53 protein-coding genes and 1 pseudogene (2 of these 54 running past the window's edge) are annotated in these 56,181 nt (G+C 61.9%); 41 read left to right on the top strand and 13 right to left on the bottom strand.

Annotated elements, in window-relative coordinates:
- Positions 1-216, top strand: partial view of an efflux RND transporter periplasmic adaptor subunit gene (locus AC07OJ_RS22580; RefSeq protein ID WP_495095232.1) — the 3' portion only. Its footprint begins 999 nt before the window's first position; 216 of the gene's 1,215 nt are visible here — the last part of the coding sequence; its start codon lies off the left edge, out of view; the stop codon is at positions 214-216.
- Entirely contained in the window at positions 213-3,323 is a 3,111-nt protein-coding gene (locus tag AC07OJ_RS22575) for an efflux RND transporter permease subunit (RefSeq protein ID WP_495095231.1), read from the top strand. The genes AC07OJ_RS22580 and AC07OJ_RS22575 overlap by 4 nt, the downstream gene beginning before the upstream one ends.
- Before the next feature lie 56 nt (positions 3,324-3,379).
- Here the strand turns inward: AC07OJ_RS22575 and AC07OJ_RS22570 are convergent, their stop codons facing one another.
- Entirely contained in the window at positions 3,380-4,288 is a 909-nt protein-coding gene (locus AC07OJ_RS22570) for a MurR/RpiR family transcriptional regulator (RefSeq protein ID WP_065906283.1), read from the bottom strand.
- 284 nt (positions 4,289-4,572) lie between these two features.
- Here AC07OJ_RS22570 and AC07OJ_RS22565 point away from each other — a divergent pair, with 284 nt between their 5' ends.
- From AC07OJ_RS22565 to AC07OJ_RS22500, 14 genes are all read left to right on the top strand, one after another.
- Positions 4,573-6,510, top strand: a complete 1,938-nt coding sequence (locus AC07OJ_RS22565; protein WP_495095230.1) for a bifunctional 5-dehydro-2-deoxygluconokinase/5-dehydro-2-deoxyphosphogluconate aldolase — start codon at positions 4,573-4,575, stop codon at positions 6,508-6,510.
- Positions 6,511-6,671: 161 nt separating this feature from the next.
- The gene (iolE, locus tag AC07OJ_RS22560) at positions 6,672-7,565 is read left to right on the top strand and encodes a myo-inosose-2 dehydratase (RefSeq protein WP_120448327.1); all 894 of its coding nucleotides are present in this window, start codon (positions 6,672-6,674) and stop codon (positions 7,563-7,565) included.
- Positions 7,562-8,350 carry a 5-deoxy-glucuronate isomerase gene (gene iolB / locus AC07OJ_RS22555; RefSeq protein WP_065906288.1) on the top strand — a complete coding sequence of 263 codons (789 nt, stop codon included), beginning with the start codon at positions 7,562-7,564 and terminating at the stop codon, positions 8,348-8,350. Before iolE ends, iolB begins: the two co-directional genes overlap by 4 nt.
- Before the next feature lie 25 nt (positions 8,351-8,375).
- Positions 8,376-9,197, top strand: coding sequence for a TIM barrel protein (locus tag AC07OJ_RS22550; protein ID WP_495095229.1), 822 nt, complete (start codon positions 8,376-8,378; stop codon positions 9,195-9,197).
- A gap of 149 nt (positions 9,198-9,346) precedes the next feature.
- Positions 9,347-11,278, top strand: a complete 1,932-nt coding sequence (gene iolD, locus AC07OJ_RS22545; protein ID WP_213550752.1) for a 3D-(3,5/4)-trihydroxycyclohexane-1,2-dione acylhydrolase (decyclizing) — start codon at positions 9,347-9,349, stop codon at positions 11,276-11,278.
- A gap of 19 nt (positions 11,279-11,297) precedes the next feature.
- On the top strand, positions 11,298-12,308 hold the full coding sequence (gene iolG / locus AC07OJ_RS22540; protein ID WP_495095228.1) for a bifunctional inositol 2-dehydrogenase/D-chiro-inositol 1-dehydrogenase: 1,011 nt from the start codon (positions 11,298-11,300) through the stop codon (positions 12,306-12,308).
- A 136-nt stretch (positions 12,309-12,444) separates the two neighbouring features.
- A complete protein-coding gene (locus tag AC07OJ_RS22535) occupies positions 12,445-13,473 on the top strand; it encodes a Gfo/Idh/MocA family protein (protein WP_065906303.1) in 1,029 nt (342 codons plus the stop codon).
- Positions 13,474-13,601: 128 nt separating this feature from the next.
- Positions 13,602-13,781: a hypothetical protein gene (locus AC07OJ_RS22530; RefSeq protein WP_083221446.1), complete on the top strand. Its 180-nt coding sequence runs from the start codon at positions 13,602-13,604 to the stop codon at positions 13,779-13,781.
- 48 nt (positions 13,782-13,829) lie between these two features.
- Positions 13,830-14,759, top strand: a complete 930-nt coding sequence (locus AC07OJ_RS22525; RefSeq protein ID WP_065906304.1) for a sugar ABC transporter substrate-binding protein — start codon at positions 13,830-13,832, stop codon at positions 14,757-14,759.
- A gap of 65 nt (positions 14,760-14,824) precedes the next feature.
- Entirely contained in the window at positions 14,825-16,378 is a 1,554-nt protein-coding gene (locus AC07OJ_RS22520; protein WP_065906305.1) for a sugar ABC transporter ATP-binding protein, read from the top strand.
- Between the two features lie 59 nt (positions 16,379-16,437).
- Positions 16,438-17,460 carry an ABC transporter permease gene (locus AC07OJ_RS22515; RefSeq protein WP_065906306.1) on the top strand — a complete coding sequence of 341 codons (1,023 nt, stop codon included), beginning with the start codon at positions 16,438-16,440 and terminating at the stop codon, positions 17,458-17,460.
- 338 nt (positions 17,461-17,798) lie between these two features.
- Entirely contained in the window at positions 17,799-18,203 is a 405-nt protein-coding gene (locus AC07OJ_RS22510; protein WP_010564800.1) for a TraR/DksA family transcriptional regulator, read from the top strand.
- 95 nt (positions 18,204-18,298) lie between these two features.
- A complete protein-coding gene (locus AC07OJ_RS22505; protein WP_495095227.1) occupies positions 18,299-19,981 on the top strand; it encodes a methyl-accepting chemotaxis protein in 1,683 nt (560 codons plus the stop codon).
- Positions 19,982-20,096: 115 nt separating this feature from the next.
- Positions 20,097-20,300: a hypothetical protein gene (locus tag AC07OJ_RS22500; RefSeq protein ID WP_065906309.1), complete on the top strand. Its 204-nt coding sequence runs from the start codon at positions 20,097-20,099 to the stop codon at positions 20,298-20,300.
- A 7-nt stretch (positions 20,301-20,307) separates the two neighbouring features.
- On the opposite strand, the gene AC07OJ_RS22495 is transcribed toward AC07OJ_RS22500, so the two are convergent.
- The 3 genes from AC07OJ_RS22495 to AC07OJ_RS22485 form a co-directional block, all read right to left on the bottom strand.
- The gene (locus AC07OJ_RS22495) at positions 20,308-20,544 is read right to left on the bottom strand and encodes a DUF2789 domain-containing protein (protein ID WP_065906311.1); all 237 of its coding nucleotides are present in this window, start codon (positions 20,542-20,544) and stop codon (positions 20,308-20,310) included.
- Positions 20,545-20,613: 69 nt separating this feature from the next.
- Entirely contained in the window at positions 20,614-20,844 is a 231-nt protein-coding gene (locus tag AC07OJ_RS22490) for a hypothetical protein (protein WP_034104424.1), read from the bottom strand.
- Positions 20,845-20,956: 112 nt separating this feature from the next.
- A complete protein-coding gene (locus tag AC07OJ_RS22485) occupies positions 20,957-21,229 on the bottom strand; it encodes a hypothetical protein (protein ID WP_083221447.1) in 273 nt (90 codons plus the stop codon).
- A 418-nt stretch (positions 21,230-21,647) separates the two neighbouring features.
- Here AC07OJ_RS22485 and AC07OJ_RS22480 point away from each other — a divergent pair, with 418 nt between their 5' ends.
- Positions 21,648-22,097: a hypothetical protein gene (locus AC07OJ_RS22480; protein WP_065906313.1), complete on the top strand. Its 450-nt coding sequence runs from the start codon at positions 21,648-21,650 to the stop codon at positions 22,095-22,097.
- A 133-nt stretch (positions 22,098-22,230) separates the two neighbouring features.
- Positions 22,231-23,247, top strand: a complete 1,017-nt coding sequence (locus AC07OJ_RS22475; RefSeq protein WP_065906315.1) for an ABC transporter substrate-binding protein — start codon at positions 22,231-22,233, stop codon at positions 23,245-23,247.
- Positions 23,248-23,759: 512 nt separating this feature from the next.
- On the opposite strand, the gene AC07OJ_RS22470 is transcribed toward AC07OJ_RS22475, so the two are convergent.
- Together AC07OJ_RS22470 and AC07OJ_RS22465 are read right to left on the bottom strand one after the other, a co-directional pair.
- Complete coding sequence (locus AC07OJ_RS22470) at positions 23,760-25,886, bottom strand: TonB-dependent receptor (RefSeq protein ID WP_495095226.1); 2,127 nt, start codon at positions 25,884-25,886, stop codon at positions 23,760-23,762.
- Positions 25,887-25,979: 93 nt separating this feature from the next.
- Positions 25,980-26,369 carry a DUF2946 domain-containing protein gene (locus AC07OJ_RS22465; protein ID WP_065906318.1) on the bottom strand — a complete coding sequence of 130 codons (390 nt, stop codon included), beginning with the start codon at positions 26,367-26,369 and terminating at the stop codon, positions 25,980-25,982.
- Positions 26,370-26,461: 92 nt separating this feature from the next.
- Between AC07OJ_RS22465 and AC07OJ_RS22460 the strand changes: the two genes are divergently transcribed.
- Positions 26,462-26,899 (top strand): DUF3995 domain-containing protein, encoded by a 438-nt coding sequence (locus tag AC07OJ_RS22460; RefSeq protein ID WP_065906320.1) that lies wholly within the window; start codon positions 26,462-26,464, stop codon positions 26,897-26,899.
- A 1,167-nt stretch (positions 26,900-28,066) separates the two neighbouring features.
- Positions 28,067-30,565: a TonB-dependent siderophore receptor gene (locus tag AC07OJ_RS22455; RefSeq protein ID WP_495095225.1), complete on the top strand. Its 2,499-nt coding sequence runs from the start codon at positions 28,067-28,069 to the stop codon at positions 30,563-30,565.
- Between the two features lie 70 nt (positions 30,566-30,635).
- Here AC07OJ_RS22455 and pdxR read toward each other — a convergent pair whose 3' ends face one another.
- Positions 30,636-32,021: a MocR-like pyridoxine biosynthesis transcription factor PdxR gene (pdxR, locus tag AC07OJ_RS22450; protein ID WP_495095224.1), complete on the bottom strand. Its 1,386-nt coding sequence runs from the start codon at positions 32,019-32,021 to the stop codon at positions 30,636-30,638.
- A 183-nt stretch (positions 32,022-32,204) separates the two neighbouring features.
- Between pdxR and AC07OJ_RS22445 the strand changes: the two genes are divergently transcribed.
- Together AC07OJ_RS22445 and AC07OJ_RS22440 are read left to right on the top strand one after the other, a co-directional pair.
- A complete protein-coding gene (locus tag AC07OJ_RS22445) occupies positions 32,205-32,645 on the top strand; it encodes a carboxymuconolactone decarboxylase family protein (protein ID WP_495095223.1) in 441 nt (146 codons plus the stop codon).
- Positions 32,646-32,737: 92 nt separating this feature from the next.
- The gene (locus AC07OJ_RS22440; protein WP_065906328.1) at positions 32,738-33,067 is read left to right on the top strand and encodes a hypothetical protein; all 330 of its coding nucleotides are present in this window, start codon (positions 32,738-32,740) and stop codon (positions 33,065-33,067) included.
- A gap of 11 nt (positions 33,068-33,078) precedes the next feature.
- On the opposite strand, the pseudogene AC07OJ_RS22435 reads toward AC07OJ_RS22440, so the two are convergent.
- Positions 33,079-33,216 (bottom strand): annotated as a pseudogene (locus tag AC07OJ_RS22435) (LysR family transcriptional regulator); the annotation flags it as partial.
- A gap of 119 nt (positions 33,217-33,335) precedes the next feature.
- On the opposite strand from AC07OJ_RS22435, the gene AC07OJ_RS22430 reads away from it, so the two are divergent.
- From AC07OJ_RS22430 to AC07OJ_RS22415, 4 genes are all read left to right on the top strand, one after another.
- Positions 33,336-34,031: a fumarylacetoacetate hydrolase family protein gene (locus AC07OJ_RS22430; protein ID WP_495095222.1), complete on the top strand. Its 696-nt coding sequence runs from the start codon at positions 33,336-33,338 to the stop codon at positions 34,029-34,031.
- A gap of 36 nt (positions 34,032-34,067) precedes the next feature.
- Positions 34,068-34,967: a helix-turn-helix transcriptional regulator gene (locus AC07OJ_RS22425; protein ID WP_120448342.1), complete on the top strand. Its 900-nt coding sequence runs from the start codon at positions 34,068-34,070 to the stop codon at positions 34,965-34,967.
- A 99-nt stretch (positions 34,968-35,066) separates the two neighbouring features.
- Entirely contained in the window at positions 35,067-35,513 is a 447-nt protein-coding gene (locus AC07OJ_RS22420; protein ID WP_213550737.1) for a GNAT family N-acetyltransferase, read from the top strand.
- Between the two features lie 3 nt (positions 35,514-35,516).
- The gene (locus tag AC07OJ_RS22415; RefSeq protein WP_065906336.1) at positions 35,517-35,777 is read left to right on the top strand and encodes a hypothetical protein; all 261 of its coding nucleotides are present in this window, start codon (positions 35,517-35,519) and stop codon (positions 35,775-35,777) included.
- 264 nt (positions 35,778-36,041) lie between these two features.
- Here the strand turns inward: AC07OJ_RS22415 and AC07OJ_RS22410 are convergent, their stop codons facing one another.
- A complete protein-coding gene (locus tag AC07OJ_RS22410) occupies positions 36,042-36,986 on the bottom strand; it encodes a GGDEF domain-containing protein (RefSeq protein ID WP_495095221.1) in 945 nt (314 codons plus the stop codon).
- 248 nt (positions 36,987-37,234) lie between these two features.
- On the opposite strand from AC07OJ_RS22410, the gene AC07OJ_RS22405 reads away from it, so the two are divergent.
- The gene (locus tag AC07OJ_RS22405) at positions 37,235-37,483 is read left to right on the top strand and encodes a DUF1652 domain-containing protein (protein ID WP_065906338.1); all 249 of its coding nucleotides are present in this window, start codon (positions 37,235-37,237) and stop codon (positions 37,481-37,483) included.
- Here AC07OJ_RS22405 and AC07OJ_RS22400 read toward each other — a convergent pair.
- Positions 37,480-37,620, bottom strand: a complete 141-nt coding sequence (locus AC07OJ_RS22400; RefSeq protein ID WP_162946075.1) for a hypothetical protein — start codon at positions 37,618-37,620, stop codon at positions 37,480-37,482. The two genes, AC07OJ_RS22405 and AC07OJ_RS22400, sit on opposite strands and share 4 nt — an antisense overlap.
- Before the next feature lie 226 nt (positions 37,621-37,846).
- Between AC07OJ_RS22400 and AC07OJ_RS22395 the strand changes: the two genes are divergently transcribed.
- The 4 genes from AC07OJ_RS22395 to AC07OJ_RS22380 are packed head-to-tail and all read left to right on the top strand — an operon-like array spanning position 37,847 to position 39,654.
- A complete protein-coding gene (locus tag AC07OJ_RS22395) occupies positions 37,847-38,158 on the top strand; it encodes a YXWGXW repeat-containing protein (protein ID WP_106804209.1) in 312 nt (103 codons plus the stop codon).
- Positions 38,159-38,189: 31 nt separating this feature from the next.
- Positions 38,190-38,768, top strand: a complete 579-nt coding sequence (locus tag AC07OJ_RS22390) for an RNA polymerase sigma factor (RefSeq protein ID WP_495095220.1) — start codon at positions 38,190-38,192, stop codon at positions 38,766-38,768.
- Positions 38,765-39,190 carry a hypothetical protein gene (locus AC07OJ_RS22385; RefSeq protein WP_213550733.1) on the top strand — a complete coding sequence of 142 codons (426 nt, stop codon included), beginning with the start codon at positions 38,765-38,767 and terminating at the stop codon, positions 39,188-39,190. The genes AC07OJ_RS22390 and AC07OJ_RS22385 overlap by 4 nt, the downstream gene beginning before the upstream one ends.
- Positions 39,187-39,654, top strand: coding sequence for a periplasmic heavy metal sensor (locus tag AC07OJ_RS22380; RefSeq protein WP_120448345.1), 468 nt, complete (start codon positions 39,187-39,189; stop codon positions 39,652-39,654). The genes AC07OJ_RS22385 and AC07OJ_RS22380 overlap by 4 nt, the downstream gene beginning before the upstream one ends.
- A gap of 215 nt (positions 39,655-39,869) precedes the next feature.
- On the opposite strand, the gene AC07OJ_RS22375 is transcribed toward AC07OJ_RS22380, so the two are convergent.
- Positions 39,870-41,303, bottom strand: a complete 1,434-nt coding sequence (locus tag AC07OJ_RS22375; RefSeq protein ID WP_495095219.1) for a serine hydrolase domain-containing protein — start codon at positions 41,301-41,303, stop codon at positions 39,870-39,872.
- A gap of 24 nt (positions 41,304-41,327) precedes the next feature.
- Entirely contained in the window at positions 41,328-42,242 is a 915-nt protein-coding gene (locus AC07OJ_RS22370; RefSeq protein WP_065906350.1) for a LysR substrate-binding domain-containing protein, read from the bottom strand.
- A 378-nt stretch (positions 42,243-42,620) separates the two neighbouring features.
- Between AC07OJ_RS22370 and AC07OJ_RS22365 the strand changes: the two genes are divergently transcribed.
- From AC07OJ_RS22365 to AC07OJ_RS22325, 9 genes are all read left to right on the top strand, one after another.
- Entirely contained in the window at positions 42,621-44,183 is a 1,563-nt protein-coding gene (locus tag AC07OJ_RS22365; protein WP_495095218.1) for an ABC transporter substrate-binding protein, read from the top strand.
- 2 nt (positions 44,184-44,185) lie between these two features.
- A complete protein-coding gene (locus AC07OJ_RS22360) occupies positions 44,186-45,127 on the top strand; it encodes an ABC transporter permease (protein ID WP_495095217.1) in 942 nt (313 codons plus the stop codon).
- The gene (locus tag AC07OJ_RS22355) at positions 45,124-46,002 is read left to right on the top strand and encodes an ABC transporter permease (RefSeq protein WP_016977188.1); all 879 of its coding nucleotides are present in this window, start codon (positions 45,124-45,126) and stop codon (positions 46,000-46,002) included. Before AC07OJ_RS22360 ends, AC07OJ_RS22355 begins: the two co-directional genes overlap by 4 nt.
- Positions 45,999-47,642, top strand: coding sequence for an ABC transporter ATP-binding protein (locus AC07OJ_RS22350; RefSeq protein ID WP_495095216.1), 1,644 nt, complete (start codon positions 45,999-46,001; stop codon positions 47,640-47,642). Before AC07OJ_RS22355 ends, AC07OJ_RS22350 begins: the two co-directional genes overlap by 4 nt.
- A 111-nt stretch (positions 47,643-47,753) precedes the next feature.
- The gene (locus AC07OJ_RS22345) at positions 47,754-49,007 is read left to right on the top strand and encodes an OprD family porin (RefSeq protein ID WP_065906358.1); all 1,254 of its coding nucleotides are present in this window, start codon (positions 47,754-47,756) and stop codon (positions 49,005-49,007) included.
- A gap of 196 nt (positions 49,008-49,203) precedes the next feature.
- Positions 49,204-50,322, top strand: a complete 1,119-nt coding sequence (locus AC07OJ_RS22340) for a succinylglutamate desuccinylase/aspartoacylase family protein (protein WP_065906360.1) — start codon at positions 49,204-49,206, stop codon at positions 50,320-50,322.
- Positions 50,323-50,453: 131 nt separating this feature from the next.
- Positions 50,454-51,647: an ornithine--oxo-acid transaminase gene (gene rocD, locus AC07OJ_RS22335; RefSeq protein ID WP_495095215.1), complete on the top strand. Its 1,194-nt coding sequence runs from the start codon at positions 50,454-50,456 to the stop codon at positions 51,645-51,647.
- A complete protein-coding gene (acnA, locus tag AC07OJ_RS22330) occupies positions 51,644-54,298 on the top strand; it encodes an aconitate hydratase AcnA (protein ID WP_495095214.1) in 2,655 nt (884 codons plus the stop codon). Before rocD ends, acnA begins: the two co-directional genes overlap by 4 nt.
- Entirely contained in the window at positions 54,291-55,004 is a 714-nt protein-coding gene (locus AC07OJ_RS22325; protein ID WP_106804200.1) for a transporter substrate-binding domain-containing protein, read from the top strand. The genes acnA and AC07OJ_RS22325 overlap by 8 nt, the downstream gene beginning before the upstream one ends.
- Here AC07OJ_RS22325 and AC07OJ_RS22320 read toward each other — a convergent pair.
- Entirely contained in the window at positions 54,990-55,352 is a 363-nt protein-coding gene (locus AC07OJ_RS22320; protein WP_065906369.1) for an NUDIX hydrolase, read from the bottom strand. The genes AC07OJ_RS22325 and AC07OJ_RS22320 overlap by 15 nt on opposite strands.
- A 127-nt stretch (positions 55,353-55,479) precedes the next feature.
- On the opposite strand from AC07OJ_RS22320, the gene AC07OJ_RS22315 reads away from it, so the two are divergent.
- Positions 55,480-56,181: the 5' portion of a Gfo/Idh/MocA family protein gene (locus AC07OJ_RS22315; RefSeq protein ID WP_065906370.1), read on the top strand. The gene runs 279 nt beyond the window's last position; 702 of the gene's 981 nt are visible here — the first part of the coding sequence; it begins with the start codon at positions 55,480-55,482; its stop codon lies beyond the right edge, outside the window.

Here is a 56,181-nt window from a genome sequence, read left to right as displayed (position 1 = left end):
ATGCTGGCCGAGGAGGGCGGGCACTATCGACCGGTCGAGGTCGAGGTCGGCACAGAAAGCCAGGACCAGAGCGTCATCATCAGCGGGTTGCAGGAAGGCCAGCAGGTGGTCGCTTCCGGTCAATTCCTGCTGGATTCCGAGGCCAGCTTGCGCGGGATAAGTACCCCCTCGTCCGGCCCTTCTGACATGAGCCTGCAACCGGGGAGCCAGCCATGATCGCGCGGTTGATTCGCTGGTCGGTGGCCAACCGTTTCCTGGTCCTGCTCGCCACGCTGTTTGTCACCGCGTGGGGCCTGTGGGCGGTGCAGAACACGCCGGTGGATGCACTGCCGGACCTCTCGGATGTGCAGGTGATCATCCGCACGCCGTACCCGGGCCAGGCTCCGCAGATCGTCGAAAACCAGGTCACCTACCCGATGACCACGACGATGCTTTCGGTGCCGGGTGCGAGGACCGTGCGCGGCTTTTCGTTTTTCGGCGACAGCTACGTGTATGTGTTGTTTGACGAAGGCACCGACCTGTACTGGGCGCGTTCGCGGGTGCTGGAATACCTCAGCCAATTGCAGGCACGCTTGCCGGCGTCGGCCAAGCCCGCGTTGGGCCCGGACGCCACCGGCGTGGGGTGGATCTACCAGTACGCGCTGGTGGATCGCAGCGGTCGGCACGACCTGGCACAACTGCGCGCGCTGCAGGACTGGTTCCTCAAGTTCGAACTCAAGACCCTGCCCAATGTGGCGGAAGTCGCGACCATCGGCGGCCAGGTCAAGCAGTACCAGGTGCAGCTCGATCCGTTGGCCCTGGCCAATCGCGGCATCACCCAGGCACAGGTCACGGAGGCGATCGGCAAGGCCAACCAGGAAACCGGCGGTTCGGTGCTGAACATGGGCGAGTCCGAATACATGGTGCGCGCCTCCGGCTACCTGAAAAGCCTGGCGGACTTTCGCGCGATTGCGTTGCGCCTGGGCACCGACAACGTACCGGTGACCCTCGGCGACGTGGCGAGCATTCAACTCGGCCCGGACCTGCGCCGCGGCGTCAGTGAACTGGACGGCGAGGGCGAAGCGGTGGGCGGCGTGGTGATCCTGCGCAGCGGCAAGAATGCTCGCGAAGCCATCGCCGCCGTCAAGACCAAGCTGGAGCAACTGAAAAGCAGCCTGCCGCCCGGCGTGGAGATCGTCACCACGTACGACCGCAGCAAACTGATCGACCGCGCCGTGGACAACCTCAGCCACAAGCTGCTGGAGGAGTTCCTGGTGGTGGCGCTGGTGTGCGGGATATTCCTCTGGCACCTGCGCTCGTCGCTGGTGGCGATCATCTCGCTGCCGGTGGGTGTATTGATCGCTTTTATCGTCATGCAGGTGCAGGGAATCAACGCCAACATCATGTCCCTGGGCGGCATTGCGATTGCCATTGGTGCGATGGTGGATGCGGCGGTGGTGATGATCGAGAACGCCCACAAGAAGATCGAGGCCTGGCACCACGCCCATCCCGGACGGGTGCTCAAGGGCGAGGAGCATTGGCAGGTCATGACCGAGGCCGCCGTGGAGGTCGGGCCGGCGCTGTTTTTCTGCCTGCTGATCATCACGTTGTCGTTTATCCCGGTGTTCACCCTGCAAGCCCAGGAAGGTCGCCTGTTCGGCCCGCTGGCCTACACCAAGACCTACGCCATGGCGGCGGCGGCCGGGTTGTCGGTGACCTTGATCCCGGTGCTGATGGGCTACTGGATCCGCGGGCGCATTCCCGATGAACAGCGCAACCCGCTCAATCGCGGGCTGATCAAGCTCTACCAACCGGCCCTCGATGCAGTGCTGCACCGGCCGCGCCTGACCCTGCTGGTGGCTTTGCTGGTGGTGGCCAGTGCGTTGTGGCCGCTGTCGAGGCTTGGCGGCGAATTCCTGCCACCGCTGGATGAAGGCGACCTGCTCTACATGCCCTCGGCCTTGCCGGGGTTGTCGACGCAAACCGCTGGCGAGCTGCTGCAACGCACCGACCGCCTGATCAAGAGTGTGCCCGAGGTCGCCCATGTGTTCGGCAAGGCCGGACGTGCCGAAACCGCCACCGACCCGGCACCCCTGGAGATGTTCGAGACCACCATCGAGTTCAAGCCCAGGGATCAATGGCGCCCCGGCATGACCCCGGACGCACTGGTCAAGGAGCTGGACCGCGTGGTGCAGGTGCCGGGGCTGACCAATATCTGGATTGCACCGATCCGCAACCGCATCGACATGCTCGCCACCGGGGTCAAAAGCCCGATTGGCGTCAAGGTCGCGGGCACCAGCCTGATGCAGATCGATGCGGTGACCCAGGCGGTGGAGAAGGTCGCCAAAACGCTGCCCGGCGTCAGTTCGGCACTGGCTGAGCGCTTGACCGGCGGGCGTTATATCGACGTGGACATCGACCGCGTGGCCGCTGCGCAATATGGGCTGAATATTGCGGATGTGCAGGCGATCGTGTCCGGCGCGGTGGGTGGCGAGACCATCGGCGAAACCGTGGAAGGCCTGGCGCGCTTCCCGATCAGCCTGCGCTATCCGAAGGCATGGCGTGACTCGCTGGAGGCGCTGCGCAACCTACCGATCTACACGCCGTTGGGCAGCCAGATCACGCTCGGCACTGTCGCGCAGGTCAAGGTGAACGATGGCCCGCCGATGCTCAAGAGCGAGAACGCGCGGCCTTCGGGCTGGGTCTACATCGACGTGCGTGACCGCGACCTGGCGTCGGTGGTCAAGGACCTGCGTGCGGCAATCGACCAGCAGGTGCAACTGCAGCCGGGGATGAGCCTGAGCTACTCGGGGCAGTTCGAATTCCTCGAGCGCGCCAACCAACGCCTGAAACTGGTGGTGCCGGCCACGCTGCTGATCATCTTCGTGTTGCTGTACCTGACGTTCCGGCGGATCGACGAGGCGCTCCTGATCATCGCCACCTTGCCCTTCGCGCTGACCGGCGGCGTGTGGTTGCTGTATGCGCTGGGCTACAACCTCTCGGTGGCTACCGGGGTCGGGTTTATCGCGCTGGCGGGGGTGTCGGCGGAGTTCGGCGTGATCATGCTGCTGTACCTGAAAAACGCCTGGGCCGAGCGCCAGGACCATGACCTGCTGGCCGCGATCACCGAAGGCGCGGTCATGCGCGTGCGCCCCAAGGCCATGACTGTGGCGGTCATCATCGCCGGGCTATTGCCGATTCTGCTCGGCGGCGGCACCGGCAGCGAAGTCATGAGCCGCATCGCCGCGCCGATGATCGGCGGCATGCTCACTGCGCCGTTGCTCTCGCTGTTTGTCATTCCTGCGGCGTACCGCCTGATGCGCCGCTCCCAGGCCCGGCGCTGAACCCAACTGTGGGAGCTGGCAAGCCAGCTCCCACAGGGGAACGTCAGTGTCGCCACTCAGTCATCAAACCCGACCTGCTCGTGGATCTCATCCACCTTCAATTCCAACCGGTACGCCACCGCAATAAACAAGGCCTGGCACAGGCACAAGGTGGCGCTCAACGAGCGGAACGCAAACGACGACCCCTCATTCACCAACAGTACCGCGTTCGCTCGCTTGGCCAGCGGCGACAGGTTGCTGTCGGTGATGATCAGGGTCTTGGCCTGGTGATGCTGGGCAATGCGCAGGCAGTGCTGGGTCTCTTTGCCGTAGGGCGTGAAGCTGATCGCAATCACCAGGTCATTGGCGCGCACGCTGCGCATCTGCTCGCGGTAACTGCCGCCCAGCCCGGAGATCAAGTGGATGCGCTTGTTGGTGTGCTGCAGGTTGTAGACCAGGTAGTCGGCGACCGCAAAGGAGCGGCGCACGCCAACCACGTAGATATTGTCGGCGTTGACCACCAGGTCCACGGCTTTCTCGAAGGCCGTGTCATCCAGCTCCAGACCCAGGCGCTCGATGCCCGACAGCGTGGCATTCACGCATTCACGCGCCAGGTCGCCGCCGCTGGCCTTCTGCGACTTGTTGGCGATCATGCTGCGGATGCGCTGCTGGTAGTTCTGTACCGGCGTGGTCTTGTGGGTGTAGGCCTCGCGAAACAGCGCCTGCATCTCACTGAATCCGCTGAAGCCGAAACGCTGGGAAAACCGCACGATGGCCGACGGATGCACTTCGCATTCACGGGCGATATCACTGATGCGGTCGACCATGATCCGGTCGCTCTGCTGGCTCATGTAGCTGGCGATGCGCTTGAGCTGGCGCGGCAGGCTTTCGTATTCGTCGGTGATCAGCTGCAACAGGCGTTCGGCATTGATCGGAGGGCTGGCGATGGTTCCTTCCAGGGTGGTCTCGGGATCGGTGCGGGACATGGGCAATCCTTCTGGCGTGTTCTTCTGATGCGCTGATGGGTGGCGCAAGTCTACAGGGTAGGCGCAAAAAAATACCCCGGCATCACGGCCCCGCTGGCCTGCTGAAACGATGCACGGGGGCTGGCGTGCCCCTATGCTGGCGTATTGGAAAAAATATTCCACTAAAAATAATTATGGAATAAATATTGATTGCGGCCGCCGGACGTTCTAGTCTGCTCCCACCAAGAGCGTTTGCCGTCGCCACGGCGGCACAACGCAGGCTGATAAAAATAACAGGAGCCAGCATGGGCCAGACTCGTTTTGCCAGTGGGCGTCAATTGGATCTGATATGCCTCGGGCGCCTGGGCGTCGACCTCTATGCACAGCAAGTCGGTGCACGGCTTGAGGACGTGTCCAGCTTTGCCAAATACCTCGGCGGTTCCTCCGCCAACATCGCCTTCGGCACTGCCAGGCTTGGGCTCAAGTCAGCGATGCTGAGCCGGGTCGGGGACGACCACATGGGCCGCTTCCTGGTGGAATCCCTGGCCCGCGAGGGCTGCGATGTCAGCGGCATCAAGGTCGACCCGGAGCGCCTCACCGCCCTGGTGCTGCTCGGCCTCAAGGACCGCGAAACCTTCCCCCTGGTGTTCTACCGCGAAAATTGCGCCGACATGGCGTTGCGTGCCGAAGACATCGACGAAGCCTTTATCGCCTCCAGCAAGGCCCTGCTGATTACCGGCACGCATTTCTCCACCGACGGCGTCTACAAGGCCAGCATCCAGGCTCTCGACTACGCGGCCAAGCACAACGTCAAGCGCGTGCTGGATATCGACTACCGCCCGGTGCTGTGGGGCCTGGCGGGCAAGGCCGATGGCGAGACCCGGTTTGTCGCCGACCAGAATGTCAGCCAGCACGTGCAGAAAATCCTGCCGCGTTTTGACCTGATCGTCGGCACCGAAGAAGAATTCCTCATCGCCGGCGGCAGTGAAGACCTGCTCACGGCATTGCGAACCGTACGTGAATTGACCCCGGCGACCCTGGTGGTCAAGCTCGGTCCGCAGGGGTGCACGGTGATCCACGGCGCCATCCCCGCGCGCCTGGAGGACGGTGAGATTTACCCCGGCGTGCGCGTTGAAGTGCTCAACGTGCTCGGCGCCGGCGATGCCTTTATGTCCGGCTTCCTCAGCGGTTGGCTGAAGGATGCCAGCGATGAACGCTGCAGCCAGTTGGCCAATGCCTGCGGTGGCCTGGTGGTGTCCCGGCACGCCTGCGCCCCGGCAATGCCGACCCCGGCGGAGCTGGAATACCTGTTCAACAGCCCGGTGCCGATTACCCGCCCGGACCAGGACGTGACCCTGCAACGCCTGCACCGTGTCAGCGTGCCGCGCAAGACCTGGAAGCAACTGTTCGTGTTTGCCTTCGACCACCGCTGGCAACTGGTGGACCTGGCGCAACGCGGTGGCCAGGACCCGAGCCGGATCAGTGACATCAAGCAGCTGTTTATCCAGGCCATTGAACGCGTGGAACACAAGCTTGCCGAGCAAGGTATCGAGGCCGATGTGGGCCTGCTGGCCGACCAGCGCTTCGGCCAGGACGCGCTCAACGCCGCCAGCGGCCGGGGCTGGTGGATCGCACGCCCGGTGGAAGTGCAGAACTCGCGCCCGCTGGCGTTCGAGCACGGCCGTTCGGTCGGCAGCAACCTGATCGCCTGGCCGCAGGAACAGATCATCAAGTGCCTGGTGCAATTCCACCCCGACGACGAGCCGCTGCTGCGCCTGGAACAGGAGGCGCAACTCAAGGCGGTGTACGAGGCCTCGCTGGTCAGCGGGCATGAACTGCTGCTGGAAGTCATCCCGCCCAAGGATCACCCGTCCACGTACCCGGATGTGCTCTACCGCAGCCTCAAGCGTTTGTACAACCTGGGGATCTACCCGGCGTGGTGGAAGATCGAGGCGCAGTCGGCCGCGACCTGGAAAAAGCTCGACGAACTGATCCAGGAGCGCGACCCGTACTGCCGTGGTGTGGTGCTGCTGGGCCTGAACGCTTCGGCCGAGTTTCTCGCCGATGGCTTCCAGCAAGCCAGCCACAGCACCACCTGCCGGGGTTTCGCCGTGGGTCGCACGATCTTCCAGGAGCCAAGCCGCGCGTGGATGGCGGGGGAGATCGACGATGAAACGCTGATCCAACAAGTGCAGGCCACCTTCGAACAACTGATCAACGCCTGGCGCAGTGCCAGGGGCTGAACCCAGCCGCCCATTTGAAATGCAGTCCAATGTGGGAGCTGGCTGGCCTGCGAAGGCATCACCTCGGTGTATTTGAAGGCCCGAGTTGCCTGTATCGCCGGCAAGCCAGCTCCCACATTAAGCAGATCTCAGTGATACCTGAAAATAATAAAGGTGCAGCCATGCCCGCAATCCGAATTGGCATCAACCCGATCTCCTGGAGTAACGACGACCTACCGGCCCTGGGCGGAGAAACGCCCCTGAGCACCGCCTTGAGCGAAGGCAAGGACATCGGCTACGAAGGTTTTGAACTCAACGGCAAATTCCCCAAGGATGCCAAGGGCGTCGGCGATGTGCTGCGCCCCTACGACCTGGCGCTGGTCTCCGGCTGGTACTCCAGCCGCCTGGCCCGCCGCTCGGTGGCCGAGGAAATCGAAGCCATCGCCGGGCATGTCGAGTTGCTCAAACTCAACGGCGCCAAGGTGCTGGTGTACGGTGAAGTCGCCGACTCGATCCAGGGCTCACGCATTCGCCTGATCGAACGCCCGCGTTTTCACAGCGAGCAGGCCTGGCAGGACTATGCCGACAAACTCACCGAGCTGGCACGCTTTACCCTGTCCCAGGGCGTGCGCCTGGCCTACCACCATCATATGGGCGCCTACGTCGAGTCCCCGGAAGACATCGACCAATTGATGCAACGCACCGGCCCGGAAGTCGGCCTATTGTTCGATTCGGGTCACTGCTACATGGGCGGCGGCGAACCCCTCGAGGTGCTGCGCAAGCACATCGACCGCGTCTGCCACGTGCACTTCAAGGATGTGCGCAAACCGGTGGTGCAACTGGCGCGCAACCAGATGTGGAGCTTCCCCGACTGCATCGTCAACGGCACCTTCACCGTGCCGGGCGACGGTGATATCGACTTCGCGCCATTGCTCGATGAGCTGCTGGCCGCGAAGTACGAGGGCTGGCTGGTGGTGGAGGCCGAGCAGGACCCGGCCGTGGCGCCCAGCTATATCTATGCGAAAAAGGGTTACGACACCTTGCGCGCACTTCTGAGCGAGAGGACTGCACCATGAGCTTGCTGGTCAAAAGCAGTAAACGCGGACAAACCATGGTTGCCCTGGAAGAGGGCCGCCTGGAGTACGTGGGCTTTGCCGCCTACCGCCTGAGCCTGGGCGAAACCCTGCCGGTCACCGCCGGCGACCAGGAGTTGTGCCTGGTGCTGCTCAGCGGGCGGGTGAACATTGAAGGCGAGGGCTTCAGCTGGCAGAACCTCGGCGATCGCCAGTCGGTGTTCGAAGACAAGTCCCCGTTCGCCGCCTACCTGCCGCCGGGCACCGACGCCCAGGTCACCGCCTTGAGCGATGTGCAGATCGCGGTGTGCGCCGCGCCGGGTGCCAGCGGCTACACCCCGCGCCTGATCCGGCCTGAAGACTGCAAGCGCAGCGTGCGCGGCAAGGCTGCCAATACTCGCTATGTGTGCGACATCCTGCCGGACAGCGAGCCGGCCCATTCGCTGCTGGTGGTGGAAGTGCGCACGCCATCCGGGCACTCGTCGAGCTACCCGCCGCACAAGCACGACACCGACGACCTGCCGCACCAGAGCTTCCTGGAAGAAACCTACTACCACCAGATCAACCCGCCCCAGGGCTTTGTGTTCCAGCGCGTCTACACCGACGATCGCAGCATCGACCAGGCCATGGCCGTGGAAAACAGCGACCTGGTGGTGGTGCCCAAGGGGTATCACCCGGTCAGCGTGCCGTACGGCTATGAATCCTATTACCTGAACGTGATGGCCGGCCCCAAGCGCGCCTGGCATTTCCATAACGACCCGCAGCACAGCTGGCTGCTGGATCTCTAATCGGTTTGAGCGGAGAACAACAATAATGAAGTCGCCTCTACGTTTTGCCCTGAATCGCATGGTTGCGCCCAACCTGTCCCTGCCGGATTTCATCCAGTTGGCGGCGTCCCTCAAATGCGATGCCATCGAGATCCGCAACGACCTCAAGGGCCGCGACATCGAATACGGCACCCCGGCCAGTCGCGTGCGTGAACTCTGCGCGGTGCAGGGCATCACCGTGCTGTCGATCAACGCGCTGTACCCCTTTGATGTCTGGAACGACGAGCGCCGCGCCCAGGCGATCACGCTCGCCACCTATGCCCGCGAATGCGGCGCCCAGGGCCTGGTGATGTGTCCATTGAATGAGCGCGGCGATACCCGCAACGACGCCCAGCGCGCTGCCGGGTTGCGCACCGCATTGAGCGAACTGGCGCCGATCCTGCGTGAGTACGGCATCCTCGGTTTTATCGAGCCGCTGGGTTTTGAAGAGTGTGCGCTGCGCCGCAAACGCGTGGCGGTGGACGCGATCCAGTCCATCGGCGGGCTGGATGTATTCCGCCTGGTGCACGACACCTTTCACCATCACCTGGCGAGCGAGCAGGAATTCTTCCCGCAGTTGACCGGCCTGGTGCATATCTCCGGGGTGGAGGATGCCGAGGCCCCGCTGAATTCGATCCGTGACGGCCACCGCGTGCTGGTGGGCGAGGGCGACATCCTCGGCAATGCGGCGCAGATCGACACCTTGCTCAGCAGCGGTTACAGCGGCTACCTGTCGTTCGAACCGTTTGCCGAAAGCGTGCATGCATTGGCGGATATCCAGCAGGCGCTGGGCGCGAGCATCGCGCACTTGCAAGGCTCCCGGACCTGACGCCGACAGAACGGTGGGAGCGGGCTTGCTCGCGAACGCGGTGTATCAGTCAAGGATTGTGTATCTGACACACCGCATTCACGAGCAAGCCCGCTCCCCACATTGGATCACTGTTGATCGACAGATTTGCATTCACACAAGGTGCGAACATGAGTACAACACGATTGACCATGGCCCAGGCCCTGGTGAAGTTTCTGGATAACCAATACATCGAAGTCGATGGCGTACAGAGCAAGTTCGTGGCCGGCGTGTTCACGATTTTCGGCCACGGCAATGTGCTGGGCCTCGGCCAGGCGCTGGAGCAGGACAGCGGTGACCTGGTGGTGCACCAGGGCCGCAACGAGCAGGGCATGGCCCACGCCGCCATCGGGTTCGCCAAGCAGCACCTGCGTCGCAAGATCTACGCGTGCACCGCGTCCGTCGGGCCGGGCGCGGCAAACATGCTGACCGCCGCCGCGACCGCCACGGCCAACCGCATCCCGCTGCTGCTGTTGCCCGGCGATGTCTACGCCAGCCGCCAGCCCGACCCGGTGCTGCAACAGATCGAGCAATTCCACGATCTGAGCATCAGCACCAACGATGCCTTCCGTTCGGTGAGCAAATACTGGGACCGCATCAACCGCCCCGAGCAGCTGATGACCGCGGCGATCCACGCCATGCGCGTGCTCACCGACCCGGCGGAAACCGGCGCGGTAACCCTGGCCCTGCCGCAGGATGTGCAGGCTGAAGCCTGGGATTATCCGGATTATTTCCTGCAAAAACGCGTGCACCGTATCGACCGCCGTCCGGCGACCACGGCGATGATCGGCGATGCGCTGGCGGCTTTCCGGGGCAAACGCAAACCGCTGATCATCTGCGGTGGCGGGGTCAAGTATTCCGGCGCGAATGCCGCGCTGCAGGCGTTTGCCGAACGCTTTGACATTCCCTTCGCCGAAACCCAGGCCGGCAAGAGCGCGGTGGTCTCCAGCCATCCGCTGAACGTCGGCGGCATCGGTGAAACCGGCTGCCTGGCTGCCAACCTGCTGGCGCCCGAGGCGGACCTGATCATCGGCATCGGCACCCGTTACACCGACTTCACCACCTCGTCGAAGTCGCTGTTCAAGCATGCCGACGTGAAGTTTCTCAACCTCAATATCAGCCCCTGCGACGCGGTGAAGCTCGACGGCGTGCAAGTGCTGGCCGACGCCAAGGTCGGCCTCGAAGCCCTGGCCCAGGCCCTCGGTGATTACCGTTCCGGCTGGGGCGAGCAGGTGCGCGACGCCAAGGCCCAGCTGGACGCCGAAGTCGATCGTGTGCACCAGGTCGAATACCAGGGCGACGACTTCGTGCCCGAAGTGGATGACCACCTGGACCGCGCCGTGCTGCGCGAGTTTATCGAGCTGACCGGCTCATGCCTGACCCAGAGCCGCGTGCTCGGCGTGCTCAACCAGCACCTGGCCGACGACGCAATCATCGTCGCCGCCGCCGGCAGCCTGCCCGGTGACCTGCAGCGCGCCTGGCGCAGCAAGGGTGTGAACACCTATCACGTCGAATACGGCTACTCGTGCATGGGCTACGAGATCAACGCAGCCCTGGGGGTGAAACTGGCCGAGCCGAGCAAAGAGGTGTATGCGCTGGTCGGCGATGGTTCCTACATGATGCTGCACTCGGAGTTGGCCACCTCGATTCAGGAGCGGCGCAAGATCAATGTGGTGCTGCTCGACAACATGGCGTTCGGGTGCATCAACAACCTGCAGATCGGCAATGGCATGGACAGCTTCGGCACCGAATTCCGCTACCGCAACCCCGAGAGCGGCAAGCTCGATGGCGGCCTGGTGCCGGTGGATTTCGCCATGAGCGCGGCGGCCTATGGCTGCAAGACCTACAAGGTCAGCAGCGTCGAACAACTGGAAGCGGCCCTGGCCGATGCCCGCACGCAGAGTGTGTCGACACTGATCGATATCAAGGTCCTGCCCAAGACCATGGTTCACGGCTACCTGTCGTGGTGGCGCGTCGGCGTGGCGCAGGTGTCGACCAGCGAACGCACGAACGCGGCGGCGAAAAAACTCAATGAACACCTGGCGAAGGCCCGGCAGTACTAATAACAAGAGGAGTGTTTGCATGTCTTTGAAGCTTGGAGTGATCGGTACCGGCGCCATTGGCCGCGACCATATTCGCCGTTGCAGCCAGACCCTGCTCAATAGCCAGGTGGTGGCGGTGACCGACATCAACCTGGAGCAGGCCGCCAAGGTGGTCGCGGACCTGAAGCTTGCCGCCGAGGTGTATCCGGACGGCCTTGCGTTGATCAACTCGCCGCAGGTCGAGGCGGTGCTGGTGACCTCCTGGGGCCCGAGCCACGAAGCGTTTGTGCTCGCCGCCATCGCCGCCGGCAAGCCGGTGTTCTGCGAAAAACCGCTGGCGGTGACTGCCGAAGGCTGCCGCAAGATCGTCGATGCCGAAGTCGCCTACGGCAAACGCCTGGTGCAAGTCGGCTTCATGCGCCCGTATGACGAAGGCTACCGCGCCCTTAAAGCGGTGATCGACAGCGGCCAGATCGGCGAGCCGTTGATGCTGCATTGCGCGCACCGCAACCCGACGGTGGGCGAGAACTACAAGACCGACATGGCGATTACCGACACCTTGATCCATGAGCTGGATGTGTTGCGCTGGTTGCTCAACGACGACTACGTGTCGGTCCAAGTGGTGTTCCCACGCAAGACCAGCAAGGCCCTGGCCCACCTGCGCGACCCGCAGATCGTGTTGCTGGAAACCGCCAAGGGCACGCGCATCGACGTCGAAGTGTTTGTGAACTGCCAGTACGGCTACGACATCCAGTGCGAAGTGGTGGGGGAGACCGGTATCGCCAAATTGCCGGAGCCGTCCCAGGTGCAACTGCGCAGTGGCGCCAAGCTGTCGAATGCGATTCTGATGGATTGGAAGGACCGGTTTATCGGCGCGTATGACGTCGAGTTGCAGGCCTTTATCGACAGCGTGCGGGCGGGGCATGTCGGCGGGCCGTCGGCGTGGGATGGTTTTGCTGCCGCCGTGGCGGCGGATGCGTGTATCGAGGCCCAGGGCAGTGAGCAGATCGTCAAGGTCAGCCTGCCGGATCGCCCTGCGTTCTACGGCTAACACTCGGTCAATGTGGGAGGGGGCTTGCCCCCGATAGCGGTGGGTCAGATAACAACTGGTTGACTGACACTCCGCCATCGGGGGCAAGCCCCCTCCCACAGTTGATTGGGTTTGCACTTCAATCAAGGAGTTGATCATGCGAATCGGACTAGTCGGCTACGGCCATGGAGGGCGCTTCTTTCATGCGCCGCTGATTGCCACGCTGCCAGGCGCCACCTTTGTCGGCGTGGTGACGCGCTCACCCGAGCGCCGCCAGCAATTGAGCACTGACCATCCAGGTGTGAAGGCCTTCGACAGCATCGGCCAGATCGTCGAAGCCGGTGTCGACGCGCTGGTGATTTCCACCACCCTCAAAGGCCGCCCGGCGCTGGTGCTCGAAGCCATCGAGCACGGTGTCGCGGTAGTCAGCGACAAACCCTTTGCCAGCAATGCCGAACAGGCCCAGGCGCTGATCACCGCCGCCGAGCGCCAGGGCGTGCTGCTCAGCGTCTATCAGAACCGGCGTTGGGACTCGGACTACCTGACCTTGCGCAAGCTGATCGACGCCGGCGCCCTGGGCGCCATCACCCGCTTCGAGTCCCGCGTCGAACGCTACAGCCCGCAGGCAGTCGGCAACGCCAGCGGGGGCGGCTGGCTGCGTGACCTCGGCAGCCATCTGGTGGACCAGGCATTACAGTTGTTCGGCCCGGTGGACCGGGTCTTCGCGCAATTGCAGTTCAGCCCGGAATATCCCAGCCTCGACCACGGTTTCTTCGTGTCCCTGACCCATGCCAATGGCGTGGTTTCCCACCTGTGGGGCAACGCCCTGCAAAACAGCCAGGCCCCACGCTTTCGCGTCAGCGGGACGTTGGGCTGCTACACCGTCGAAGGCCTCGACGGCCAGGAAGAAGCGCTGATGGCGGGCAAATCGCCGAAGACCGAAGGCGAGCACTGGGGCGCCGAGGAGCATCGACGCTGGGGCTGGTTCGAGCAGGGTGAGGAACGCGAGCGCGTGCCCTCGGAGAAGGGCTGCTGGACGCAGTTCTATCGCCAGTTGCAAGCCGCCGTGCAAGGGCAGGGGCCATTGCCGGTGGATGCCTATGACGCGTTGGAAACCACCCGTATATTGGACGCTGCACGCCTGAGCGCCGAGCGCCAGCAGGTGGTTTCAACAAAAATAGAATAAAATTCTAAAACAGGTTGATATGGAAATTATTTTCCAATAAAGTCTTTTCCAGGTTGCATAAAGTACGTCTCGAACCCGCTTCGGACGACTCGACAAAAACAAGATCAAAAACAACCAGGTACCGTCAGATGAAAATCTTCAACGCTGTACTGCGAGTTTTACGCCCTGCCCACACGCCACGCGGCCTGCCCCGCGCCCGGCCGTTTTACTTCTCCTTCCTCAATGTGCTGTGCGTCGAGAACAAAGGCGCGCTGGTCTGCTGCATTCCGGGTGCACCGATCGTTCGATTGCCGTCATCCTCGCTCTGATAAACGCAACGTCCAAAAAACCAACAAGAAAGTGGAGACAGACCGTTCATGAAGACCCCGATCCGTTATACCGCGCTGGCCTTGTCCATGCTGCTCGCCAGTGGTTTCGCCAGCGCTGCCGATATCAAGGTGGGCGTGAGCATGTCGGCGTTCGATGACACCTTCCTGACGTACCTGCGCGAGGACATGGACAAGCAAGCCAAGTCCTACCCCAAGGGTGACGGCGTGCAGCTGCAATTCGAAGACGCCCGTGCCGACGTGGTCAAGCAATTGAGCCAGGTCGAGAACTTTATCAGCCAGAAAGTCGACGCGATCATCGTCAACCCGGTCGACACCGCCTCGACCGGCAACATCATCAAGGCCGCCACGGCGGCGAAAATCCCGCTGGTGTTCGTCAACCGCCGCCCTGACAGCCCAACGTTGGCCCCAGGTGTCGCGGCAGTGACCTCCGACGACGTCGAGGCCGGCAAGCTGCAGATGCAGTACATCGCGGAAAAACTCGGCGGCAAGGGCAATATTGTGATTCTGCTGGGTGACCTGGCGAACAACTCCACCACCAACCGTACCAAGGGCGTGAAGGAGGTCCTGACCAAGTACCCAGGCATCAAGGTCGAACAGGAGCAGACCGGGATCTGGCTGCGTGACAAGGGCATGACCCTGGTCAACGACTGGCTGACCCAGGGTCGCGACTTCCAGGCGGTGCTGTCGAACAACGATGAGATGGCGATCGGCGCCGCCATGGCCTTGAAGTCGGCAGGTAAGAAGGGCGTGTTGATCGCCGGTGTCGACGGCACGCCGGACGGTTTGAATGCGATCACCAAGGGTGACATGACCGTGTCGGCCTTCCAGGATGCCAAGGGCCAGGCGGACAAGTCGGTGGAGACGGCGCGCAAGATGGCCAGGAACGAGCCGATCGAGCAGAACGTGGTGATCCCGTTCCAGCTGATCACCCCGGACAACGTCAAAGACTTCAAGTAGCCCTGACATAACAACAATAAGCCGGCAGGGCGGCGTTGGCCGCCCTGCAGATGGAGTACCTCCCTATGCTTGCTCAAGCCACTGTCGTGCAGCCGCCCGGTCTCCAGCCCCTGCTGCCGGAAGAACCCTACCTGCTGGAAATCCTCAATATCAGCAAAGGCTTTCCCGGCGTCGTGGCCCTGGCCGATGTGCAATTGCGCGTCCGCCCAGGTTCGGTGCTGGCGCTGATGGGCGAGAACGGTGCGGGCAAGTCGACGTTGATGAAGATCATCGCCGGCATCTACCAGCCCGACGCCGGGGAAATCCGCCTGCGTGGCAAGCCGATCGTGTTTGAAACACCGCTGGCGGCGCAGAAGGCGGGGATCGCGATGATCCACCAGGAACTCAACCTGATGCCGCACATGAGCATCGCCGAAAATATCTGGATCGGCCGCGAGCAGCTCAACAGCCTGCACATGGTCAACCACCGCGAAATGCACCGCTGCACCGCCGAGTTGCTGGCGCGTCTGCGCATCAACCTGGACCCTGAGGAACAGGTGGGCAACCTGAGCATCGCCGAACGGCAGATGGTCGAGATTGCCAAGGCCGTGTCCTATGACTCCGACATCCTGATCATGGATGAACCGACTTCAGCCATTACCGAAAAGGAAGTGGCCCACCTGTTTTCGATCATTGCCGACCTCAAGTCGCAGGGCAAAGGCATCGTCTACATCACGCATAAAATGAATGAAGTGTTCGCCATCGCCGATGAAGTCGCGGTGTTCCGCGACGGCCAGTACATCGGCCTGCAACGCGCCGATAGCATGAACAGCGACAGCCTGATCTCGATGATGGTGGGGCGCGAGCTGAGCCAGCTGTTCCCGGTGCGCGAGACGCCCATCGGCGAGCTGCTGCTGTCGGTGCGCGACCTGCGCCTGGATGGCGTGTTCAAGGACGTGTCCTTCGACTTGCATGCCGGCGAGATTCTCGGCATCGCCGGGCTGATGGGCTCGGGCCGCACGAACGTGGCGGAAACCATTTTCGGCATCACCCCAAGCGACGGCGGGCAGATTGAACTCGACGGCAAGCCGGTGCGCATCAGCGACCCGCACATGGCCATCGAAAAAGGCTTCGCGCTGCTGACCGAGGACCGCAAGCTCAGTGGCCTGTTCCCGTGCCTGTCGGTGCTGGAAAACATGGAAATGGCCGTGCTGCCACATTATTCGGGCAACGGTTTTATCCAGCAGAAAGCCCTGCGTGCACTGTGCGAAGACATGTGCAAGAAGCTGCGGGTGAAGACGCCGTCCCTGGAGCAGTGCATCGACACGCTGTCGGGCGGCAACCAGCAGAAAGCCTTGCTGGCGCGCTGGCTGATGACCAACCCACGGCTGTTGATCCTCGACGAGCCGACCCGCGGCATCGACGTCGGTGCCAAGGCCGAGATTTATCGCTTGATCTCTTTCCTCGCCAGCGAAGGCATGGCGGTGATCATGATTTCCTCCGAGCTGCCTGAAGTGCTGGGCATGAGCGACCGGGTGATGGTGATGCACGAAGGTGAACTGATGGGCACCCTGGACCGCGCCGAGGCGACCCAGGAAAAAGTCATGCAGCTGGCCTCCGGTATGACGGCGGTCCACTGAAGCATAGCCAGCGCGGGCCTGCGGTTGGCCCGTGCCACAGAATAAGAAGGTGATGGGTGATGAACGCGATAACAGATAACAAGCCTGCGACGGTCCCGACCAAGCATCGTCGGCGGCTGCCGACCGAACTGAGCATCTTCCTGGTGCTGATTGGTATCGGCCTGGTGTTTGAACTGTTCGGCTGGATCGTGCGTGACCAAAGCTTCCTGATGAACTCCCAGCGCCTGGTGCTGATGATCCTGCAGGTATCGATCATCGGTCTGCTCGCGATTGGCGTGACCCAGGTGATCATCACCACGGGGATCGACTTGTCCTCGGGCTCGGTGTTGGCGCTGTCGGCGATGATTGCCGCCAGTTTGGCGCAGACTTCCGACTTTTCCCGCGCGGTGTTCCCTTCGCTGACCGATTTGCCGGTGTGGATTCCGGTGGCAATGGGCCTGGGCGTGGGGCTGCTGGCGGGTGCGATCAACGGCAGCATCATTGCCGTCACCGGTATCCCGCCCTTTATTGCCACCCTCGGCATGATGGTCTCGGCCCGTGGCCTGGCGCGTTACTACACCGAAGGCCAGCCGGTGAGCATGCTCTCGGATTCGTACACGGCCATTGGTCACGGGGCGATGCCGGTGATTATTTTCCTGGTGGTGGCAGTGATTTTCCATATCGCCCTGCGCTACACCAAGTACGGCAAGTACACCTACGCCATCGGCGGCAACATGCAGGCGGCGCGCACCTCGGGGATCAACGTCAAGCGCCACCTGATCATCGTCTACAGCATTGCCGGGTTGCTCGCAGGCCTGGCTGGCGTGGTCGCCTCGGCGCGCGCCGCCACCGGCCAGGCCGGCATGGGCATGTCCTATGAGCTGGATGCGATCGCCGCAGCGGTGATCGGCGGCACCAGCCTGGCGGGCGGGGTAGGGCGCATCACCGGCACCGTGATCGGCGCGCTGATCCTCGGGGTGATGGCCAGCGGGTTTACCTTTGTCGGGGTGGACGCGTACATCCAGGACATCATCAAGGGCCTGATCATCGTGGTCGCGGTGGTGATCGACCAATACCGCAACAAGCGCAAACTCAAACGCTGAACGGCGCTTACCAGCGATAAGTCGCACGCTGCCAGTTGAATGAGCCTTACAGCTTGTCGCTTGCAGCTTGCGGCTTATAGCTGCTTTATGAAATTTCCTGCTATAAACGCACTCCGATAACCATTCGCCAAGCCCGTCCTGGTGCCTTTTGGGGTTATATCGGAAAAAATGCCTGTCATTTCAGTTGCTGAGCCCTCAAGTCGGCCTTAGACTGCCGCCCCTCGTAAATTGAGTGCCGGGTGGCGCTTGAAATGGACGGCGCCTTTCCGAGACCTGCACAGGCCTTCCGGAACGCTCCCTTATTCGCCTTAATGCACGTATTTTTTATAGAGAAATCAATGACAAAGGAAAAGTTGCTGGCCATGCCGGCGGATGACTACATGAATGCCGAACAGCACGCTTTTTTCGAGCAGCTGCTGCAAGACATGAAAGTGGAACACCACGAGCGCATTGAACAGAACCGTATCGCCATTGAAAGCCTGGACACCCCGGCCGACCCGGCTGACGCCGCTTCTGTAGAAGAAGAGCGTACCTGGCTGGTAAACGCCATTGACCGCGACCAGCGCATGCTGCCGCAGCTTGAGCGTGCCCTGGAACGCATCAAGGAAGATTCCTTCGGCTGGTGTGATGACAGCGGCGAGCCTATCGGCCTCAAGCGCCTGCTGATCAGCCCGACCACCAAGTACTGCATCGAAGCGCAAGAGCGCCACGAGCAGATCGACAAGCACCAGCGCCAAGCCTGATGCGTTGAAGCGGGGGATCGCCTGCGCGGTTCCCCGGAGAAAGACCCGTTACGCCCCGTCTATTGATCTGCTGCAAGCCACCCCACTAAAGGCCCATGGATAATGGCCCGATAGTGGCGTTTAATGCAGCGACAATAACGACAAGCAGTGGGGTAACGAAGATGGCTGGAGACGGATCTCTGATGGGCGCAGCAGTGCCACCCCACACGGTGGTGCGCGGGTTGCCCGGCTGGCTGACGCCACTTTTGCAGAGCGCCGCCCTGGTGCTGGCACTGCTGGGCCTGACGTTCGCCAGCCTGCCGATCTACCTCTGCCTGGCATTGGCGCTGCTGGTGATCTGGCTGCCGAGCCTGAAAAAACGTACACCCCAGGTGGCAACGGCCGACGCCATCGATGCAATGGGCGAGCTGACGCGCGACCTCTCCTACACCACCAGCCATAACGCACTCTCCGCAGCCGGCGTGGCCTATTCGGTCAAGCAACTGGCGGCGCGCCTGCAGTCGCAACTGGGCGCGGCCAAGCAGATTGTCAGCAGTGCCGAAGTGATGATCGGCACCGAAAAGCTCACTTCGCAACTCAGCCGCGAAGCCCTCGGGGCGGCCAGCCAGGCCCATCAACGCAGCACTGAAGGCCGGGAAGTATTGGCCGAGTCGATCACCCGCATGCACCAGCTCAGCCAGCGCGCGAATGCCAGCCGCGAGCTGATCGAAGCCTTGAGCCAGCGCAGCGAGGAAATCCAGCGGGTGACCCTGGTGATTCAGTCCATCGCCAGCCAGACCAACCTGCTGGCGCTCAACGCGGCCATCGAAGCCGCGCGGGCCGGTGAACACGGGCGCGGGTTCGCGGTGGTGGCCGATGAAGTGCGCGGGCTCGCCGGTCGCACGGCGACGGCCACTGATGAGGTCGGGGTGATGGTGGCCGATATCCAGCAACGCACGGCCCAGGTGGTAGAACAGATTCGCCAGCTGTCGGCGGATTTGCACACCGGCGTCGAGCAGGTGGAACATGCTGGCGAGCACTTGCACACCATTGCCAGCCTGGCCGCCAGTGTCGAAGGCCAGGTCAATGAAATCGCCCAGGGCACTGACACCAACCGCACCCAGCTCGACAGCCTGTTCCATGCCGTGGAGCAGATGCGCAGCGACCTGGCCGTGAGCGACCAGCAAACCCGTCAACTGGCCGAGGCCGCCGTGCAGATGGAAGGCCAGGCCGAAACCATCAGCGAACGGTTGGCGGAAGTCGGGCTGGATGACTATCACCAGCGCATCTACGACCTGGCGCGCGAAGGCGCCAGCCGGATTGCCGCGCAATTCGAGGCTGATGTGCAGCAGAACCGTGTCAGCCTGGATGACCTGTTCGACCGCAGCTACACGCTGATTCCCAACACCCAGCCAAGCAAGTACCACAGCCGTTTCGATGGCTACACCGACCAAGTGTTGCCGGCAATCCAGGAGGCGTTGCTGCCACGTCATGAAGGCCTGGTATTCGCCATTGCGTGTACGCCGCAAGGCTATGTGCCGACGCACAACAAGGCGTTTTCCCAGGCGCTGACCGGCGATGTCCAAGTGGATGCGGTGCAGAATCGCACCAAGCGGAAATTCGAGGACCGCACCGGGATTCGCTGCGGCAGCCATCAGCAGGCGGTCTTGCTGCAGACTTACACCCGCGATACCGGTGAGCTGATGCATGACCTGTCGGTGCCGATCATGGTCAAGGGCCGGCATTGGGGCGGCTTGCGCCTGGGTTATAAACCCGAGGGCGTGAAGGGCGGGCGTTGAGGATTATTGCGGTTTATGCAAGGGAGCTATTCCGGGGATAGCTTTTTCCTACTGGAAGAAAACCGTAGCATGGCCAACATTGTTAGCCAGCTAACTAATGTTGCGGAGAAACTCCATGCAAACCAAAGTCGATGTCGCCGTGATGATTGGTAGTGGCGTACCGCCGACCCTGCGGGCACTGGGTCAGAAAGCCTGCTGGGTCGTATTGCTCAACGGTGAGCAGCGCGGCACGGCGTTCGCCAGCCGTGATGAAGCCGAGGAATGCAGGGCGGCCTGGCAGGCGCTGTTGCGCCTGGAGCAGTCCGACAGCCTGCATTGATCTGCGCTTAGTGAGGTTGATGCAGGCGTTGATTCAGCTCATCCACCGCGATCGCCCATTCGGCATCATCGCGCAGCTCTTCCTTGAGGAATGCCGCTTGCTGGGGCGTCCAGAAGGGAGCATCGATCAGTTTCACGTCCTCGGGCAACGGGTTGCTGGCAATGAACGTATCGATGGCTTCTGGGGATGAGTCCAGGCCCAGTTGATCAAACAGGGTTTCAAGTGTTGGGATTGGCGCGTCCATTTCGTTCTCCATGCAGGGTGGTCGTTATGCATGGGAGGTTCGTGGCGCGGCGGAGTTCGAATTTGTTGCTCAAGAGTTGAGCGCACCGGCATCGACTGCGCTCTTGAGCGCCTTGGCGGCGTCCTTGGCAGCAATGGCGGCGGCGTCCACGGTTTTGAACCAGCGGTCTTTTTCCACCTGGTGGGTGGTGACAGTGGTCAGCGGTGGCTTGGCCCGCATCACGATCACCGCTTGAAACTCACCGTCTACCTCTCGTGCATCGCCATGGATGAAAAATTCGCCGATATCAAATTCCGTCACGTATAGCCTTCCCTTGGAGATAACTGCACTGGTGAAACCTGGCCCGGAGGGACAAAGTTCAGTGGACGGGCCAGTATGGCAGTTGTTGCGGGTCGGCGGCGCAGTAAAGTCATCAAGGTGACGAAACGATGCCTCCATGCGGCTGATGCAGGACGGCCTCGAGCTCTTTGGCCAGTTCGCACGCCTTGATATGGTTACTGCGAAAGCCTCGGATTCGACCGCTGAGCACTTCTCGGATATGAAAGAAGTTGCGGCCGGCCGGTACCACTTGGTAAAGAACTGAATCCGAGTACCCGTCGTAGCCGCGCAAGCGGTAGTATTGCGCCTCGTCCTGGCATGATGAACGAGTGTTCGAGGACAGAGTGTCGTAGGTTGGTCGTTGCATGGACTGTTCCTTTCGATCAATTCGGTTGACCCATCTGCAGCGTTTTGAGTAGTTTTGATCGGTGCAGCTGTTTTAGTATTGTCGTCGGCAGCTGGCGCGCGGTTCCATGCCAGGTATGTATTTTTGTGTTGGGTGTCGGAAAACTGCATTTTTAACTGGGTTATCTTCTGAAGTTGGTCGGTCCGTATTCTCGGACCGTGGAACCTGTGATCTCCTGTGGTGCCTGATGACCTTGCACAAGGTCCATCGCGTACGTCTGTACTAGTCTTATGGCGCGACAGCGGGATCTTCTTCAGTTTTTTCAATGTGAATGTGTTGTGTGCACGCGCCGTGATGGCCGTTTTTTTGTGCTGCCCGCTCTGGCGGACAGCGCTCTTTTCGATGTGGGGGCGTTTCCTTGGCAGTCAGTAATCTGGATATGCACGCGTTATTTGTGCTGGGTGATTTGCGCGCAAAGTTGGTCAAGCAGTTTCAATCCCGTTTTGTCTACATCACTGAACAGACGCCGGAAGGCATCTACATCGCCGAAATCGATACCGAAGCGGCGATGGTGGTGGATGACAAACCCCGCCTGGAACTCAAAGTGGGTGATCATTTCCGCGCAGCGGTATTGCCCAGTCGTGAAGGCGGCAAGTTTGAGTTGAAGTTTCGCGACATCAAGTTGACGGTGTACGGCCTGGGCGACTATGCCTTTGTTTCTTCGGCCGACGGCCAGGGCATCGTCTTCAAGGAAGGCCACAGCGTGATGCTGGTGTTTGCCGCGAATGAGCAACTGCAGGAAGGCTTGACCAAAACCCTGAAGGCCGTGACCGGCAAGGCCGCCAAGTGGCGCAAGGGTGAACTGGTGACCTTCAAGGCCAGCGAGTAATCCGCCTATACCACGAACATCCGATGTCTCCCGGAACCTCTACTACAGTTGAGTTGACTTAACTATTCAGAGGCTTCGCGCATAGTCAGCAAAGCCGCCCGCTGGTTGCTGCATTATCGCGAGGTGCGAAGGCATGAAAGGATTGAAAACGTTGTTGGCTGCATCCCTGACGACCCTCGGCCTGTCCGTGGCGGCGTTGCCGGTATCCGCAGCCGAGGCGCCGATACATTTCGCCGACCTGAACTGGGAAAGCGGCAGCCTGATTACCGAAGTACTGCGGGTAATTGTCGAAAAGGGCTACGACTTGCCTACTGACACCTTGCCTGGCACGACCATCACCCTGGAAACCGCGCTGGCCAAGAATGATATCCAGGTCATCGGCGAAGAGTGGGCCGGCCGCAGCCCGGTGTGGGTCAAGGCCGAGGCCGAAGGTAAAGTGGTGGGCCTGGGAGATACGGTCAAAGGAGCCACCGAAGGCTGGTGGGTGCCGGAATACGTGGTCAAGGGCGACCCGGCCAAGGGCATCAAGCCGCTGGCGCCGGGCCTCAAGAGCGTGAAGGACCTGGCGCAATACAAGGACGTGTTCAAGGACCCGGAATCCCCGGGCAAGGGACGCTTTCTCAACAGCCCCATCGGCTGGACCTCCGAAGTGGTCAACAAGCAGAAACTCAAGGCCTACGGCCTGGATGACAGCTACGTGAACTTCCGCAGCGGCTCCGGCGCAGCGCTGGATGCCGAGATTGCCTCGTCTATTCGGCGTGGCAAACCGGTGCTGTTCTACTATTGGTCACCGACGCCGTTGATGGGGCGCTACAAGCTGATCCAGTTGGAAGAGCCACCGTTTGACGCCGAGGCGTGGAAGACGCTGACGGATGCGGACAACCCTGATCCCAAACCGACTCGCTCGCTGGCTTCCAAATTGAGTATCGGCGTGTCCACGCCATTCCAGAAGGAACATCCGCAGATTGCCAGCTTTTTCGAGAAGGTCGAATTCCCGATTGACCCGCTGAACAAAGCCCTGGCAACCATGAGCGAAAATCACACCGCGCCTCGAGAAGTTGCGCAGGTGTTCCTCAAGGAACATCCGGAAGTGTGGAAGGCATGGCTGCCCGAGGATGTGGCACAGAAGGTCGAGGCTAGTCTCAAGTAGACCTTGGGCATCAAGTCCGGAGAATGATCAAAGCTGTGGGAGCGGGGTTGCTTGCGAAGGGGGCGTGTCAGGCGCTGAAGGTAGTGGCTGACCCACCGCTTTCGCAGGCAAGCCAGCTCCCACATTTTGCAATGTATTTCAAGGTTGGAACCGGGTTGTACCTGCAACTCAAATGCCAGTGCAGCACCGCGACTCCCAAGCCCGAACAACAATCAAAACTGTGGGAGCGGGCTTGCTCGCGAAAGCGGTGTGTCAGTTGATGAATATGCTAACTGGTCCACCGCATTCGCGAGCAAGCCCGCTCCCACTTTTGGGATGTATTCCAAGGTTGGAACCGGCTTGTGCCGACCGCTCAAATGCCAGTGCAGCACCGCGACTCCCAAGCCCGAACAACAATTAAAACTGTGGGAGCGGGCTTGCCCGCGAAGGCGGTGTGTCAGTCGCTGGAGAGGCTGACTGATCCACCGTCTTCGCGAGCAAGCCCGCTCCCACATCTGGGGTGTATTCCAAGGCTAGAACTTGGTCTGTACCGCCAGCTCAAACGTGCGCGGCGCGCCCAGGTAGTACGCCGGGGAGACATGGGCAAACTCGGCATAGACTTCATTCGTCAGGTTACGCACGCGACCGGTGATCGAGGTGTGTGCGTCGACCTTGTAGCGCAGGAACGTCCCGAACAGCGTGTAAGCCGGCACTGTCTGGGTATTGGCGTTATCCGCGTACACCTGCGCCACGTACCGCGCATCCACGCCGCCTTGCCAATCCTCGGCAAAATCATACGTCAGCCACACATTACCCACGCGCTTGGGCACGTTGGTGGGCGTATTGCCCTTGCGCGAGACCACCGCGCCGCTGGCGATTTTCTCGTTGAACTCGTCGTACTCGGCATCTACCCAGGCGAAGTTGCCTTCTGCCAGCAGCCTTGGCGTGATGCGCAAGGAGCTGGCCAGTTCGATGCCTCTGGACGACTGCGCGCCGACCGGAATGCTGCTGGTGGGGTCTTGCGGATCGGTAACCGCAAAGTCCTTACGCTCGATTTTGTAGGCCGCCACGGTGGCCGAGCCCCGGCCGTCCAGATAATCGAACTTGCTGCCCACTTCCCACTGCTTGCCCGTCGATACATCGAACACTTGCGTGGTGGTACTCGGTTGCTCGGCAGCGGTGCTGTATTGCACATAGACATTGGCCGAGGGGATGAACTGGTACGTCAAGCCCACACGGCCGGTCACCGGCTCCCAGCTGCGGGTGAAATGCCTTGGGTTGCTGGCGGTCACCGCGCGGTGGTTGGTGACATCCAGGTCGATGGCGTCATAACGCAGACCGGTCAGCAGCGACAATTTGTCAGTCAAACCCAGGCGATTCTCCACGAACAGCGCCTTGGTGGTGACTTCGCTGGTCTTGTCCTTGCCGAAGCTTTCCCGGGTGCGCGGGATGTCGTAGAAGTGCCCTGGATCGAAGTTGTTCGGATCCACTGTGCTGTTGCCCGACACATTGAGCGGGGTGTTGGTGGTGCTGTTGACCTTGTACTCAAAGCCGCCGGACCAGGTGGTCGACAAGCCGAAGAGGCTGTCTTCGTGGCGCAGTTCGAACTGGTTGCCGTGCTGTTCACCCTGATGACGCACCTGATAGGCAGTAGAGCGGTTCACCGCGCTGTTGTCGGCGTTGTACTGGTAGGTTTCCAGATTGCGGTAATCGCGCTGACTGTCCAGGTGGTAGAGCGTGTTCTTCAGCGTGGTGCTGTCGTTGATACGGTAGTCGATGATCGAGCGCGCCCAGATCGTGCGTTGCTCGTAACGGCCGTCGGCGACGTTGTAGTTGTTGAAACGGTTGTGCTTGTCGATCTTCAGCTCGCCGGCCTTGGGGTTGAGCACCGGGGTGCCCCAATAGGGGCTGTCCTCGTGTTCATCCTGATATTCCAGGGCCAGCGTATGCGAAAGATTGGGGGTGAGATCACTGAGCAGGGAAAACGCCAGGCTCCAGGCGTCGCGCTGGTCGCGATCGATGTAGCTGTGGTTGGTATTGCGGCTCACATCCAGGCGCGCGTAGTGCTGGACGTCGGCGCCAGGGTCGGTGAGCGCGTGGTTGACCCCCAAGGCCATGCCGACGGTGTCGTAGCTGCCGTAGGTCAGTTGGCCCTCGGCGGCCTGTTCCTCACGGGTGGCCAACTTGGTCACGTAGTTGAGCGAACCCCCCACGGAGCCGGCGCCGTTGATCAGGGAGGAGGGGCCGCCGACTAATTCCACCCGGTCATAAATCCAGGCATCCACCGGTCGGGCCAGGCCCGTCGCGACGTTGATGCCATTGAACATCTGGGTGATCTGGTTGCCGGTGAAGCCACGATACGACACAAACCCGCCAAACCCCGGCGGCGCGCTGGCGTTGACGCCGGGCAGGGTGTTGGCCGCATCGCGGAAGGTCTTCGCCCCATGGCGCTCGATATCGTTGCGATTGGCAATCGCCACCGACGCCGGGGTTTCCCGCACGCTCAAGCCCAGCCGCGAAGCGACGCCGCTGGATTGGTCCAGGGCCAGGCCGGGCTCGGCGGTTTGCTCGCCATCAACGGTGGTAGGCGCCAGTTCAATGGCCCAGGTGCAGACAGGCAGGCAGCCGAAAAGGCCCGCCAACAGAGGTAAATGTTTCATGTTCAATCCTGAAAAACTTGGCTCGAAAACAACGCACGGCCGCCCGTCTTTCCTTGCGGAAACGGTGGTCAGTGCAGATCGGAACGCGAAGGATCAGGCGAGGGCGGGTGGCGCACGCGGGTGGGCCGTGGGCCAGGTGAAACGGGCAGGGATGTCAGCGGCAGCAACGATCGCCGGCGGTGGCGCATGGGGTTGCGGCAATACCGCCACATTCAGGCTGGAATTGAGCGCCGGGCCCATGCCGCCGGTCGAGCACAACGGGCAACCAAACGCCTTGGACAGCGTCGGCAGTTGCTCATCGGCGGAGTTGGACGGCTTGGGTGCCTGGGTACGCGGGTCGACGGTACAGAACTGCCCGCCGATGCCGTTGAGTTGCATCCCGACCATCTGCCCATGACCAATACTGCAGGCGAACACATTGAACAGGACGCAGCAATACAGCATCCAGGCAATGAGCGAGCGGTCGGCACGGGCGATTTTCATGGGGCGGCACTTTACCATCAGCCGCCGACGAAATGCCTGCAAAAAATCTCAGGGCGACTATCCTGTCTCGCATCTTTTCAGGGAGAACCGTCATGAGCTTTGTCATCGCACGATGGATCGTCGGCGTATTCACCTGTATCAGCATGGTGCACCTGTACTGGGCCGCCGGCGGCAAACTCGGCAGTCTCGCCGCCATCCCCCAACTACCCGGTGAATTCGCCAGCGGCCCACGCCCGGCGTTCAAACCCTCGGCGCTGGGGACCTTTCTGGTAGCGATGGGGCTGGTGGCGATCGCGCTGTTGGTGTGCCTGCGAGCGGGCTTGTACTTCTCGGCGGTGTCCCATGGGGCGTTGCAATGGGGAATCAGCGCGATTGCCGTGGTGATGTTTGCCAGGGCGATTGGGGATTCGGAGTTGGTGGGGTTCTTCAAGAAAGTCGGCGGGTCGAGGTTTGCGCGACTGGATACGTATTTTTATTCGCCGTTGTGTCTGGTGTTGGGGGTAGGGTTGTTGGTGGTGGCGTGGGGGTGAACTTGGCTTCGTTAGCTTAAGCCCAACTGACGCAGTCATGGCCGTCCATGTAAATCAAGAACGACAAGCTTATGTCCGTCATCCTAAATGGATATCTCGTCGTTTCAGATAAAATACGTTCAAGTTGTCGGGAGTTTTCAATCGGTCGGGAGAATCGCACCCAGCGGCGTAAAAAAGTTCGCAAAGAGATATTATTAATACCTTCAACTCATCGGTAGTAAGTTTTCTGTTTTTGATCCATGGCTTCTCTAAAGCTTCATCAATCTCTGTTTCTAAGTAATTCATTGAGTAACACCAATGCTAGAGCGGCTTACGTGGAGTGGTTTAATCAAAAATGGCATTGGGTGAGGGGGCGAATGGAGGCTGGCTACGGGGCATAGGAAACCCATCATGTATTTATGAACTCAAAAAAATAATCATCAGCTCCGTTTATATAAATAGTTGGATAGCAAAGTGAATGTATTTGGCCTTGAATTCAATTGATGCGTTTTTGTTGATTGCTTGAAAGTAAAACTGATCCTCATTGCGTGTGATGTTCAAGAAAAACACTTCTCGAATGGCTAGGTTTTGTATTTTCAAGTTGCGAATGCCATGGCAATCAATCCCCATTCTGCAAGTGTTATAGCCTTTGCCCTCCTATTTAGTCGGTAATGTGTCTGGGAAGTCGGGGATAGCGAATCCTAATGACGGTCTATCATTGTCTATCTGCAAAGAAAATAATGCGATTTTTCCAATCTTTACAGGTTTGATGAATAACTTCTCGAAGACTATATTTCTCTCTAGTTCATTCCAGTATTTCATTCTTATCCTGAAATCGTAATGTTCCTTGGCTCTGCGTAGGGCGCGAAAACAAAGCGTCCAGCTGTTGCGCAGAACCATCGCCCTGCACCCGTACTTGATAGCGTCCGTGACGTCTCGGCAAAGGGCAAGGCGTCGGATTCTGCGCAGGAAAAACCGCTGGATGAGCGGTTCAAAAAATCAGAAAAGGCCCACCCATCGAGGGAAAAAGCCTCAGAAAAACACCCCCCGAAGCCACACAAAAAAGCGCCGCAGCTGATTGCAGTTGCGCTGGCAGAATGAATCTCAAATAAAAACTTCTCTCATTACTACCCGATTTTCGGACATGGCCGTCATGGTTTATAGAACCTCTCCTACACAGGATTTCCCATGTCGCGCCTCGCTCGTCCTTTGCATCCACTGGCCCTTTCAGTGGCGATAGCCTTTGCCGCCGTGCCGTTGCTGACCGTCCAGACCTCCTTCGCCGAAGAAAGCCGCGCGGTGCGTGGTTTCCAGATTCCGGCTGGCGACTTGAGCCAGGCTCTCAACAGCCTGGCCGAGCAGGCGGGTCTGGTGCTGGCTTTCGACGCAAGCCTGACGCGGGGTAAGCACAGCAACGGCCTGAGCGGGCAATACGATATCGACGTGGCGCTGACCCAGTTGCTCGCCGGCAGCGGCCTGCAGGCCCTGAAGCTCTCAGCCGATCGCTACCGCCTGGAGGCCATCCCGCAGAGCGGCGGCGCCATGGAGTTGCAGGCCACCACCATCAGCGGCGCGTACCAGAGCGAAAGCCCCACCGGGCCGGTCTCCGGTTATGTCGCGACGCGCAGTTTTTCGGGGACCAAGACCGATACCGCGGTGATTGAAACCCCACAGTCGATCTCGATTGTCACCAAAGACCAGATGCGCGCGCAAAATGCCGAGAGCCTCAACCAGATCCTGCGCTACAGCGCCGCCGTGATCCCGGAAACCCGTGGCGCCACCGCGTCGCGCCTGGACCAACTGACCATTCGCGGCTTTGCCCCGGCCACCTACCTGGACGGCTTGCGGATGCCATCGAGCCGTGACGCCTTGCCACAAAAAGATGCGTTCGACCTGGAGCGCGTCGAAGTGCTGCGTGGCCCGGCCTCGGTGCTGTACGGGCAGGGCACGCCGAGCGGGGTGGTCAACATGGTCAGCAAGCGCCCGCTGGATACGCCGTTCCACGAAGTGGGCGTTGAATACGGCACGTTCAACAAGAAACGCACCACCTTCGACCTGAGCGGCCCTATCGATGATCAAGGCGTGTATTCCTACCGCGTCGCCGGCCTTTTCGATGATGCGGACGGCCAGGTCGAACACACCGAGACTCGCCGCCAGTCGCTGTCCAGCGCATTCACCTGGCGCCCGGATGAGGACACTTCGCTGACCTTGCTCGGGCATTTCCAGAAGGATCCCAAGGGCGCGTCCTACGGTTCGGTCCCGGCGTGGGGCTCGGTGCTGCATAGCCCCACCGGGCGCAAGATCGATGTGGATTTCTACGACGGCGAGAAGAATTTCGAAAAAAGCGACCGCGAGTACTACTCCCTCGGTTATGCGTTCGAACATCACTTCAACGATGTGTGGACGGTGCGCCAGAACGCGCGTTACCTGCGCACCGAGGGCCAATACCGCAGCCTTTACAGCAACTACCTGTTGACGGACTACCGCACCATCCGACGCTCGACCATCGCCAGTGACGTCGACATGGATGCCTACACCCTCGACAACCAGCTGCAGGCCAAGTTTGACACCGGGCCGTTGCAGCACACGCTGTTGATGGGCCTCGATTACCAGAACACCAGCACCGACACCAAGTCCGGTTCGGGCGTTTACACCGCCGGGCCGACCCTCGACATTTTCGATCCGGTCTACGGCGCGGCCGTCCCGGTACCGGCGTACACCACGGATGGCACCTCGCGCAGTGAACAGACTGGCGTGTATCTGCAAGAGCAGATGAAGTGGGACAAGTGGGTGCTGCTGCTGGGTGGTCGCTATGACTGGGCAAGCACCGACAACAGCACGCAGACCCTGAGTACCGGTGCCAAGACCAAGTCTTCCCTGGACAGCAAGGCGTTTACCGGCCGGGTCGGCCTGGTCTACCTGTTCGACAATGGCCTGGCGCCGTATGCCAGCTATGCGGAGTCATTCAACCCGCAGTCGGGCACCGGGTATGGCGGTTCGGTGTTCAAGCCGACGGAAGGCAAGCAATACGAAATCGGCATCAAGTACCAGCCGCCGGGCAGCAACAGCTTTATCACCGCGGCGATTTTCGACCTGCGCCAGACCAATGTACTCACGACCGACCCGGATCCGACCCACCTGTGCGGTTCCGGTCGCTGCCAGAGCCAGGACGGCGAAGTGCAGTCGCGAGGCTTTGAACTCGAAGGCAAGGCCAGCCTCAACGACAACCTGGATATCACCGCGGCCTATGCCTACCTGGATAACCGCATCAGCAAGTCCAACAGCACCGTGCGCTATGCACCAATCAGCGACATCGGCGTAGGCCCTGCCATCGACGCCGAAGGCACCACCACCTACGCGGTACCGCGCCACACCGCTTCGGCGTGGGCCGACTACACCTTCCACGACGGCCACCTCAAGGGCTTCGGCGTCGGCGCCGGCGCGCGCTATGTCGGTTCTTCCTGGGGCGATACGGCCAACACCCTGAAGGTGCCGGGCTACACGCTGTTCGACGCGGCGGTGCACTACGACATCCCGAACATCGCCAACCTCAAGGACAACCTGCGCCTGGCGCTCAACGCCACTAACCTGGCGGACAAAGAGTACGTCGCCTCCTGCTACTCGTACTCGTGGTGCTGGTATGGCTCGCAGCGCACGGTGCAGGCGAGCGCGACCTACCAGTGGTGATCTGAACAAAGGCCTTGGCGAACACGTACGCGAGCAGCATCGCCAAGGCTTGTCAGGGCGCGTGTGAACGCTAACCCGTAAGACATTCGAGGAGACGTCGACCCAAGGCCTCGGCGCTGGCCTGGGAGTCGATATTGGCAAAGCCCAGCAGCAGGCCGGGGCCGGTTTGCTGCACCATGCTCCATTCGCTCAAGGCCTCGGCAAAAATGCCGGCGTCGGCCAGCTTCTTCACCAGCAAACGGTCCGATAGTGGAGCCTTGAGCCGCAGGACCAGGTGCATCCCGCCAGGCTGCGCATCGATGCCAATACGCTCGCCCAACACCTTGCGCAAGCCGTTGGCGGTGGCGTCGCGGCGTTCGCCATAGAGCTTGCGCATGCGCTGGATATGGCGGGCGAAATGCCCCTCGGCGATAAAGCTGGCGACGATCGCCTGGGTCAGTTCCGGGCAATGGCCGAGAAAGCTCTGGCTCACCTGCGCAAAGTGCGCAACCTGGAAGGAGGGCACCACCAGGTAGGCCAGGCGAATGCCGGGGAACAGCACTTTGCTGAACGTGCCGGCGTACAGCACGCGACCCTCGCGGTCCAGGCTCTTGAGGGCAGGCAGCGGGCGGCTGACATAACGGTATTCGCCGTCATAATCGTCTTCGATGATCCACGCCTGCTGGCGCGTGGCCCATTCCAGCAACTCCAGGCGACGCGGCAGCGACAGCGACACGCACAGCGGGCTCTGGTGGGCGGGGGTGACGATCACCGCACGGGCGTCGCCGGCCTGGCGCACGCACAGGCCATCGGCGTCTACCGGGAGCGGCACGGTGTTGATGTGCAGGTACTCGAGAAGGGAGCGTGTCGGCGGGTAGCCCGGGTCTTCCACCAGCACCCGGTCACCGGGCTTGAGCAATGCGTGGGTGATCAGGCTCAAGGTGTTGCGATAGCCCGCGGTGACAAACACCTGCTCCGGCGTGCAGTAGATACCCCGGGCCACCTGCAAATAGCTGGCGATGGCGGTCCGCAGCGCGGGCAGGCCCTGGACCGGCGGGTTGGCCATGTCGGCCAGTTGCGTGGCGCGCACGCAGCGGGCGGCGATTTTCGACCAGATCTTGCGCGGGAAGGCATCCAGCGCGGGCAGGCCCATCTGGAAGGGCAGCACCGGCTGCTGACGGCGCACCGCGTGGTAGGGCGTGGCCGCCACGCGCGTGGGCAGGGCGGCCTCGATACCCTGGGCCACCACCGTTCCGGCCTGGCCGCGCGACTCCAGGTAGCCCTCGGCGGTGAGCAATGAGTAGGTGCTGTCGATGGTGCCGCGCGCCAGCCCCAGCTCCTTGGCCAGGGCCCGCGCCGCCGGTACGCGCTCGCCCGGCTTGAGCAGCCCTTCGGCAATGGCACTGCGAAAGCGCCAGTAGAGCTGGCGGTAGATCGGTTCGGCGTCGGTGAGATCCAGCGGGGGCAGGGTGTACATGGGGCCTGGCTCCAGGTCGTGGCTGATCTCACTCTACCGGGGCCATGACCCATTCCCAAGTGCCATAACTGCTATTAATGACCAGGCCATCATGGTCTATGCATCAGCGCCATTCTTGGCTCTTCAGAGGTGAGCCATGGCGCCGCAAGATGGCCCCTTCACTCAACCGCAACAGGATTTACCATGACCACTCGCCTCGATTACACCCAAGCATCCCCGGAAGGTTACAAGGCTTTCGGCGGCGTCTACGTCTACCTGCAGAACAGCGGCCTGTCCAAGGCGCTGATCGACCTGGTGTACCTGCGCGTTTCGCAGATCAACGGCTGCGCGTTCTGCATCGACATGCACTCGCGGGACCTGCTCAAGCAAGGCCTGGCCGTGGATAAACTGGTACTGGTGCCGGTGTGGCACGATGCCCACGACGTGTTTACCGCGCGGGAACGCATCGCCCTGGCCTTCGCTGAAGCCGTTACCCGCAGTGATGTGTCGGACGCGGACTACGCCGCCGCAGCAGCCGAATTCAACGCCAAGGAACTGGCTGACCTGACTTACGGCATCGCCCTGATGAACGCCTTTAACCGCCTTGGCGTCACCTTTCGCACCACGCCGGCAGCGGCGGCCTGAAACATTGCGCAAGAAGGCAATTTAATGGCCCCCCTGTAGGCAAATCCTCGCCAAAATCACTTTTATTTTCAGGTGGTTAGGTGAGGAAGCAAATGCGCACTGTTGGAATCATGCTGATCGCCTGCTCATTGGCCGGCGGCGCGGCTGCCGTGCAGGCACGGGAGCTGCGCGAGGGTGACAAGTACATGTGCAGTTGGGGCGCCGGCACCGCCGCCAGGGCCCAGGAACTGAAGCTGTCGGGCGTGTCGCTGTATGCCGCGCGGCAGAAGATCCAGACCATCAAGTTCAGCAAATCGTGGATGCGCATGATGGCCATGGGCATCACCGAACAGACCTATGACAGCCGTTCACGGCTCAAGCCCGAGGCGATTCGCCAGAGTTTCTACCAGGATTGCCTGCGCTATAAAGTGGCGCGCAAATAACCTCCGGCGGTTTAAAACGACGGCGGTGAGCAGGCATCTTCCTGGAAAAATACTTTCGCCGTGGCGATAAACCATCGGTTCGCCTGGGACAGGTATTCAGCGGCGCGCCAGCACAGGTTGAAGTGCATGAACTGCGCAGGCTCGACTGATGCCGGGCAGTGCGCCGCAGGAGCAAACACCGCCCAGTGCAAAATCTGCGTAAGCCTGTCCAACTTCGTCGCGGGCACCCTCGCCATACTGGTGCCAGGCAAACCAAGAGGCACAGACCATGACCGAGTATGTCTTCACCCCCGCGCAAACCCCCACGTTGGCAGTCAAGGGCAGCGACGCGCGCTTCCCCTTGCGCCGGGTCTTTTGCGTCGGCCGCAACTACAGCGAACACGCCCGCGAAATGGGGCACGATCCGGACCGCGAACCGCCTTTTTTCTTCATGAAACCCGCAGACGCAGTGGTGCCGGCCGAGGGCGTGATCGCCTATCCGCCGCTGACCGCCGACCTGCATCACGAAGTCGAACTGGTGGTGGCGATCGGCAAGGGTGGGGTGGACATCAATCCTGAAGATGCCTTGTCCCACGTCTGGGGGTATGGCGTCGGCATCGACCTGACGCGCCGCGACCTGCAGGCCGAGGCGAAAAAGCTCTCGCGCCCGTGGGAATGGGCCAAGGCTTTTGACGAATCCGCACCGACCACCGCGTTGCAACCGGTGAGCGCCGTGGGGCATCCGTCCAGCGGCAAAATCTGGCTCAAGGTCAATGGTCAGCTCCGTCAGGTCGGCGACTTGGCGGACTTGATCTGGAACGTCAGCGAAGTGATCAGCCACGCCTCCAAATCCGCAGCCCTCAAGCCCGGCGACCTGATCTTCACCGGCACGCCCGCCGGTGTCGGCGCGGTGCAGCGCGGTGATGTGCTCAGCGCCGGCATCGACGGCCTTGGCGAGTTGCGTTTCACCCTCGGCCAGGGTTGAGGCTACAGTGGTGCCCAGGCCATCCGAGAGACCGTTATGCCAGGCACCCGCGTCACCACTTACGGCATGGAGCAGCGCAGCGACCGCCCCGACTTCTACATCCGCGACAAACGCGGCAGGGCGGCGCTGACCAGTCCTCATCGCCATGAGTATTTCCAGATCCAGATCAACCTTGGCGGCGACACCGTGCAGCATATCGGCGGCGCGGTGCGGCCGTTCCCGCGTAACGCCCTGGCATTCATCCTGCCGCATCGGCTGCATGTGATCCCGCATCCCGAGGATGGCGAGTTCTTGTTGATCAACTTCAGCCAGGCGTTTTTCCTGCCGCAGTTGACGTGCGATCCCCTGGACCTGGAAGACATCCCCATCGGCCAGGCGCCGGAACTGTCGCCGTTTCGCTTCCAGGAACAGCTGGACTTCATCCTCGACGATGCCACGTTCGAGCAGGTCAAAACCTGGCTGGCGCATATGCGCGACCTGGATGCCCATCGCACTTTCGGCGCGCGCGAGCGCCTCAAGGGCTATCTGTTCCAGCTGATCGGCCTGGTCTGCGAGCAATACGCCGAGCCGTTACAGGCGTTCGCTGCCAACAACGCCACCCGACGCGGGCGCAAGGATGCCCTGGCGCGGGTACAGGCGCATATCCGCGAGCACCTGCATGAACCGACACTCAACCTGACCGATACGGCCGCCGCGGCCTTTTTGTCGCCGAACTACCTGACCCACCTGCTGCGCAAGGAAACCGGCAAGCCTTTCTCGCAACTGGTGCTCGACCGCCGCATGCAATTGGCGCGCACGCTGTTGCTCAACGGCACGCAGATGATTGGCGTGATTGCACATCGCTGTGGGTTTACCGATGAGGCGTACTTTTCCCGCTGTTTCCGCAAGGCTCACGGCATGGCGCCGGGGCAATTCAGGCGTCAATCCAGTGCATAGCGGCCGGCCTGCCGCTGCCTGTTAAGGCGTTTTACAAATCCACGACAATCGGTGTGTTTCTATTTGCATACAATTGCGCACTTCATCAGGGAGGCCAGTATGCAAACACGTATCCGCGTGGCGACGACGGATGACATCGACACGCTTTTTGCCATCCGCACCTCGGTGGTGCAGAACCACTTGAGCCGCGAGCAGATGGCCGAACTGGGCATCACGCCGCAGGTGCTGGCCGACACTATCCAGGCAGCGCCCTGTGCCTGGATTGCCGAGGTGGAGGGCCAGCCGGTGGCGTTTGCCATGGTCGACCTGGCGCAGGGAGAGGTGTTTGCAATGTTCGTCTTGCCGTCCCATGAGCGCCTTGGCCTCGGACGCCAGTTGATGGCCGTGGCCGAGGCGGCGCTGTTCAAGCATCACCAGCGACTGTTCCTGATCACCGATGGTGGTGCCGACATTCGCGCCAACGGTTTCTACCAACGCCTGGGCTGGTCGGTAGTGGGCCGGGTCGAGGGTGACGACGTGCGTTATGAAAAGAGCAGGGTGGACTAAACCATGAGGCCCCTTGAGCCGCAGCCGTCCAACAGCCTGCGCTACTATGCGGTCGGGGTGCTGTGCGTGGCGGTGCTGCTCGGGGGGTATTTCATGCAGCTCAACGCCAAGGCGGATCGCCAGCGCGAGGAGGCCGCCGAGCGCCTGGCACTGTGTCGGCAAGTTGAGCGGGTTGCCAGTGTGGCAGTGTCCGGCAGCCTTGAACTTCGCGACAGCTGCAAACAGTTGAGCGAACAGTCGATCAGCAGAGGCGCACCGAATTAATCAATAACCCTTTCTTATACGTGGATATATAGCGGAAGTTGCACCAAAAAGTGGCATTGATACCGCTGACTCCCTTTAAAAAAGTGTGGTTATTGAATGACTTACAACACTTTTAATCCGACGAAAGGATTAAAATAATCTTGTTACGGCTTTTTACAATCGGTAATATTGCCGGGCGTTCACCTCCCACGGTTTATGCATTTTTAAATCCCAAGTTTCCATCAGCTACTTGGGATTTTTTTTGCCTGTGATTTGACCTCGGCGTCAAACTTCATCCTCGGCAAACTCTGCGCGCATGCGTCCATTACGTTTGGCCTGGTACAGCAACTTGTCGACGTCTTCGACAAAACCCAGCATCGCACTCTCGTGTGTGACGATCCGCGTACCGACACCCAGGCTCAAGGTCAGTTGGTTGGCGACGGGCGAAAAGCCGTGTTCGATCTGCTGCTGGCGGATCAGATGCAGGCAACGTTGTGCCACTTGCCGGGCCGACGCCGCGTCGGTTTCCGGCAGCAGCCACACGAACTCTTCACCGCCGATACGCGCAATGAAATCCCGTGGGCGATTGGCCGCCTGCGACAGTGTGCGTGCCACCTGGCGCAGGCATTCGTCACCCTTGATATGCCCGTAGTGGTCGTTGTACTGCTTGAAAAAATCGATATCCAGGATGATCAACGACAGCGGCAACTGGCTGCGCTGGGCGCTGGCCCATTCGCGCTCCAGCACAGTGTCGAACATGCGCCGGTTGGCGATGCCGGTGAGGCCGTCCTGATAGGAATATTCCTCGAGTTGTTTCTGCAGGCGCACCAGGTGTTCTTCGGTCTTCTTGCGCTCGCTGATATCGAACATGAAGCCAATCAGTGCCTCGACTTCGCCCTCTTTGCGCACCACATGCACCACGTCGCGAATCCACACGTAGTCGCCATTCGCCGTCAGCGCGCGGTAATCAGCCTCGTGGTCGACGCCGGCGCGCGATTGCGACACGCAGAAATTCACCACGTATTCGCGGTCATCCGGGTGCATGCGTTCGACCCAGTCATCGACGCTGACCCAGCTTTGCGGGGTCCAGCCGAGCAATGCCTCGATCTGCGGGCCGATATAGCTGAAGGTCATGGTCTGCCAATCGATGCGCCAGGGGATGGCCTTGGTCGACTCCAATAGCGTCTTGTACACGTCACTGTCGGGCTGGCTCGGAGGGGCGATGCGCATGCTGGAATGCTCGAGATGATGGCCAAAAGCCAAGAGCGTCTTTTGATCCACGCCTGGAGTCAAGTCCAGGCTTTGGCAGTAGACGAGAGGTCTGGTTGACCGCTTTTCTGACGCCAGCGAACCGGCGGTTTCGGGGCAAAATGAGTCAGGGTTGGCACTTTTGCGTGAACAGCCCCACCCCCTGCAAAACCTCATCTACTCTGTCTGCATCACAACTACCGGGTGAGGCCCAGGGAAGGGGACTTATCATGATTTCCATCGTCGAATTCAACCGCATCATGGCCTCCGGCTTCCTGCCGCTTGCGTGCGATTGCACGGTGAACAGCGACGGTTCGCTGCGCATCAGCGTGTTCGAGCCAGTGTCTGGACGCGTCGACCTGCTGCTGACGCGCGTGTCCCCCGAGGGTCTGGACAGCATCCGTTCCATCGCAAACCTGATCGGCGAACTGCGCACCGAGCTCAAGGCCGGCCGCCGTGGCTTTGCGGCGGTCAGTTAGCTGTCGACGGTGTGGCTGGGCGTGTCGAGCGCGCCGTAGTAGCGCCAGCAGCAATGGCGGTGCTCCGGCAGGATCACGCAACCGCTGAGGCTGACGATCAGCAGGGCGGCAACCAGCATGGTAAGGCGACGGTACATGGTGTTTCCTCTTGGTTTTACCTGCGTTAATCCTTCAACGCGGCCACCCGCGTAAATCCGTCGCGAAGCTTTCAGATATTTCATCAAGCCCTCTCATTCCCTGCGCAATACTGCTGGCGAGCACTGCCCGAAAATAAATCCGCGCGGCCCGCGACGGATTTTTTGCGCACCCGCCGTTCAACCCATCAGCAACCCGCACTTTCGCCGGTTGCTTGAAGGAGTTGCCATGAGACCCCTGGCCAAATTGCGTTTTGCCTTGCTTGCTCCGCTGGCGCTCGCCGCGTTTGTGAGCACCCCGACCTTTGCCCAGACCGAAATCATCATCCAGCAGGCACCGCCGCCGCAGCGTGTGGAAGTGATTCCCGCCCAGCGCCCCGGCTACGCCTGGGACCGAGGCCACTGGCGCTGGGAAGGGCGCGGCTACGGTTGGGTGCCGGGTCACTGGCAGCCGGTGATGCGCAATGCGCGTTGGGAACCCGGCCACTGGGAAGCCCATGGTCCGAACTGGTACTGGCGCGAAGGGCATTGGATCCGCTGAAACTTGACCCTTGGCCCCGAGAACTACCCGATTGAAAGACACTGATCCGGACGTTGAACTGCTGGCGCGTATCGGCAATAACGAACCTGCCGCCGTCAACGAAATGGTGACGCGCAAGCTCCCGCGTTTGCTGGCGCTCGCCAGTCGGATCCTGGGCGATGCCGATGAGGCCAAGGACGTGGCCCAGGAAAGCTTCCTGCGCATCTGGCGCCAGGCGGCCAACTGGCGCAGTGGCGAGGCGCGTTTCGACACCTGGTTGCACCGGGTCGCGCTCAACCTGTGTCACGACCGCCTGCGCCGGCGCAAGGAGCGCCCGCTGAGCGACGAGGACACGGCAGAACTGGCGGACAGTGCGCCGCCGCCGGATGAACAGCTGGAAATCCTGGACCGCAGTGCCCGCATGGCCGCCGCGTTGGCGGCCTTGCCCGAACGCCAGCGCGAAGCCATCGTGCTGCAGTACTACCAGGAGCTGTCGAATATCGACGCCGCGGCCCTGATGAATATCAGCGTCGAGGCACTGGAGAGCCTGCTGTCGCGGGCCCGACGCCAGTTGCGCAGTCAACTTGCCGACACACCCGGGCTTGCCCGCCCAGGAAGGGGAAAATCATGACACCCGAACGCTTTGCTTATCTGGCCGACGTGTACGGGGCGGACCTGCAGCGCTGGCCCGACACCGAACAGCCCGCCGCCCAGGCGTTGCTCGACAGCGGCAATCTGCATGCGCGCGACGCCCTGCAGCAGGCGCGCTGGCTCGACCATCAGTTGGACAGCCATCAACTCGCGTTGCCCGACCCGGCGCTGGTGCGGCAGATACGTCAATCCGCGCCACGCTCATTCTGGTCACGCTACGCCAGCTGGTTATCGCCCGCCGGCCTGGTCGGCGTGGGCATTGCCGGCATCGTCACCGGGATGCTGGTGGCGTCCATGAGCGTGCCGTTGCCCATGTTGTCATCCGAAGTGCTGCCCAGTGTCTTCGACCAGGGCGACGCCGAAGTCGTCTTTACCGTCAACGCTGAGGAAACCGAGCAATGACCGTCAGATCCCTTAAACCGTGGTTGTTCGTTTCGGTGTTGCTCAATGTGTTTTTGATCGGCGGGGTCGGCGGTGGCCTTTACCACTGGATGGCCAGTGCCAAGCCGGCGCAAGTGCTGGTCAACCAGCACGGCCTGCGCCAGGCCATGATCAACCTGCCACCGGAGCGGCGCAGGGAACTGCGCCAGTTGCTGCGACAGAACAGTGCCGACAGCCAGCCGTTGATCATGGCCGGACGTGAGGCGCGCATGGGGGTGATCAAGCAGCTGGAGGCACCCACGCTGGACCATGAAGTGTTGGTGGCCGAGTTGGCCAAGGCGCGCGAGGCGGATGCAGCGCTAAGGGCATTGGTGGATGGCACCCTGGCGCAGTTTGCCGGGACCTTGCCGCAGGATGAACGGCAGAAACTGGTGGAGGCGTTGTACCTGCGCGGGCAGGAGCGGGGGAAGAAGCCTCGGTCTTGAGTCCATATCCGTTGCTGCGGTCGCGGTTGCCATGGGTCGTGCTTTTACAGCGGATCACTTTGAAAAAGAGCCGGAATGCCGGCCCAGCCCCAAGTAACCCAAGGGCTCGCACGGCGACCACGGTCAACCTGTAGAAGCTGGCTTGTCGGCGATGCCGGCACCTGGGTGTTACGCCCAGCCAGGTTCTAAAGATTCTATGTGGTGAGCGGGTTGACTTACAGGCGTTTGCCCACCAGCACTTCCTGCTCTCGCTCTGCGCTGTTGACGTTCACCGTGCGGGCGAAGCTCACGCTGTTGCCTTCAAACACACATTTCACCCGATCCCTGAATGCGGTCTGCGGATAGATCCAGGTCATCTCCAGCGTCTTTTGATCCAACCAGCGGGCACCGGCCACGATCTGTGCGTGGTTGAATTCATAACCATGGTGCAACGCACGGCCCGGCATGCTGGTGAGGCCTGTGAGCCAGTGGTCGATGCCGATCTGCAAGCGATGGGTGGCCTGGCTGTCGGTCAGTTCGAAGGTGAGTACATGGCCTGTAAACGCGAACGACAGTTGGCGCACGCCAAGCCCGTTTTCGGCCACGGCAAATACGCGTATCGAATCCTCGGGCGCCGGGCAGTCTGAAACCAGTAGAGGCTGCTCAGCCATGCTCGCCAGCCGTTGCTCCAGCCGTGAATCGGCTTCGGGTTTCACGCTGCAATCCTCGCTGAAGGCTGCGGGAAAATAACGCTCGATAAACGGCACGATCTCTGCCGAGTTTTTCATCCCACCTACCAGCACCAAGGTTGCGTTGTGTTCGCGGTACACCGCGGCCATCTGTACGAACACCCCCAGCGCACTGAAGGCTGGGCGCGGTTTCATCATCCAGTGGTAGCCGTAGCGGCTGTCGGGGCCGCCCTGGGGTTGGGTAGCGGCCTGGACCCACGCCGCCGGCAATACCTGCCGGCCGTCCCAGACACCGTTCTGGGCGTGCAATACCGCCAGTTTCAGCGCCGCCGACACGGGGGCGGTGAGGCCGTTGCCGCCGGGGTTCACGCCGTCCGGGCCGATGTCCCAGGTTTCATTGTGAATATCCAAGGGGATGAACAGGCGTGGCTTGAGGTAGTCGTGCAGGGTTTGGCCGGTGACGCGGTTGATCAGCGCCGAGAGCATGTAGCTGGCCGCGCTGGTGTACACGTATTCGGTGCCCGGCGCGTAGGCCAGGGGGATCTTGAAGAACTCGGCGATCCAACTGGTGCTGATGCTGCGCCACACTGAGCCGGAGGTGTTGCTGGCGTGCCCGGTGCGCATGGTCAGCAGGTGTTCGACAGTCATGTCGGCCAGGCGCGGGTCGGCGTTCGCGGGGACTTCATCGGGGAAGAAACGCACCAGCCGATCATCGAGATTGAGCAAGCCTTCTTGGATGGCCAGGCCGATGGCGCAGCCGGTAAAACTCTTGGCCATGGAGTGCAGCACGCGTGGCTCATTGGGATCTACCGGCCAGGTCCAGCCTTCGGCAACCACGTGGCCGTGGCGGTGCAGCATGAAGCCGTGCAGGTCGAGGCCGGCGGCCTTGACCGCATCGAGAAACGCGATCAAACAGTCGGGGTCAATGCCAAGGCTGCTGGCGCTGGCGCGGGGCAGACCATCGTAGGAAGTCAGGGGCATGAAAAGGCTCGGCAAGGGTGGCGATCAACGGCTGCGGTGTACCAGCCGGGAATAGGAAATCAGCATGCTGGTGAGTTCCTGGCTGACCCCGGTGAGGGGCGCTGAACGGCGGCTGATCAGGCACACATCCCGGGGCGCCAGGGGTTCTTCGATGGCGATGGTGGTGAGTGCGCTGGAAAACAGCTTCATCCCCGGCAGCATGCGCGGTTCGATGGTCAGGTAGTCGGTTTCCGAGACGATGTGCAGGGTTTCCAGCAGCGAGTCGGTGGTAATCGCGATCTTCGGCGGCGCCAGGCCCTGGGTGCGGAACAGCTGGACCAGGCGGTTTTCCGCGCCACCGATGACACCGGTGGAGCGCACGCTGATCCATTGGCAGTCCACCAGTTCCCGCACCGATCTGGCCTGGCCCAACGGATGGCCCTTGCGCGCGATAATGCCGGCGCTGGAGCTGTAGAGACGGTCGATGGACAGGTCGATATCGGTGACATTCGGTGCCAGCGGGCACAGCACGAAATCCAGGCGACCATCGCGGACCTTTTCGACCAGGCCCTTGGTGGTGCCGCTGGCCACGTGCACCTGGATGCGCGGGAAGCGTTGGGTGAAGTTGCTCAGCACCGGCACCAGCAGCTCGGCCAGGGGCTCGGAGGTCACGCCCAGGTCGATATGGCCTTCGGGCTCGCCTTTCCAGGGTTGCAGGTCGAGCAGCGCGCGTTCGCAATCGAGGGTGATGGAACGGGCGCGCACCAGGAACACTTCGCCAGCCGACGTCAGGTTGATGCCTTGGTTCGAGCGTTGCAGCAAGACCACGCCGAGTTCTTTTTCGAGGGTCTGGATCGATTGGGTCAGGGTGCTTTGCGCCACATCCAACTGGCGCGCGGCAGAGCGGAAACTGCCTTTTTCGACCACGGCACAGAACGCACGAAGATGGGTGAGTGTCATGAAGGACGGCCTCGGGTTTGAGCATTTGAACCATTGAATACCCGCTAGCTTATCTGATGCCTCCAGGTGCGCACAGATCGGTTTGGCCGATCAGGTTCATTATTTTTGAACGCGCGCAAACGGCTCCGGGCCCTGATTTTTCGGTAGGCTGGGGGCAGGTTGTGAACGGCCCGGAGGGTGATCGGAAAAGCCGAGCCTGATCACCTGGAGCGTTCTTCTCAAGCTTGCCGCGTGAAGAATAAGATCGGTCCAGGAACATTCGCCGACCGTGAAGGCGACTAAAACAACAACAACTATCCAGGTGTTCGGCCGTGCCTCTTTTTGGGTCCTGCCAGCGTCCGAACCCCAAGCGTAAGGATCATTTAAGGTGCATTTATCATGAACAAGACTTTAATCCTGGCAGGCGCTTTGTCTGCGGCGCTGGCGGGTACTGCCCACGCCGAAAGTGTGTTGAAGGTGGCGCTCAACGCCGATATCCGCAGCACCGACCCCGGTGTCAACCGCGACACCAACTCCGACGCGGTGATCATGCACCTCACCGAAGGGCTGGTGGCCTTTCGTGAAGACGCCACCGTCGGCCCGCTGCTGGCCAAGGATGTGCAGGTGTCCGACGACGGCCTGCGCTACACCTTCCACCTGCGCGACGGGGTGAAGTTCCAGAATGGCAAGGCGCTGACCTCCGCTGACGTGCTGTGGACCTGGAAGCGCTTCCTCGACCCCAGGACCCAATGGCGCTGCGCGCCTGAATTCGATGGCCATGGTGGCGCCAAGATCGTCGACATGAGCGCCCCGGACCCACTCACCGTGGTGTTCACCCTCGACAAGCCCAATGGCCTGTTCCTTACCAGTACCGCACTGCCGGAGTGTGGCGGCAGCGGCATCCTCTCCTCGGACTCGCTCAACGCCGATGGCAGCTGGAAGGCCCCGGTCGGCACCGGCCCGTTCAAGCTGGGCGAGTGGAAGCCCGGTCAATACGTCGAACTGCTGCGTAACCCCAACTACAGCGCCCGCGATGAACAACAGCCCGATGGCTACACCGGCAACAAATCCACCACCCTCAACCGCGTGCGCCTGCTGGTGATCCCGGACCCGGCCGCCGCCAAAGCCGCCTTGCTGTCGAAAAACGTCGACTTGCTGATCGACGTCACCCCGCTGGACGCCACCGAACTGGCGGCCAACCCCGGCGTGCGCGTGACCTCCAGCGGCACCATGTCGGTCAACGCCTTGCTGTTCCAGACCCGCGACCCGCTGCTCAAGGATGTGCGCCTGCGCCAGGCCATCGCCCATGCCCTGGATTCGGCGCAAATCGTCGAAGCCCTCACCGGCGGGCGTTCCAAGGCCAACAACTCGATGGTCGCCAGCGGCAGCCATTACCACACGGCCATCGAAGACCAGGGCTACACCTTCGACCCGGCCAAGACCGCGCAATTGTTGCGTGAGGCTGGCTACAAGGGCGAGCCGATCAAACTGATCGTCAACAAACGCTACGCCGCGATTTTCGACATGGGCGTATTCGTGCAGGCCATGGCCAAGGCCAGCGGCATCAACCTGGAGCTGGAGACCCTGGAGTGGGGCACGCAACTGGAGCGCTACCAGAGCGGCAACTACCAGATGATGGCGTTCCCGTACTCCGAGCGCCTCGACCCGGCCCTGAGTTTCGACTCGATGACCGGCGACAAAGACAAGGAAGCCCGCAAGGTCTGGGACAACCCCCAGGCTCGTGAATGGCTGCGTGAAGCCCAGCGCGAAGGCGACATTACCAAGCGCCAGGCATTGTTCGATCAACTGCACCAACAGATGATCAAGGATGTGCCGATGATCCCGATGTACAACGGCAACGCGATTGCCGCCAGCCGTGACTACGTCAAGGGCCTGCGCACTTGGCCGGTGTCCAAGCCGCGCCTGTGGACCGTCAGCGTCCCTGCTTCCGGGAGCAATTGAGGATGTTTCGTTTTATCTCCCAACGCCTGGCGATGTCAGTCCCGACCTTGCTGCTGATCTCGCTGATGGTGTTCGCGATCATCCGCCTGGTGCCTGGTGACCCGGCCCTGCTGATGCTTGGCGACATGGCCGACGCCCATAGCCTGGAGGTCGCGCGTGCGTCCCTGGGCCTGGACCAGCCGCTGCCAGTGCAGTTTGTAATCTGGTTGAAGGCGGTGCTCAGTGGCGACCTTGGGCATTCGATCACCACCAATGAGGCGGTGCTACCGCTGATCCTCGATCGCTTCCAGGTGAGTGCCGGGGTTGTGTTGGTGTCGGTGTTGCTGGCTGCCTTGATTGCGGTGCCGGCCGGCTTGCTGTCGGCGTGGAAGCAGGACAGTGCACTGGACTTTGGCGTGGTGTCGACCGCCACGCTGCTGCTGTCGATCCCCAGTTTCTGGCTCGGCCTGCTGTTGCTGTATGCGTTTGGCATCAAGCTGGGCTGGTTGCCGGTGGTGGGCTACGTGTCGTTCGGCCAGTCACCGTGGCAGGCCTTGAGTTTCATCGTGTTGCCGATCGTCACCCTGACCCTGGTGGAGCTGGGTGCAATCACCCGCATGGCGCGGGCCAGTGCCATCGAGGTGTTGCGCCTGGAGTACATCACCCATGCCCGCGCCAAGGGCCTGTCGGAACGTGCGGTGCTGTGGCGCCATGCGTTGCGCAACTCGTTTGCACCGACCCTGACCCTTATCGGCCTGATCCTCGGCAACCTGCTCAGCGGCATTGCCGTGCTGGAAACCGTGTTCACCCTGCCGGGCATCGGCCGCCTGATGGTCGACGCCATCTACGCCCGTGACTACCCGGTGCTGCAGGGCTGCCTGCTGCTGGTGACCTTTGTCTATGTGCTGGTCAACCTGTTGGTGGACCTGCTGTACCCGCTCTTCGACCCCAGGGTTAAGTTATGAATAAGCCACTGCCTGTTGCACCCGAGGTGCTACTGCCTGCACCGGTGCGTGCCCCCAGGGCCTGGCGCGTGCCGCCGTTGAATGCGCTGATCGGTGCGTTCCTGTTGGGCTTGCTATTGATCATGGCCGCGCTCGGCCTGGTATGGACGCCCCATGATCCGCTGGCGCTGAACCTGCTGGCGCGGTTGCAGGCGCCGACCGCTGCGCACTGGCTGGGCACCGATGAATACGGCCGCGATGTCTTGAGCCGCTTGATGATCGGCGCGCACACCAGCCTGTGGGTGAGTGTGCTGACGGTGAGCATGGCGATTATCGCCGGTACCTTCCTCGGCTTGCTGGCCGGTTTCCTGCGCGGCTGGGTCGACCGTGGCCTGATGATGATCAACGACGCGCTGCTGGCGTTCCCCGGCATCCTGCTGGCCCTGGGCTTGATGGCGATCATCGGTCCGAGCCTGTACGGCATCGTCTTCGCCTTGAGCCTGGCCTATACGCCGTCGGTGGTGCGGGTGGTGCGCGGCACGGTGTTGTCGCTGCGCGAGAAGGAGTTTGTCGAGGCCTCGCGGGTGATCGGCAACTCCGAGCTGTACACCATGCTGCGCCATATTGCGCCGAACTGCGTGGCGCCGGTGTGCGTGCTGGCCACCAGCATGTTCGGCTGGGCGATCCTCGCGGAAAGCTCCCTGAGCTTCCTCGGCCTGGGCGTGCCGCCACCGGCGGCGACCTGGGGCAACATGCTGGCGGCCAGCCGGCCGTATATCGCCACGGCCAGTTGGCTGGGGCTGTTTCCCGGTGTCTGCATCGCCATGGCGTTGCTGGCGTTCAACCTGTGTGGCGATGCCTTGCGTGACCGCCTTGATCCACGGATGAGTAAATGACCATGACTGATGTATTACTGGCAGTCGATCACCTGAAAATCCGCGTCGGCACCCACGGCCCGCTGGCGGTCAACGACCTGAGCTTCACCATCGCGCCGGGGGAAATCGTCGCGTTGGTGGGCGAGTCCGGCAGCGGCAAGACCATGGCCGCCCGCGCCGCCATCGGCCTGCTGCCGCCACCGCTGCAACACTGCGGCGGCCAGGTGCGGTTCCAGGGCCATGACCTCAACAGCCTCAAGCCCGAGCAACTGCGCCAACTGCGCGGGGCCAAGATCGGCATGGTGTTCCAGGAACCCATGGTGTCGTTGAACCCGTCCATGAGCATCGGCGAGCAAATGGCCGAGGGCCTGCGCCTGCACACCAAGCTCACGGATGCGCAGATCCGCGAACGCAGCCTGGAGATGCTCGGCCATATCGGCATCAAGGACGCCGAACGTTGCCTGGCGGCGTTCCCTCACGAGTTCTCCGGTGGCATGCGCCAACGCATCATGCTCGCTTCGGTGATGCTGCTGCGCCCGGCGCTGCTGATTGCCGACGAACCCACCACGGCCCTGGACTGCTTGGCACAACTGGACGTGTTGAAGCTGATGCTCGACCTGACCCGCGAGCAGGGCACGGCGATTCTGTTTATCAGCCATGACCTGTCCCTGGTGGCGCGCTACGCCGACAAGGTGGTGGTGATGCGCGAAGGCCGCGCGGTGGAGCAGGGCACCATTGAGCAGATCCTGCTGGCGCCCAAGGCCGAATACACCCGCCAGCTGCTGGAAGCCTTGCCGCGCCGTGGCGTGTTGGCGGACTTGCCCCAGGCCGATGGCCCGCTGCTGACGGTCCGCGACGTGTGCATCGAACACCCTGGCCCGCGCAGCCTGTGGGGCCGCACGCCGTTCAAGCGCGTGGTGCATTCGGCCAACCTCAGCATCGCACCGGGCGAAACCCTGGCGCTGGTGGGCGGCAGCGGCTCTGGCAAGACCACCCTGGGCCGCGCGATTGTCGGCCTGAACAAAGCCTGTGCCGGCGCCATCGAGTTTGAGGGCGTGGACATCCTCAAGTCCGTCAACCGCGAACACCGTTTGCAATGCCAGATGATTTTCCAGGACCCGTATTCGTCTCTCGACCCGCGCATGAAGATCGGCGACATCCTCGCCGAACCGCTGCGCCATGTACCGGGCATGAGCGCCGAGCAGAAGCGTGAGCGCGTCACCAGGACGCTGGTGGATATCGGCCTGGCCGAGCAGTTTGTCGACCGCTTCCCGCATCAGTTGTCCGGTGGCCAGCGCCAGCGTGTCGCCATTGGCCGCGCGCTGGTGCGCCACCCACGGTTGGTGATTGCCGACGAGCCGATCTCGGCCCTGGACATGACCATCCAGAAGCAAATCCTGGAGCTGTTCGAACGCCTGCAGGCGCAGTACGGCTTCGCCTGCCTGTTCATCTCCCACGACCTGGCGGCGGTGGAGCGCATCGCCCACCGGGTGGCGGTAATGAGCGAGGGCAGGGTGGTGGAAATGGGCGCGCGGGATGAGATCTTCGACCGCCCGCAGCACCCCTATACCCGCAAGCTGCTGGCCGCTGCCAGCCCCTTGGAGAAACTTGAAAACGGTGGCTACCGCATTCGCCAAGGCCCTGTACCGCTAGCGCTGTAACCCAGGACTGACGTCACCCGCCGCGCAAATCGCCGATTTGCGCGAACGGCGAAGCCATGCCCGAAGAACAATAAAAACCCCCAACCATGACACTGCCAGGAGCTTAAAAAAATGAAAAAATCCCTGACTCAACTCATCACCGGCGTGGGCGTCGTGAGCAGCGGGTTGATCCCGTTCGCCGCCCATGCAGATTTCATCAAGGACAGCAGCGGTACGCTGGAATTGAAGAACTACTACTTCAACCGTGACTACCGCGAAGAAGCCAGCCAGTCGGTGCGCGCCGAATGGGCCCAGGGCTTTCTGCTGGGGATCAAGTCCGGCTTTACCGAGGGCACGGTAGGTTTTGGCCTGGACGCCATGGGCATGCTCGGCTTGAAGCTCGACTCCAGCCCGGACAAATCCGGCACCGGCTTGCTGCAACGTGATAGCGACAAGCGCGCTTCCGACAGCTACTCCAAGCTCGGCGTGACCGCCAAGGCACGCTTCGCCAAGAGCGAACTGCGCGTGGGCTACCTGGTGCCGGATCTTCCGACCCTGCAACCCAATACCAGCCGCCTGTTCCCGCAGTCGTTCAGTGGCACGCAGCTGGTGTCCAATGACATCAGCAACCTCAAGCTCAGCCTCGGTCAGTTGGACCAGGCCAAGGACCGCGATTCCACCAACTACGAAGACATGAAGCTGACCACGGTCAGCAAGGTCTACAAAAGCACGGCCCTGAGCGATCAGTTCCGCTTTGCCGGCGGCGATTATTCGCTGACCCCCAACACGTTGCTCAGCTACCACTACGCCGCGCTCGACAGCATCTACCACCAGCAATACGGCGGCTTCAAGAACAGCTTTGGCCTGGGGCCGGGCAGCCTGAAGACCGACGTGCGCTACTTCAAGGCCGACAAGGACGGCGCTGGCCTCGCGGGTGATGTCGATAACCGCGCCTTGAGTACACGCCTGACCTACCAGTATGGCGGCCACAGCATCGGCGGCGGCTTCCAGCGGCAGTTCGGCACCACGCCGTTCACCTACCTGGATGGTTCGATCAGCTACCTGTTCACCGAGTACCAGTTCACCAACTTCACCCAGACCAAGGAGCGCGCCTGGCACGCTCGCTACGACTACAACTTCGCCGACCTGGGCCTGCCGGGCCTGCTGTTCGGGATCAAGTATGCCAAGGGTGATTCGGCCGAGGTGATCGGCTTCAACGGCGAAGGCCGTGAATGGGAACGCGATCTGGACATCAGCTACGTGGTGCAGACCGGCCCGTTCAAGGGGGTGTCGATGCGTTGGCGCAACGCCCTGGCCAAGGGCAACTTCTACAACGACGTCAACGAGAACCGCGTGCTGCTGGGCTACACCCTGGCGCTCTGGTAAGCGTGTGTCTGAGGCTTAGTTGAGATGAGCGGGGCAAGCCCGCTCATCACACTGTCCCCGATCGGCATCACAACTGATCGGTTTTGCAGATCAAGATAGCCCCGGCCGCCCTTACAGGCGATCACCCGGTCTCGATACTCTTTTCAACAGCATCTTTTCTCCAGAACCATCACTCGAATATCGAGACTCCTGCGTTATGAAACTTAATCAACACCCCTTGCTGCAAGCGACACAAGGTACCCACAGGCACGTGGAAAGCGAGCATTACGGTGCAGTGGGTGCGGGTCGAAAAATCTATATCCAGGCGGCGCTGCATGCCGATGAAACCCCAGCGATGCTGGTGGCTGCGCACCTGCGCCGGCAACTGGCCGCGCTGGAAAATGCCGGCCGCCTGAATGCGCAGATCGTGCTGGTGGCCGTGGCCAACCCGGCCGGCCTGGGCCAATACATCATGGGCGCACCTAGCGGGCGTTTCGAGCTGGGCAGTGGGCGCAATTACAACCGTGGTTTCCCGGTGCCGTACCCGGAAATCGCCAGCAGGATCGAACACCTGCTCAGCCAGGACATCGACGCCAACCGTGAACTGATCCGCCAAGCCTGGGGCGAATGCCTGCGCGCCGCCCAGCCGATGGACGAATACCAGTCGCTGCAGCAGACCCTGATGCTGCTGGCCCACGATGCCGACATCGTGCTGGACCTGCACTGCTCCCGCGAAGCGGCCATGCACCTCTACACCGGCGAATCGGTGTGGCCGACCATCGAGCCGTTGGCGCGCTACATCGGCGCCGAAGCGACCCTGCTGGCTACCGATTCCCAGGCCAATTCCTTTGATGAAGCGCTCTACCTGCTGTGGGTGAATCTGCGCGAGCGGTTTGGCGAGCGATTCCCGATCCCCGACAGCAGCATCGCCGTGACCGTGGAGCACCGTGGCCAGCGGGATGTGTCGTATGAACTGGCAGACCATGACGCCACGGCGATCATTGATTACCTGACCCACCTGGGCGCCATCGAAGGCACCCCACGACCGTTGCCCGCCTTGCGCAACCCGGCCACGCCGCTGGCGGGCAGCGAGCAGTTCTATGCGTCGAGCGCCGGGGTGCTGGTGCACCGCGCGGCGGTGGGCAGTCGTATTGAAGCGGGGCAGGCGTTGTTCGATATCGTCGATCCCCACAGTGGCAAGACCGTGACGATCAACAGCCACACCACCGGCGTGTTGTACATGCGCCGCGATGTGCGCTTTGTGAAGCCGGGCGACCCCTTGGGCCGTGTTTCCGGCGCTACGCCGATCCGCAGCGGCAAGCTGCTGAGTGCGTAAATTGAAAGCCGATCACTGTAGGAGCCGGCTTGCCGGCGATAGCGGTGTGTCAGACGTACCGCCATCGCCGGCAAGCCAGCGCCTGCAGTAGATCCTCACTATTTTTAGATTTTTATCAGGCAGGACATTCCATGCACCCCAACCCGGCAATCACCCTCGAAAACCAATTCTGCGCCCACAACTATTCGCCGCTGCCGGTGGTCATCGTCAAGGGCGAGGGCGTATGGGCCATTGGCGATGATGGCAAGCGCTACCTGGACATGATGTCGGCCTATTCAGCCGTCAGTCATGGCCATGTGCACCCGCGTATCCGCGCCGCCGCCGTGGCGCAGATCGACAAGATCAGCGTGGTGTCGCGCGCGTTCTACAGTGAGCCACTGGGTAACTTCCTCAAGACGCTGTGCCGCATCAGCGGCTTCGATTCGGCATTGCCGATGAACAGCGGCGCCGAAGCCGTGGAGACCGCGATCAAGGCCGCCCGTCGCTGGGGCTATCGGGTCAAGGGCATCGCCGCGAACCAGGCGAAGATCGTGGTGGCCGACAACAACTTCCACGGGCGCACCTCGACCATCGTCGGCTTCTCGTCCGAGCCGGACTACAAGGCGGACTTCGGTCCGTTCTGCGACGGCTTCACCGAAGCGCGGTTTGGCGATATCGAGAGTTTTCGCCAGGCCATCACGGCTGATACCTGCGCGGTGCTGATCGAACCGATCCAGGGCGAAGCCGGTATTCGCGTGCCGCCGGCCGGGTTCCTGCGTGAGCTGCGTGCACTGTGCGACGCCACCAACACCTTGCTGATCCTCGATGAAATCCAGTCGGGCCTGGGCCGCACCGGCAAGTGGTTTGCCTTCCAGCACGAAGGCATTCGCCCGGATGCGCTGATCCTTGGCAAGGCGCTGGGCGGCGGGATCATGCCGGTGTCGGCGTTTGTCGCGGACCATTCGACCATGGACCTGTTCGATGCCGGCAGCCATGGTTCGACGTTTGGCGGTAACCCCTTGGCGGCGGCCGTTGGCCTGGAAGCCCTTAACGTGCTGGAAGATGAAGGCTTGATCGATAACAGCGCGCAATTGGGCCACTACCTGGTGGAGCGCCTGCGGGCGATGAATCCCCCGGCGGTCCGGGAGGTGCGTGGTCGCGGTTTGTGGGTGGGGGTGGAGCTGGACCGTGATGCACGGCCGATTTGCGAAGCGTTGCTTGCCGAAGGCCTGCTGACCAAGGAGACCCATGAAAACGTGCTGCGTATCGCGCCGCCGTTGTCTATCACCCGTGAGGAACTGGATTGGGGCCTGGCGCGTATCGAGCGGGTGTTCGGCCAACTATGAGCGACGTTCTCAACCATCTGGACATCGGCGGGCAGCGTTACGCCTATATCGATCTGCATAAACTGCTGACCCCGGTGCAGCTGCATCGGCTGCCTTATTGCCTGCGCATCCTGGTGGAAAACATCGCCCGCTGTGCCCCGGCCTCATTGCCGTCGGTGCTGGCGCGAGCCACCGGCAGCGGGCCGGACTGCGAGGTACCGTTCCAGCCCAACCGCCTGATGTTTCACGACACCACCTGCCTGCCGGCCCTGGCGGACTTTGCCGGCATGCGTGATGTGGTCGCGGAACTGGGTGGCGACCCGACGGCGGTGAACCCGGCGATCCCGGCCGTGTTGACCATCGACCACTCGGTGATTGTCGAGCACTACGCCGAAGCCGGCGCGGTGGACGCCAACCTCGACATCGACTTTCGCCGCAACAGCGAGCGCTACCGGTTTATCAAATGGGCCGAGGCCAGCCTGGACAACTTCAAGGTGATCCCGCCGGGGACGGGGATCATCCACCAGATGAACATGGAATCCATCGCCCAGGTGGTATGTGAAAGCCCGGCCGCCGAGGGGGGCGTGTTGCTGCACCCGGACTGCATGGTTGCCACCGACAGCCATACGCCGATGATCAATGCCATCGGCGTGCTGGGCTGGGGCGTGGGCGGGCTCGAAGGGCAGGCGGCGATGCTCGGTGAGCCGGTGCCGATTGCCTTTCCCCAGGTCGTGGGGGTTCGCGTCAGCAATGCCTTGCGGGCCGGTGTGACGGCGACGGACCTGGCCTTGAGCGTGACCGAGTTGCTGCGCCAGCGCAGCATGGTCGGCAAGTTTGTCGAGTTCACCGGGCCGGGGCTGGCGTCGTTGAGTTGGGCGGCGCGGGGCACCGTGGCGAACATGGCGCCGGAGTATGGCGCGACGGTGGTGTTTTTCCCGTTTGATGACGAGACCCTTGCCTACCTGGAATTGAGTGCGCGGCCGGCGCCATTGTTGGCCAAGGTGTCGACCTATATGGCGGCACAGTCGCTGTGGCGCCAGGCCGGCGAGCCCGAGCCGCAGTTCGATGAACTGATCGAGCTGGACTTGGCCTTGATTGAACCCAGTGTGGCCGGGCCACACCAACCCCATCAGCGCCAGTCGCTGGCGCAGGCGGGGGCCTCGTTTCATCAGCATGTGCACGCTGAGGCCGGGCAGCAGTTCTTCGAGCCGTCCTTTGAAGCGCCGTTGACCCACGGCGCGGTGGTAATGGCGGCGATCACCAGTTGCACCAACACGGCCAACCCGGCGCAGATGATCCAGGCCGGATTGCTGGCACGTCGTGCACGGGCACGCGGCGTGGGGCGCAAACCCTGGGTGAAGACTTCGCTGTCGCCGGGTTCGCGGGTGGTGGCGGACTATCTGGATGCGGCGGGTTTGTTGGCGGATTTTGCGGCGCTGGGCTTCGACCTGGCGGGCTTTGGCTGCATGACCTGTATCGGCAATTCCGGAAGCCTGGAGGCTCATGTGGAGGCCTTTGCCGAGCAAGGCCTCAAGGGTGTGGTGGTGCTGTCGGGCAATCGCAATTTCGAAGGACGGGTCAACCCCAAAGTCCCCGCCGGGTACCTGGCCTCGCCGGCGCTGTGCGTGGCCTATGCGATTGCCGGGAGCATTGATATCGACCTGTCCAGCAGTCCGCTGGCGTTGGATGCCCAAGGCACGCCGGTGTACCTGGAGGAGCTGATGCCCAGTGATGCCGAGGTGGCGGCGCACGTGGCGCAGGTGGTGCGCCCGGTGTTGTTCCAGCAACGCAGTGAACTGCTCTGGCAGGGCACGCCGCACTGGCAGGCGCTTGAGGCCGACGCCAGCGTGAGATTTGCCTGGAACCCGGATTCCACCTATTTGCGCCGCCCGCAGTACCTGGCGCAGGTGCCGCCCGTGCCGGCGGCGAGCCTGTTGGTGCGCAACGCGAGGGCGTTGGTGGTGCTTGGTGATAACGTCACCACGGACCATATTTCACCGGCGGGCACCATCCCTTCCGAGAGCCTGGCTGGTGCCTGGCTGCGCGAAAGGGGGGAGGCCGAGGCGGATTTAAACCAGTACTCGACACGGCGCAGCAACCACGAAGTGATGGTGCGCGGGGCCTTCACCAACCCGCGCCTGAACAACCTGCTGGACCCGACACAAACACCACGCCGAGGTGTGTGGGCGTGGAATGCCGACCACACGGACTACCAGCCGTTGTACCTGGCCGCGCAGAGCTACGCCGGCACGCCCACCGTGCTGTTTGCCGGGAGCAACTACGGCGCCGGTTCCAGCCGGGATTGGGCGGCGAAGGTGCTGAGCCTGTTGGGGATCAAGGCGGTGGTGGCGCGCAGTATCGAGCGCATTCATCGCAGTAACCTGATCGGCATGGGCGTGTTGCCGTTGGTGTTCAGCGCCGGGACGACGGTGCAGGACCTGGCGCTGGATGGCAGCGAGCGCTTGACGTTCCTGGGGCTGGAACACCTGCAGGTTGGCGAGAACCTGATCACCCTGCAGATCGATCGCGCCGATGGCCGTGTTGTCACGCACCGGCTGGTTTTGCGCCTCGACTCGTTGCAAGAGCTTGGGTACCTTGAGCACGGCGGTGTGCTGCCGTTTGTGATCCGCAAGACCGTGCAACGAACCCGCCCAGGAGCGCTCGATGATTGATCCCGCTGTACTGCAACAACTGGCCCCCGATGGCGTGCTGCGTGCCGCCATCAACTTCGGCAACCCGGTGCTGGCGCAACGCGGCGCGGGCGGTGAGCCACAGGGGGTGTCCGTGGCGTTGGCCAAGGCCTTGGCTGAAGAGCTGGGTGTCGAGTTGGCGCTGATCACCTTCGAGGCGGCGGGCAAGGTCTTTGCTGCGCTGGCCGAGGATGCCTGGCGCGTGGCGTTCCTGGCCATCGAGCCGGTGCGTGAGCAGGAGATCGCGTTCAGCGCACCCTACGTGGCGATCAAGGGCACCTACCTCGTGGCGACGGATTCGCCCTTTACCCACGTCGCCCAATTGGATGCAGCGGGTCGACGCATCGCCGTCGGCCAAGGCGCAGCCTACGACCTGTACCTGAGCCGTACGGTGGCGCACGCCGAGCTGGTACGGGCGCCTACGTCGGCAGCAGCGGTGGACTGGTTTATCGCGCAAGGTCTGGATGCGGCGGCGGGGGTGCGGGACTTTCTGCGCACCCGGGTGAGCGCGCAATGGCGCCTGGTCGAGGATGACTTCATGACCATCCGCCAAGCCATGGCGGTACCGGTGGCGCATGCAGCCGCTGCCGCGTTCGTCAGGTCCTTTGTCGAACGGCAGAAAGAGAAGGGTGTGGTAAAGCGAGGTCTCGAGGCCAGCGGGCAGAGCGCTGAATTACAGGCGACGTAGAAAGGATTTGACGATGTGCCGGGTGGCGTCGGTGGTGTCCAGTTCATCCACGGCGCCATAGGCGTACCACTGGCAATCGATGATTTCGTTGCACGGCCGCGCGTCGGCGATGTTCACCACCGAGGCCTCGAACACATGGTGTACGGTGTCGCGGGCCTTGAGCTCCTGCAGATACAGCAAGCCGTCCACATTCAACCCGGTTTCTTCTTCCAGCTCGCGTTCGGCCGCGCCGACCGGGCGCTCGTTGCGTTCGACCTTGCCGCCCGGCAGTGCCCATTTTGACCTGGCCTTGCGCACGAAGAGGATATGTCCCTCGTGTTCGCAAATAACCGTTGCGCGTATTTTCATCGTCTGTGCCCCCGCAGCGGGATGAGTGTCATAAAAGTGTAATGCAAATGTCATGCTAAGTGGTTATGGCGTACCGGGTTGGGGATGTGGATACTGCCCGATTGATGAAAACGGACGAGGACAACAGATGAACACCGTACGTTGGGGCATGATCGGCTGTGGCAGTGTCACTGAACTGAAGAGTGGACCCGCCTTCTATAAAGCGCCAGGTTCGGCGCTGGTCGCCGTGATGGGGCGCCGCGAGGCAGCCGTGCGCGATTATGCGGCGCGCCATGGCATTGCCCGTTTCTATACCGACGCCCAGGCACTGATCGACGACCCTGAAGTGGACGCGGTGTATATCGCCACACCGCCCGACAGCCACCTCGAGTACAGTCTGATGGTGGCTGCGGCCGGCAAGCATTGCTGTGTCGAGAAGCCCATGTCGCTGAATGCCGAGCAGAGCGCGTTGATGCAGCGCACGTTCGAACGGGCCGGGCTGCACCTGTTTGTCTCCTACTACCGTCGCTCGCTGCCGCGCTTCCAGCAGGTACGCGAGTGGCTGCAGGCGGGACGCATCGGCCAACTGCGCCACCTGACCTGGACCTTGTGCAAGCCTCCGGGGGCCGACGACGCCAGCGCCGCCAACTGGCGCACCGACCCACTGATTGCCGGTGGCGGTTACTTTGCCGACCTGGCCAGTCACGGCTTCGACCTGTTCCAGTACCTGGCCGGGGATATCGTCGAGGTCTCGGGCTTTACCGCGCGCCAGGCCGGGCGCTATGCGGCGGAAGATGCAGTGACGGCCTGCTGGACCTTTGGCTCGGGCGCCCTGGGCATGGGCTGCTGG

It is taken from the genome of Pseudomonas sp. GW821-FHT09C08 (genome assembly GCF_059418125.1).
Note: the sequence above shows the minus strand (reverse complement) of the source record. Positions and strands in the feature narration are given on the sequence as shown.

Excerpts from the sequence above, each read along its gene's own strand:
- AC07OJ_RS22575 (WP_495095231.1), top strand. The coding sequence starts at position 213 with ATGATCGCGCGGTTGATTCGCTGGTCGGTGGCCAACCGTTTCCTGGTC.
- AC07OJ_RS22570 (WP_065906283.1), bottom strand. The coding sequence starts at position 4,288 with ATGTCCCGCACCGATCCCGAGACCACCCTGGAAGGAACCATCGCCAGC.
- AC07OJ_RS22565 (WP_495095230.1), top strand. The coding sequence starts at position 4,573 with ATGGGCCAGACTCGTTTTGCCAGTGGGCGTCAATTGGATCTGATATGC.
- iolE (WP_120448327.1), top strand. The coding sequence starts at position 6,672 with ATGCCCGCAATCCGAATTGGCATCAACCCGATCTCCTGGAGTAACGAC.
- iolB (WP_065906288.1), top strand. The coding sequence starts at position 7,562 with ATGAGCTTGCTGGTCAAAAGCAGTAAACGCGGACAAACCATGGTTGCC.
- AC07OJ_RS22550 (WP_495095229.1), top strand. The coding sequence starts at position 8,376 with ATGAAGTCGCCTCTACGTTTTGCCCTGAATCGCATGGTTGCGCCCAAC.
- iolD (WP_213550752.1), top strand. The coding sequence starts at position 9,347 with ATGAGTACAACACGATTGACCATGGCCCAGGCCCTGGTGAAGTTTCTG.
- iolG (WP_495095228.1), top strand. The coding sequence starts at position 11,298 with ATGTCTTTGAAGCTTGGAGTGATCGGTACCGGCGCCATTGGCCGCGAC.
- AC07OJ_RS22535 (WP_065906303.1), top strand. The coding sequence starts at position 12,445 with ATGCGAATCGGACTAGTCGGCTACGGCCATGGAGGGCGCTTCTTTCAT.
- AC07OJ_RS22530 (WP_083221446.1), top strand. The coding sequence starts at position 13,602 with ATGAAAATCTTCAACGCTGTACTGCGAGTTTTACGCCCTGCCCACACG.
- AC07OJ_RS22525 (WP_065906304.1), top strand. The coding sequence starts at position 13,830 with ATGAAGACCCCGATCCGTTATACCGCGCTGGCCTTGTCCATGCTGCTC.
- AC07OJ_RS22520 (WP_065906305.1), top strand. The coding sequence starts at position 14,825 with ATGCTTGCTCAAGCCACTGTCGTGCAGCCGCCCGGTCTCCAGCCCCTG.
- AC07OJ_RS22515 (WP_065906306.1), top strand. The coding sequence starts at position 16,438 with ATGAACGCGATAACAGATAACAAGCCTGCGACGGTCCCGACCAAGCAT.
- AC07OJ_RS22510 (WP_010564800.1), top strand. The coding sequence starts at position 17,799 with ATGACAAAGGAAAAGTTGCTGGCCATGCCGGCGGATGACTACATGAAT.
- AC07OJ_RS22505 (WP_495095227.1), top strand. The coding sequence starts at position 18,299 with ATGGATAATGGCCCGATAGTGGCGTTTAATGCAGCGACAATAACGACA.
- AC07OJ_RS22500 (WP_065906309.1), top strand. The coding sequence starts at position 20,097 with ATGCAAACCAAAGTCGATGTCGCCGTGATGATTGGTAGTGGCGTACCG.
- AC07OJ_RS22495 (WP_065906311.1), bottom strand. The coding sequence starts at position 20,544 with ATGGACGCGCCAATCCCAACACTTGAAACCCTGTTTGATCAACTGGGC.
- AC07OJ_RS22485 (WP_083221447.1), bottom strand. The coding sequence starts at position 21,229 with ATGCAACGACCAACCTACGACACTCTGTCCTCGAACACTCGTTCATCA.
- AC07OJ_RS22480 (WP_065906313.1), top strand. The coding sequence starts at position 21,648 with ATGCACGCGTTATTTGTGCTGGGTGATTTGCGCGCAAAGTTGGTCAAG.
- AC07OJ_RS22475 (WP_065906315.1), top strand. The coding sequence starts at position 22,231 with ATGAAAGGATTGAAAACGTTGTTGGCTGCATCCCTGACGACCCTCGGC.
- AC07OJ_RS22470 (WP_495095226.1), bottom strand. The coding sequence starts at position 25,886 with ATGAAACATTTACCTCTGTTGGCGGGCCTTTTCGGCTGCCTGCCTGTC.
- AC07OJ_RS22465 (WP_065906318.1), bottom strand. The coding sequence starts at position 26,369 with ATGAAAATCGCCCGTGCCGACCGCTCGCTCATTGCCTGGATGCTGTAT.
- AC07OJ_RS22460 (WP_065906320.1), top strand. The coding sequence starts at position 26,462 with ATGAGCTTTGTCATCGCACGATGGATCGTCGGCGTATTCACCTGTATC.
- AC07OJ_RS22455 (WP_495095225.1), top strand. The coding sequence starts at position 28,067 with ATGTCGCGCCTCGCTCGTCCTTTGCATCCACTGGCCCTTTCAGTGGCG.
- pdxR (WP_495095224.1), bottom strand. The coding sequence starts at position 32,021 with ATGTACACCCTGCCCCCGCTGGATCTCACCGACGCCGAACCGATCTAC.
- AC07OJ_RS22445 (WP_495095223.1), top strand. The coding sequence starts at position 32,205 with ATGACCACTCGCCTCGATTACACCCAAGCATCCCCGGAAGGTTACAAG.
- AC07OJ_RS22440 (WP_065906328.1), top strand. The coding sequence starts at position 32,738 with ATGCGCACTGTTGGAATCATGCTGATCGCCTGCTCATTGGCCGGCGGC.
- AC07OJ_RS22430 (WP_495095222.1), top strand. The coding sequence starts at position 33,336 with ATGACCGAGTATGTCTTCACCCCCGCGCAAACCCCCACGTTGGCAGTC.
- AC07OJ_RS22425 (WP_120448342.1), top strand. The coding sequence starts at position 34,068 with ATGCCAGGCACCCGCGTCACCACTTACGGCATGGAGCAGCGCAGCGAC.
- AC07OJ_RS22420 (WP_213550737.1), top strand. The coding sequence starts at position 35,067 with ATGCAAACACGTATCCGCGTGGCGACGACGGATGACATCGACACGCTT.
- AC07OJ_RS22415 (WP_065906336.1), top strand. The coding sequence starts at position 35,517 with ATGAGGCCCCTTGAGCCGCAGCCGTCCAACAGCCTGCGCTACTATGCG.
- AC07OJ_RS22410 (WP_495095221.1), bottom strand. The coding sequence starts at position 36,986 with ATGCGCATCGCCCCTCCGAGCCAGCCCGACAGTGACGTGTACAAGACG.
- AC07OJ_RS22405 (WP_065906338.1), top strand. The coding sequence starts at position 37,235 with ATGATTTCCATCGTCGAATTCAACCGCATCATGGCCTCCGGCTTCCTG.
- AC07OJ_RS22400 (WP_162946075.1), bottom strand. The coding sequence starts at position 37,620 with ATGTACCGTCGCCTTACCATGCTGGTTGCCGCCCTGCTGATCGTCAGC.
- AC07OJ_RS22395 (WP_106804209.1), top strand. The coding sequence starts at position 37,847 with ATGAGACCCCTGGCCAAATTGCGTTTTGCCTTGCTTGCTCCGCTGGCG.
- AC07OJ_RS22385 (WP_213550733.1), top strand. The coding sequence starts at position 38,765 with ATGACACCCGAACGCTTTGCTTATCTGGCCGACGTGTACGGGGCGGAC.
- AC07OJ_RS22380 (WP_120448345.1), top strand. The coding sequence starts at position 39,187 with ATGACCGTCAGATCCCTTAAACCGTGGTTGTTCGTTTCGGTGTTGCTC.
- AC07OJ_RS22375 (WP_495095219.1), bottom strand. The coding sequence starts at position 41,303 with ATGCCCCTGACTTCCTACGATGGTCTGCCCCGCGCCAGCGCCAGCAGC.
- AC07OJ_RS22370 (WP_065906350.1), bottom strand. The coding sequence starts at position 42,242 with ATGACACTCACCCATCTTCGTGCGTTCTGTGCCGTGGTCGAAAAAGGC.
- AC07OJ_RS22365 (WP_495095218.1), top strand. The coding sequence starts at position 42,621 with ATGAACAAGACTTTAATCCTGGCAGGCGCTTTGTCTGCGGCGCTGGCG.
- AC07OJ_RS22360 (WP_495095217.1), top strand. The coding sequence starts at position 44,186 with ATGTTTCGTTTTATCTCCCAACGCCTGGCGATGTCAGTCCCGACCTTG.
- AC07OJ_RS22355 (WP_016977188.1), top strand. The coding sequence starts at position 45,124 with ATGAATAAGCCACTGCCTGTTGCACCCGAGGTGCTACTGCCTGCACCG.
- AC07OJ_RS22350 (WP_495095216.1), top strand. The coding sequence starts at position 45,999 with ATGACCATGACTGATGTATTACTGGCAGTCGATCACCTGAAAATCCGC.
- AC07OJ_RS22345 (WP_065906358.1), top strand. The coding sequence starts at position 47,754 with ATGAAAAAATCCCTGACTCAACTCATCACCGGCGTGGGCGTCGTGAGC.
- AC07OJ_RS22340 (WP_065906360.1), top strand. The coding sequence starts at position 49,204 with ATGAAACTTAATCAACACCCCTTGCTGCAAGCGACACAAGGTACCCAC.
- rocD (WP_495095215.1), top strand. The coding sequence starts at position 50,454 with ATGCACCCCAACCCGGCAATCACCCTCGAAAACCAATTCTGCGCCCAC.
- acnA (WP_495095214.1), top strand. The coding sequence starts at position 51,644 with ATGAGCGACGTTCTCAACCATCTGGACATCGGCGGGCAGCGTTACGCC.
- AC07OJ_RS22325 (WP_106804200.1), top strand. The coding sequence starts at position 54,291 with ATGATTGATCCCGCTGTACTGCAACAACTGGCCCCCGATGGCGTGCTG.
- AC07OJ_RS22320 (WP_065906369.1), bottom strand. The coding sequence starts at position 55,352 with ATGAAAATACGCGCAACGGTTATTTGCGAACACGAGGGACATATCCTC.